At 70.8% G+C, this 55952-nt stretch carries 49 protein-coding genes (2 of these 49 only partly in view); 14 read left to right on the forward strand and 35 right to left on the reverse strand.

The genetic code is table 11. The features are described from left to right. The 3 genes from EOINJALH_RS24255 to EOINJALH_RS24265 form a co-directional block, all read right to left on the reverse strand. On the reverse strand, positions 1-1485 hold the 5' portion of the coding sequence (locus tag EOINJALH_RS24255) for a DUF1302 family protein (protein WP_088284992.1). 396 nt of this gene lie to the left of the window's left edge; only the first 1485 of its 1881 coding nucleotides appear in the window; its start codon is at positions 1483-1485; its stop codon lies off the left edge, out of view. 114 nt (positions 1486-1599) lie between these two features. Continuing rightward, positions 1600-2244 (reverse strand): LuxR C-terminal-related transcriptional regulator, encoded by a 645-nt coding sequence (locus EOINJALH_RS24260; RefSeq protein ID WP_144290146.1) that lies wholly within the window; start codon positions 2242-2244, stop codon positions 1600-1602. 213 nt (positions 2245-2457) lie between these two features. After that, positions 2458-4662, reverse strand: coding sequence for a tetratricopeptide repeat protein (locus EOINJALH_RS24265; RefSeq protein ID WP_144290147.1), 2205 nt, complete (start codon positions 4660-4662; stop codon positions 2458-2460). Between the two features lie 260 nt (positions 4663-4922). Here EOINJALH_RS24265 and EOINJALH_RS24270 point away from each other — a divergent pair, with 260 nt between their 5' ends. The 4 genes from EOINJALH_RS24270 (at position 4923) to EOINJALH_RS24285 (ending at position 12054) form a co-directional block, all read left to right on the forward strand. Beyond that, positions 4923-6416 (forward strand): hypothetical protein, encoded by a 1494-nt coding sequence (locus tag EOINJALH_RS24270; RefSeq protein WP_088284998.1) that lies wholly within the window; start codon positions 4923-4925, stop codon positions 6414-6416. A 243-nt stretch (positions 6417-6659) separates the two neighbouring features. Beyond that, positions 6660-8411, forward strand: a complete 1752-nt coding sequence (locus EOINJALH_RS24275; protein ID WP_088284999.1) for a type I secretion system permease/ATPase — start codon at positions 6660-6662, stop codon at positions 8409-8411. 39 nt (positions 8412-8450) lie between these two features. Continuing rightward, complete coding sequence (locus tag EOINJALH_RS24280) at positions 8451-9806, forward strand: HlyD family type I secretion periplasmic adaptor subunit (RefSeq protein WP_088285001.1); 1356 nt, start codon at positions 8451-8453, stop codon at positions 9804-9806. 211 nt (positions 9807-10017) lie between these two features. Continuing rightward, on the forward strand, positions 10018-12054 hold the full coding sequence (locus tag EOINJALH_RS24285; RefSeq protein WP_088285003.1) for a calcium-binding protein: 2037 nt from the start codon (positions 10018-10020) through the stop codon (positions 12052-12054). Between the two features lie 269 nt (positions 12055-12323). On the opposite strand, the gene EOINJALH_RS24290 is transcribed toward EOINJALH_RS24285, so the two are convergent. The 4 genes from EOINJALH_RS24290 to EOINJALH_RS24305 form a co-directional block, all read right to left on the reverse strand. Further along, the gene (locus EOINJALH_RS24290) at positions 12324-12770 is read right to left on the reverse strand and encodes a hypothetical protein (RefSeq protein WP_144290148.1); all 447 of its coding nucleotides are present in this window, start codon (positions 12768-12770) and stop codon (positions 12324-12326) included. A 165-nt stretch (positions 12771-12935) separates the two neighbouring features. Further along, on the reverse strand, positions 12936-13724 hold the full coding sequence (locus EOINJALH_RS24295; protein ID WP_144290149.1) for a phage holin family protein: 789 nt from the start codon (positions 13722-13724) through the stop codon (positions 12936-12938). Between the two features lie 111 nt (positions 13725-13835). Further along, entirely contained in the window at positions 13836-16649 is a 2814-nt protein-coding gene (locus EOINJALH_RS24300; RefSeq protein WP_158219880.1) for a serine/threonine-protein kinase, read from the reverse strand. A gap of 76 nt (positions 16650-16725) precedes the next feature. Beyond that, positions 16726-17283: an ECF-type sigma factor gene (locus tag EOINJALH_RS24305; RefSeq protein WP_158219881.1), complete on the reverse strand. Its 558-nt coding sequence runs from the start codon at positions 17281-17283 to the stop codon at positions 16726-16728. Between the two features lie 199 nt (positions 17284-17482). Between EOINJALH_RS24305 and EOINJALH_RS24310 the strand changes: the two genes are divergently transcribed. Further along, on the forward strand, positions 17483-17965 hold the full coding sequence (locus EOINJALH_RS24310) for a lipopolysaccharide assembly protein LapB (protein ID WP_088285013.1): 483 nt from the start codon (positions 17483-17485) through the stop codon (positions 17963-17965). A 12-nt stretch (positions 17966-17977) separates the two neighbouring features. On the opposite strand, the gene EOINJALH_RS24315 is transcribed toward EOINJALH_RS24310, so the two are convergent. The 21 genes from EOINJALH_RS24315 to EOINJALH_RS24415 all read right to left on the reverse strand — a co-directional run bounded on the left by EOINJALH_RS24315 (position 17978) and on the right by EOINJALH_RS24415 (position 40480). Further along, positions 17978-18190 carry a hypothetical protein gene (locus EOINJALH_RS24315; RefSeq protein WP_088285015.1) on the reverse strand — a complete coding sequence of 71 codons (213 nt, stop codon included), beginning with the start codon at positions 18188-18190 and terminating at the stop codon, positions 17978-17980. A gap of 13 nt (positions 18191-18203) precedes the next feature. Beyond that, positions 18204-18389: a hypothetical protein gene (locus tag EOINJALH_RS24320; RefSeq protein WP_088285017.1), complete on the reverse strand. Its 186-nt coding sequence runs from the start codon at positions 18387-18389 to the stop codon at positions 18204-18206. Between the two features lie 8 nt (positions 18390-18397). Then, entirely contained in the window at positions 18398-19333 is a 936-nt protein-coding gene (gene lpxC / locus EOINJALH_RS24325) for a UDP-3-O-acyl-N-acetylglucosamine deacetylase (protein WP_088285146.1), read from the reverse strand. Positions 19334-19448: 115 nt separating this feature from the next. Next, positions 19449-20870, reverse strand: coding sequence for a serine/threonine-protein kinase (locus EOINJALH_RS24330; protein ID WP_088285019.1), 1422 nt, complete (start codon positions 20868-20870; stop codon positions 19449-19451). Between the two features lie 40 nt (positions 20871-20910). Then, complete coding sequence (locus EOINJALH_RS24335; protein WP_088285021.1) at positions 20911-21783, reverse strand: DUF3365 domain-containing protein; 873 nt, start codon at positions 21781-21783, stop codon at positions 20911-20913. Then, positions 21780-22574, reverse strand: a complete 795-nt coding sequence (locus EOINJALH_RS24340; protein WP_144290150.1) for a hypothetical protein — start codon at positions 22572-22574, stop codon at positions 21780-21782. The genes EOINJALH_RS24335 and EOINJALH_RS24340 overlap by 4 nt, the downstream gene beginning before the upstream one ends. Before the next feature lie 325 nt (positions 22575-22899). Further along, entirely contained in the window at positions 22900-24135 is a 1236-nt protein-coding gene (gene ftsZ / locus EOINJALH_RS24345; RefSeq protein ID WP_088285025.1) for a cell division protein FtsZ, read from the reverse strand. A gap of 95 nt (positions 24136-24230) precedes the next feature. After that, positions 24231-25463, reverse strand: a complete 1233-nt coding sequence (gene ftsA / locus EOINJALH_RS24350; RefSeq protein ID WP_088285027.1) for a cell division protein FtsA — start codon at positions 25461-25463, stop codon at positions 24231-24233. 8 nt (positions 25464-25471) lie between these two features. Then, positions 25472-26275 carry a cell division protein FtsQ/DivIB gene (locus EOINJALH_RS24355; RefSeq protein ID WP_088285029.1) on the reverse strand — a complete coding sequence of 268 codons (804 nt, stop codon included), beginning with the start codon at positions 26273-26275 and terminating at the stop codon, positions 25472-25474. 4 nt (positions 26276-26279) lie between these two features. Then, the gene (locus EOINJALH_RS24360; protein WP_088285031.1) at positions 26280-27248 is read right to left on the reverse strand and encodes a D-alanine--D-alanine ligase; all 969 of its coding nucleotides are present in this window, start codon (positions 27246-27248) and stop codon (positions 26280-26282) included. After that, positions 27245-28666, reverse strand: coding sequence for a UDP-N-acetylmuramate--L-alanine ligase (murC, locus tag EOINJALH_RS24365; protein WP_088285033.1), 1422 nt, complete (start codon positions 28664-28666; stop codon positions 27245-27247). Before murC ends, EOINJALH_RS24360 begins: the two co-directional genes overlap by 4 nt. 82 nt (positions 28667-28748) lie before the next feature. Then, complete coding sequence (murG, locus tag EOINJALH_RS24370) at positions 28749-29825, reverse strand: undecaprenyldiphospho-muramoylpentapeptide beta-N-acetylglucosaminyltransferase (protein WP_088285034.1); 1077 nt, start codon at positions 29823-29825, stop codon at positions 28749-28751. Continuing rightward, a complete protein-coding gene (ftsW, locus tag EOINJALH_RS24375) occupies positions 29825-31087 on the reverse strand; it encodes a putative lipid II flippase FtsW (protein ID WP_404872795.1) in 1263 nt (420 codons plus the stop codon). Before ftsW ends, murG begins: the two co-directional genes overlap by 1 nt. Further along, positions 31084-32853, reverse strand: a complete 1770-nt coding sequence (gene murD / locus EOINJALH_RS24380) for a UDP-N-acetylmuramoyl-L-alanine--D-glutamate ligase (protein ID WP_088285036.1) — start codon at positions 32851-32853, stop codon at positions 31084-31086. The genes ftsW and murD overlap by 4 nt, the downstream gene beginning before the upstream one ends. Further along, positions 32850-34028, reverse strand: coding sequence for a phospho-N-acetylmuramoyl-pentapeptide-transferase (gene mraY, locus EOINJALH_RS24385; RefSeq protein ID WP_088285038.1), 1179 nt, complete (start codon positions 34026-34028; stop codon positions 32850-32852). Before mraY ends, murD begins: the two co-directional genes overlap by 4 nt. Continuing rightward, entirely contained in the window at positions 34018-35424 is a 1407-nt protein-coding gene (murF, locus tag EOINJALH_RS24390; protein ID WP_088285040.1) for a UDP-N-acetylmuramoyl-tripeptide--D-alanyl-D-alanine ligase, read from the reverse strand. Before murF ends, mraY begins: the two co-directional genes overlap by 11 nt. Further along, positions 35418-36926: a UDP-N-acetylmuramoyl-L-alanyl-D-glutamate--2,6-diaminopimelate ligase gene (locus EOINJALH_RS24395; protein ID WP_088285042.1), complete on the reverse strand. Its 1509-nt coding sequence runs from the start codon at positions 36924-36926 to the stop codon at positions 35418-35420. The genes murF and EOINJALH_RS24395 overlap by 7 nt, the downstream gene beginning before the upstream one ends. 2 nt (positions 36927-36928) lie before the next feature. Then, positions 36929-38692 (reverse strand): penicillin-binding protein 2, encoded by a 1764-nt coding sequence (locus EOINJALH_RS24400; RefSeq protein ID WP_088285044.1) that lies wholly within the window; start codon positions 38690-38692, stop codon positions 36929-36931. Continuing rightward, entirely contained in the window at positions 38689-39006 is a 318-nt protein-coding gene (gene ftsL / locus EOINJALH_RS24405) for a cell division protein FtsL (protein ID WP_088285046.1), read from the reverse strand. The genes EOINJALH_RS24400 and ftsL overlap by 4 nt, the downstream gene beginning before the upstream one ends. Next, positions 39003-39995, reverse strand: coding sequence for a 16S rRNA (cytosine(1402)-N(4))-methyltransferase RsmH (gene rsmH, locus EOINJALH_RS24410; RefSeq protein ID WP_088285048.1), 993 nt, complete (start codon positions 39993-39995; stop codon positions 39003-39005). The genes ftsL and rsmH overlap by 4 nt, the downstream gene beginning before the upstream one ends. Beyond that, positions 39995-40480: a division/cell wall cluster transcriptional repressor MraZ gene (locus tag EOINJALH_RS24415; protein ID WP_088285050.1), complete on the reverse strand. Its 486-nt coding sequence runs from the start codon at positions 40478-40480 to the stop codon at positions 39995-39997. The genes rsmH and EOINJALH_RS24415 overlap by 1 nt, the downstream gene beginning before the upstream one ends. A gap of 211 nt (positions 40481-40691) precedes the next feature. Here EOINJALH_RS24415 and EOINJALH_RS24420 point away from each other — a divergent pair, with 211 nt between their 5' ends. The 7 genes from EOINJALH_RS24420 (at position 40692) to EOINJALH_RS24450 (ending at position 47594) form a co-directional block, all read left to right on the forward strand. Further along, a complete protein-coding gene (locus tag EOINJALH_RS24420; protein WP_088285052.1) occupies positions 40692-41498 on the forward strand; it encodes a formate/nitrite transporter family protein in 807 nt (268 codons plus the stop codon). A 252-nt stretch (positions 41499-41750) separates the two neighbouring features. Then, positions 41751-42113 (forward strand): hypothetical protein, encoded by a 363-nt coding sequence (locus EOINJALH_RS24425; protein WP_144290151.1) that lies wholly within the window; start codon positions 41751-41753, stop codon positions 42111-42113. Between the two features lie 173 nt (positions 42114-42286). Further along, positions 42287-42979 (forward strand): Bax inhibitor-1/YccA family protein, encoded by a 693-nt coding sequence (locus tag EOINJALH_RS24430; RefSeq protein ID WP_088285056.1) that lies wholly within the window; start codon positions 42287-42289, stop codon positions 42977-42979. 275 nt (positions 42980-43254) lie between these two features. Continuing rightward, on the forward strand, positions 43255-43884 hold the full coding sequence (locus tag EOINJALH_RS24435; protein ID WP_088285058.1) for an exopolysaccharide biosynthesis protein: 630 nt from the start codon (positions 43255-43257) through the stop codon (positions 43882-43884). A 94-nt stretch (positions 43885-43978) separates the two neighbouring features. Then, positions 43979-44275, forward strand: a complete 297-nt coding sequence (locus EOINJALH_RS24440; protein ID WP_088285060.1) for a hypothetical protein — start codon at positions 43979-43981, stop codon at positions 44273-44275. A gap of 93 nt (positions 44276-44368) precedes the next feature. Continuing rightward, entirely contained in the window at positions 44369-46927 is a 2559-nt protein-coding gene (locus EOINJALH_RS24445; RefSeq protein ID WP_088285062.1) for a chemotaxis protein CheB, read from the forward strand. A gap of 1 nt (position 46928) precedes the next feature. Next, on the forward strand, positions 46929-47594 hold the full coding sequence (locus tag EOINJALH_RS24450) for a PAS domain-containing protein (RefSeq protein WP_144290152.1): 666 nt from the start codon (positions 46929-46931) through the stop codon (positions 47592-47594). 49 nt (positions 47595-47643) lie between these two features. Here the strand turns inward: EOINJALH_RS24450 and EOINJALH_RS24455 are convergent, their stop codons facing one another. Further along, positions 47644-48303 (reverse strand): Crp/Fnr family transcriptional regulator, encoded by a 660-nt coding sequence (locus EOINJALH_RS24455; RefSeq protein ID WP_088285151.1) that lies wholly within the window; start codon positions 48301-48303, stop codon positions 47644-47646. A gap of 331 nt (positions 48304-48634) precedes the next feature. Beyond that, positions 48635-49252 (reverse strand): response regulator, encoded by a 618-nt coding sequence (locus EOINJALH_RS24460; protein ID WP_158219882.1) that lies wholly within the window; start codon positions 49250-49252, stop codon positions 48635-48637. 470 nt (positions 49253-49722) lie between these two features. Here EOINJALH_RS24460 and EOINJALH_RS24465 point away from each other — a divergent pair, with 470 nt between their 5' ends. Then, positions 49723-49905 carry a CsbD family protein gene (locus EOINJALH_RS24465; RefSeq protein ID WP_088285068.1) on the forward strand — a complete coding sequence of 61 codons (183 nt, stop codon included), beginning with the start codon at positions 49723-49725 and terminating at the stop codon, positions 49903-49905. Between the two features lie 253 nt (positions 49906-50158). Here EOINJALH_RS24465 and EOINJALH_RS24470 read toward each other — a convergent pair whose 3' ends face one another. From EOINJALH_RS24470 to EOINJALH_RS24490, 5 genes are all read right to left on the reverse strand, one after another. After that, on the reverse strand, positions 50159-52480 hold the full coding sequence (locus EOINJALH_RS24470) for a catalase (RefSeq protein ID WP_088285070.1): 2322 nt from the start codon (positions 52478-52480) through the stop codon (positions 50159-50161). A 60-nt stretch (positions 52481-52540) separates the two neighbouring features. Beyond that, positions 52541-52969, reverse strand: coding sequence for a hypothetical protein (locus EOINJALH_RS24475; RefSeq protein WP_088285072.1), 429 nt, complete (start codon positions 52967-52969; stop codon positions 52541-52543). A gap of 36 nt (positions 52970-53005) precedes the next feature. After that, positions 53006-53335 carry a hypothetical protein gene (locus tag EOINJALH_RS24480; RefSeq protein ID WP_088285074.1) on the reverse strand — a complete coding sequence of 110 codons (330 nt, stop codon included), beginning with the start codon at positions 53333-53335 and terminating at the stop codon, positions 53006-53008. Between the two features lie 69 nt (positions 53336-53404). Next, positions 53405-53674 (reverse strand): GlsB/YeaQ/YmgE family stress response membrane protein, encoded by a 270-nt coding sequence (locus EOINJALH_RS24485; protein ID WP_088285076.1) that lies wholly within the window; start codon positions 53672-53674, stop codon positions 53405-53407. 106 nt (positions 53675-53780) lie between these two features. Beyond that, complete coding sequence (locus tag EOINJALH_RS24490; protein WP_088285078.1) at positions 53781-55055, reverse strand: phosphatidylserine/phosphatidylglycerophosphate/cardiolipin synthase family protein; 1275 nt, start codon at positions 55053-55055, stop codon at positions 53781-53783. A 258-nt stretch (positions 55056-55313) separates the two neighbouring features. On the opposite strand from EOINJALH_RS24490, the gene EOINJALH_RS24495 reads away from it, so the two are divergent. Further along, positions 55314-55952 (forward strand): IS3 family transposase gene (locus tag EOINJALH_RS24495; protein WP_199873472.1). Its coding sequence is split into 2 segments (ribosomal slippage): positions 55314-55578 and positions 55578-55952, totalling 1197 coding nucleotides (it continues 557 nt past the right edge of the window); the frame shifts between segments, so codons are not numbered across the junction.

Here is a 55952-nt window from a genome sequence, read left to right on the forward strand (position 1 = left end):
GGGCAGATCGGGCACGTTCTTGATGGCCAGTTCGGCGGCCACGTTGCCCCCGGCCGCGCCCAGGAGGGCCGGCAGGCCATGCACGACCGCGAGGTTCAGTTGCACGGCCTTGTGACGCTCGTAGGCGTCGAACCGGGCTCCTGCGGCCAGTGCGGTGACGGCGGCGCGCAATGGCGTGGGACCAGCGGCGGACGCGAAGGCGTTCAGCAGGTCGATCGTGTTGTACTGGTAGGGCTGGTTCGGACGGTAGGTCAGTTCGGCCAGGACCGTGCCGGCCGGCAGCTTCCGCTCGAGCGTGACGCCCAGCACCCGGATGCGCTCGGGGTAGGACACGAAGTACTGCGGATTCAGGCCCCCGGGATCCCTGGGCACGAAGGGCGCCCCAGTGCGCAGCGATTTGATCGCGGCGAGGTAAGGCACCCGCGAGTGGAACTGCACCACGTACACGCCCAGTTCGGCCCCGATGGCGTCGACCGTCTGGCGCAGGCCCAGGCCGTACTGACCCGAATCCGAGGCCATGACGTCGCCAGCCCGCTTGAGGAAGGTGCCTGCCGCGATCGACGCCGGATCGGAACCCACCCCCAGAAGCCCCTTGTCGCAGCCGCCGGCCACGAAATCGTTGGCGGAGTAGAACGTTCCGCAGCCAGGCAGCGCCGAGGCGCGGAAGCCGGCCTGCACGAAGGCATCGACGGTGGTCGACGGCGTGACGGCGACCCGCGCGCTCACCGCCGGGACGGGGATCCGCCCCTCTTCGGGCAAGGCGCCGGCACGGCGGGCGGCGTTCTGATCGCGCGGTGACAGGTCGCCCAGGCCGCCCGGGGTGGTGAAACGGCTGCCCCAGTCGAGCTTCTGCAGCCCGGCCTTCCAGTCCAGCGAGCGGCCGCCCAACTCGGCGTGGCCGAAGGCGTACACGTCGCCCGCCACGACGCCGGAAAACCTGGATCGGGAGGCGAAGCCACCGTCGTTCAGCGGTGCACCCGCGGCGTAGCCATTGGGCAGGTGGCCGAACGGGCGACCTCCGTCACTCAGGGCGACGTCATGCCAGGCCTGTGCCTGGGCCACGGCCCCGAGGCCGTCACGCCGGTAGGCGAACTCGATCAGGCCCTTGAGCGCTCGCGATACCGCATCACCATGGCCGAAATTGAGGTTCCCATCGTCCTGGTTCTTGCCACCCACGCCAGCACCGGTGATGCCGACCAGAGCCGCATTGGGCGCCGGGATCAGTTCCGCGTCCCGGTGGTCGGCGCGGATCACGGTGCCGGCAAAGACCGACCCGGTGACGGTGAGGCGACCCCCGGCGATGTCGACGTCAGCGGCCAATGCGGGCCCTGCGGCGACGACGAGGGCTGCTGCAGCGTCGCGGTGGGCATTGGAGAAGGGCGTGCGGTACCCGGTGGCTCCGGGTGGGCTGGATGGCCTGGACGCGTGCGGGCGGCCTCGGTCGATCGATGCGCCTCTGTGGGTCGCCGGCCTGGCCGGGACCATGTCCGCAGGGCCTGGCGTCCGAAATGGGGCCTCCTCCTCCGCGACGGTTCGGGTTTCTGGCGCGCAGGACCTGCGATGCGGCGACGCTCCGTTGGCACGGCACGAGGCCGGTCGCTACTCGAGGCAGACGAGGTTGTTGCGCAACGCCGCGAGCACGGCGCCGGTGCGGTTGTCCGTCCCCAGCTTCGACAGGACGTTGCCAATGTGGTACTTGACGGTGGGGATGGCGATGCCGAGTCGGCCAGAGATGTCCTTGTTGGACAAGCCCAGGGCCATCAACCGGAGAAGATCACGCTCGCGCGCGGTGAGGTCGGAACCCATCTCGCAACTGTCGATGGCAGGGCGCGCGCTGGGACCCGACCGCGGCGCGGCGCCCGACAGGTCGTGCCAGGAGACCATCGCGGCCAGCATCACGTCCCGAGGCGACGCAGCGCGCGTCAGGAACATGGCGACACCGGCGACGCGCGCGCGCAGCAGCGTGTCCATGTCCAGCGAGTCGGCCACGACGACCACCTGAGCTTGCGGCAGCTGCGTCCTCAGGGTACGCACCTGGGTGACCAGTTCCTCGCCGGAATGGCCCGTCGAGCACAGGAAGACGACGTTGGGCGACAGCGCGGGCGCGAGTTGAAGCGCGTCGTGGAAGTCGTCGCATTCACCGGCCACGGCCAAGCCGGTGCATGCCGACAGGGTGCCGATGAGCCCGACGCGGAACATCGGCTGCTTGTCGATCACGAAGACGCGAATGGGGGGTGCTGGCACTCTGATGGCCCGTGCAGGTTTGGACCGCCTCTTTGTGAACCGTGCGGTGTGGCGGCCACGTCGGCGGCAGGAATCCGCCGAACTGCATCGTGCGGCACTGCGATGGACGCGGAAAGGGGGCTGGCACGAGCGCCAGGGTTCGGGTTTCTGGTGTGTCGCCCCACCGGGCGATCAATTCACCGAGGACGGGGCACGCGGCGGCCCGTCCCGCGTTCAGGCGTCCTCGGGCAACTGGTACCGCGTGCTGGGCCCCCGGCCCTCCTGCACCAGCAGGCCCCGCGCGGCCAGCTGACCCAGCAGCTTAGAGGCGGTGGCCAGGCCCACGCCGCACAGCGGCGCGCACAGGCTCTTGCTCAGCGCGCCGTCGGTCAGCAGGTGGGTCAGCAGCGCGGCGCGGGCCGGCGCCGCCAGCAGGTCGCCGGCCTGCTGGCGCCACCGCTCGGCCAGCCGTTGCTGCCGGCTCTGCGCGTGCGCGAAGGTCTGCTGCAACTGGCCGAACTCGGCGTTGAAGCGGTCGCCCAGGCCATGGCGCTCGATCAGCGCCACCGCAGCCTCGCGCTCCTTCACCGACACCGCCAGGTAGGCCCGGGCGATGGCCAGGTGGGCGGCCACCTGCTCCTCGGGCGGCAGCGGCAGCGCCAGCGCCGCGCGCTGCCGTTGCACGGCCAGCAGTTCCGGGAAGTGGGCGGCGAATTCACCGGGCAGCAGGCGATCCAGGTTGTCATCGTCGCGCGGGCCCAGGATGTCGCGCTTCAGGCGCCGGGCGGCCTCGGCGGGCGCCGCGTCGCCCTGGGCCGGCCACGCCGCCAGAGCGGCCGCGGTGTGGGCATCGCCCTGAAGCTCGTCGTCGGCACGGTCCAGCGCCTGGAAGCGCTTGTAGTAGGCCTCGGCCAGGTTGTAGTGGGCGCGCCAGACGAGCACGCCAAGCTGGGCCCGGCCGGCGAGCTGCAGCGTCTGCTCGTAGTGCGCGATGGCGGCATCCCAGCGGCTTTGCCAGAAGTAGGCGGCGCCCAGGTTGAGGTGCGTGGCGGCCACGGTCTCGGGCTCGACGGCGAAGTGCTCGGCCATTTCCAGCACGTGCTTCGAGCATTCGATGGCCCTGGCGAAGTCCTTGGCCTCGCCGTGGATGAGCGCCAGGTTGCCATGGGTCTTCAGGAGGCCCTGCTGGTCGCCCAACCGCTGGTAGAGATGGAGGGCGCGGTACTTGTGCTCCAACGCCCGGCTGAGCTGGCCGCTGCGGCGCCAGTATTCGCCCCAGGTCTGCGCCAGCAGCGCCTGGGCCTCCAGGGCCCGCGGGCTGTGGTCGTGCAGGGCCTGCGCACGCTCGAGCAGAGGACCGGCACGCGGGTCGTTGTGCAGCAGGTACCACCAGGCCAGGCGAACTAACGTGTTCGAGCATTCGTCGAGCAGCGCTCCGTCGGCCGGCGCGGCGGTGTCGGGCACGCCGGCCTCGCGCAGGTGGTCGGCGCTGTCCTGGAAGCAGGCGAACGCGCGGTCGGGGTCGCGCACCTCGTGATGGCGGCCCAACGCGCCAAAGGCGCGTCCCAGCAACAGCGCATCGCCGGCCGTGTGGGCCAGGCGCAGCGCACGCTCGCAGGCCTGGCACTCGGCCGGGGCGTCGCCGCGCACGCGCCACAGCGCCGCCTCGGCCAGCGCCAGTTGCACCTGCTGTGCAGGATCGGCCGGCAGGGCGGCAGCCTCGTGGAGCAGGATGTCGGTGTCCGGGTGGCGTGCCAGCGGCACGGCGAAGCGCTGCAGGCACACGATGAAGCCGGCCGCGTCTGCGGCGTGCAAGGCATGCCACAGCGCCGCCACGCCGTCCTGCGCCGACATCGCACGCGCGGCCTGCCGGCGGTGCCAGGCCACCCGGGCGTCCGCACCGCCGTGGCCCAGCAGCGCGTGCACCTCGTCCTGCAGCGCGCGCTGCCGCTTCAGCAGCCCCGGCCCGTGCAGCGGCCGCGCCAGGGCCTGGGCCAGCAGGCGCCGGCCGCGGTCCACGCTGCGGTAGAAGGTGCTCGGCGCCACGTCCCACAGGCCGCACAGCCGATCGGCCGGCGCGTCGGTGGGCTGGGCGCGGTAGTGGGCGGGCAGGGACGGCACCTCCAGCAGGCCCTGGTGGCTGGCCAGTGCCAACAGGGCCCGCCAGTCGGGCGTGGGTTGCAGCCAAAGGGCCTCGTCGATGCCGCCGAGACCGACCTGCCCGTCCGGGCGCAGCTCGGCCAGCAGCGCACGCAGCAGCAGTTGCCACGCCAGCGGCGCGTCGGCATCGGGCGGCACGGCGTCGCCGCCCACGCGCCACAAGGGCGGCAGCAGGCGGTGCGCGCAACGGCGCACCAGGCGCGGCCGTTGTTGCAGCAGCGCTGCCAGCGCGCCGTTGCGATGGGCGGCCAGGAACGCCGTCAACAGTGCCTCGGGCACCGCCATCCTCAGGTGGAGGGATGCCGGTTCAACGGCTGCTGCCAACAAGTTAGGGGGGCGGCGCGAGGCGGGTTCTTGCATCATCCAACGATCGTCCAGCGTGGGAGACGATGCCCGGCGAAAACCTGCGTGTCAATGCAAGCCGTCGGCAACGTAGTGTGTCCTGGCGCCGACATGGCGCGGCCTGCAAGCCGACCGGGCGGACGGCGGGCGGGCAGCCGACCGGCCTCCACCACCGCCCGCTACCGGAGCACCACATCATGCCCTTGGCCCGACTGACCTTTGCACGACCCGGCACGAAACCCGCCCCGCGAGGCATCACGCTGGTGGTGTACGCGCCCTACGGCAGCGATGCCGACCTGAGCGGCTACCCCGACAGCGCCATCAGACCGCTCGACAGGCACCCGCTGCTGCGCCACCTGGCCGCCGTAGCGGCCTGCGGGGTGCACGTGTGCGCGCTGGTCGACCTGATCGACGACAGCACCTGGCTGGTGGAGTTCGAAGCCCACGCGGCGCGACCCACGATCACCTCGCGCTGGAAGCAGCAGATGGACGCGGCGGAACCGCTGCGCGGACTGATCCGTCACGCCTGCGAGAAGCACCCGGGCACGGCGCTGGTGCTGGGCCTGGAAGGGCACGGCGCGGGCTACCTGCCCGAGATCGACCGGCGCGTGCTCACCGCCGCGCAGCTCACCGACAACGGCAGCTTCGAATGGCACCTGGGCAGCGAAGGCGGAGCACCCGTGCTGCCGACCGGATCACCGCTGCTGCCGACAGGCTCGCCCTTGCTGCCGACAGGCTCGCCGCTGCTGCCCACCAGCCACCTGCCCATGTCCACCTGGGCACTGGGCCAGGCCATCGCCTCCGGAATGAAGGGGCAGTCGAACCGGCTGGGGGTGATCTACTTCAACAGCTGCTTCAACCTGTCGGTCGAGGTGTTGCACACCGTCTCGCCGCTGGCCGAGTTCGCCGCCGGCTACGCCAACTACAACTTCTTCACCGCCGGCGAGGCCTACGCGCGGGCCTTCGCCGAGCTCAAGGCACATCGCCACAGCGCGACCACGCGGCAGCTGGCCACCTGGCTGGTCGAGGCCAACGGCCGCATCCTGCAGGAGAAGTCGCACCACCCCACCGTGGGCGGCGTGGTGGCGCTGGACCGCATGGCGCCGATCGCCCGTGGCGTCGATGCGCTGGCCAAGGCAATGATCGATGCGCTCACCGCCGGCGGCCCCGACCAGCACCGCGAGGTGGCCGAGAAGATCCGCAGCGCCATCCGCCGCGCGCAGCAGTACGACACCCACACGCCCGTCCGGCTGGAGGCGCCGGACGAGCTCACCGACCTGGGCAGCCTGGCGCACGAGCTGACCGGCTTCGACGTCAACCCGACGGCCGTGCAGGCGGCGGCGCGGCAGTTGCGCGAACTGCTGGACGGCATCAAGGTCTACGGCGAGGCTGGCGTGCCGTGGATCGCGCCCGGCGTGCACTGGGACTTCTCGCGCCGAGAGCTGTCGATGAACATCCTGTGCCCCGACCCCAATCTCACCGGCCTGTGGGACTGGCGCTCGCCGTTCTACCTGCAGCCCGACGCCGATCGCCTGAAGCCTGCGGTGCAGCCGCACGTGATCGACTTCCTGAAGCAGACGGCGTGGGTGCAGTTCATCATCGAGTACCACCGCCATCGGCCCTTCAAGGGCCTGCGGCCGGCGCTGATCCCGGCCTGCGTGCGCTTCAACCGCGCGCACGCCATGCCCTGACGCGGCACCCCGCCGCCGCGCCGCGTCATCGAACGGGATGACGCGGCGCCCGCAGACCTGCCGCCGCCCCGGTCTGCCCATCGCCACCCCATCGTCTGCACATCGTCTGCACATCGTCTGCACATCGTCTGCATCGTGCAGGCGCACCGGCCGCCTGGCCGCGTCGCCGCGCAACCGTCGCTCCGCTGCAATGAGGCCACCTGACCGGCACCCGCCGCATCAGGCCCCACGCGGAGACCCGACATGCGCTGGCTGCTGACCCCGACGACACGACCCTTCATCGCGATGGCCGCGCTGGCCTCGCTGCTGCTGAACCTGGCGCTGCTGGTGCCGGCGCTGTACATGCTGCAGGTCTTCGACCGGGTGTTCAGCAGCCGCAGCCTCGAGACGCTGGTCATGCTGAGCCTGTTCGCGCTGCTGGCCCTGGGCCTGGCCTTTGCGATGGACCGGGCCCGCGGCCGGCTGCTGGCCCGCGCCAGCCAGGCGGTGGACGACGCGCTGGCCGGCCCGGCGCTGGCCACCGCGCTGGACGACGCCGCCCACGGTCGCACGGCGCCTGCGCGGCTGTCCGGCATGTCCGACGTTGCCCGGCTGCGTCAGTTCCTGGCCGGGCCGGCGGTGCAGGCCCTGTTCGATGCGCCCTGGCTGCCGGTGCACCTGCTGGTGATCCATGCGCTGCACCCGGTGCTGGGCTGGGCCGCCGCCGGCAGCGCGATGCTGCTGTTCGCGCTGGGTTGGGCGTCCGACCGCCTGCTGCAGCAGCGCAGCGCGCAGGCCGGCCTCGACGCCGAACGCGCCAGCCGCCAGATCGACCGGCTGCTGCGCCACGCCGAAGCGCTGCAGGCCATGGCCATGCAGGCCCAGGCGCTGCTTGGCTGGCAGCAACTGCACCAGCAGGCGCAGGCCAGCCAGGCGCATCTCGGCGGCCTGGCCGGCACGCTGGCGGCGCTGGGCCGCGCGCTGCGACAGGCGGTGCAGGTGCTGATGCTGGGCCTGGGCGCCTGGCTGGTGGTGGCCGGCCACGCCTCGCCCGGCATCATGGTGGCCACCACGGTGCTGCTGGGCCGCGCGCTGCAACCGGTGGAGCACCTCATCGCCGGCTGGCGTGCCCTGCTGGACGTGCGCCGCGCCTGGCGCCGCCTGGGCGAGCAGCCGGTGGCGCCATCGACGCTGGCCGCGCCCCGGTTGCCCACGCCGCGCGGCGCGCTGCAGTTCGAGCGCGTGGGTCTGCTGGCCGAAGGTGCGCCGGCGCCGATCCTGAAGGCCTTGTCGCTGCAGGTGGCGCCAGGCGAGTGCCTGGGCCTGATCGGACCCAGCGGTGCCGGCAAGACCACGCTGCTGCGCGCAGCGCTGGGCCTGCGGCGGCCGCAGACCGGCGCGGTGCGACTGGACGGACTGGAGGTCTCCCAGTGGCCAGACGCCTGCTGGGCCGACAGCGTGGGCTACCTGCCGCAGGACGTGGCGCTGTTCGGCGGCACGGTGGCGCAGAACATCGCCCGCCTGGCGCCGGTGGACACCGACGAGGCCCTGGCCGCGGTGGTGGCCGCCGCGCGGCTGGCCGGCGTGCACGAGCTGATCATGCGTTTGCCGCAGGGCTACGACACGGTGCTGGACGACGAGGGCCACGCCCTGTCGGGCGGCCAGCGCCAGCGCATCGGCCTGGCCCGCGCGCTGCACGGCCAACCGCGGCTGGTGGTGCTGGACGAACCCAGTGCCCACCTCGACGCCGACGGCGAGCAGGCCCTGGCCACCGCCCTGGCCGCGCTGAAACGGGCCGGCACCACGGTGCTGCTGGTGTCGCACCGACCTGCCCTGATGCGCCACACCGACACGCTGGCGGTGCTGCGCGATGGCGCCCTGGTGCAGCACGGCCCCCGCGACGCGGTGCTGGCGCAGCTGGCCGGCCACAACGTGACGCCGCTGCGGCCCGGCGCGACGGCCTCCGCGACACCGGACTGGCCGGCCGGCACGGCGGACGCCGCCGCCCGCGCCTGAGGCATCCCGATCCCACCCCACCCGACCCGGAGCCTCCCCATGACGAACGCAACTTCTTCGATGTCGACCGCGACGCTGGCCGACCTGATGCGGCGGCCAGGGCCTGCCGCGGCGCCGGCCACGGGGCTGCGCCGCCTGCAGGCGCAGGTGCTGGTGCCATTGGCCCTGGCCGGTGCGCTGGTGGGTGCCTGGGCGGCCTGGGCACCGCTGTCCGGTGCCGTGGTGGCCTCTGGCCAGGTGCAGGCCACGCTGGGCCGCAAACCGGTGCAGCACCAGGAAGGCGGCATCGTGCGCGAGCTGCTGGTGCGGCCCGGGCAAGCGGTGCAGCGCGGCCAGGCGCTGCTGGTGGTGGGCGACGTGCGCACCGACGCCACGCTGGACCTGCAGCGCAAGGCCGCCGACGCCGAGCGCCTGCGCGTGGCCCGCAGCCGTGCCGAACTGGCACTGGCCAGCAGCTTCGCCCCGCCGCCCGGGCTGGCCGATGGCGGCGACGCCCTGCGGCGCGAGCAGCCGCTGTTCGAGGCCCGGCGCCAGACCCTGGTGCACCAGTTGGCCGCCTTGCAGTCGCAGCAGCGCGATGCACACGCGCGCATCACCGCGCTGGAGGCCCAGCTGGCCAGCACCGACCGGGCCACCCAGCTGGCCGGCGACGAGCTGGGCGTGCAGCGCGAGCTGGTCGACGCCGGGTTCGTGCAACCCGCGCGGCTGCTGGGCATGCAGCGCGCGGTGGCCGATGCGCAGGGCCGCACCGAATCCATCCGCAGCCAGTTGGCCGAGGCCCGCATGCAGGTCGGCGCGCTGGAGCACTCGATGGCGCAGGCCCGCGGCGCCTACCAGCAACGCGCCGCCGACGAACTGAGGGACGCCACCGCCCGCCTGCGCGAACTGGACGACCGCTTGCGACCGGCACAGGACCAGGCCGACCGCCAGACCGTGCGCGCGCCGGTGGACGGCACGGTGATGGCGCTGCGCGTCGGTGCGGTCGGCACCGCGGTCGGGCCGCGCGAGACGCTGCTGGAGATCGCGCCCACCGACGAGCGGCTGGTGGTGGAACTGCGCATCGACCCGCACGACATCGACCACGTGCGCCTGGGCAGCGACGCCGAAGTGCGGCTGACGGCCTTCGACAGCCGCCGCACACGCCTGCTGGCCGCCAACGTGAGCGCACTGTCGCCCGACACCAGTGTGGAGCCGGGTGCCGATCCGCGCGGCCGCGCACCCGGCTACGTCGCGCAGGTGACGGTGCGGCCCGAGGCGCTGGCCAGCCAGCCCGGCCTGCGGCTGCAGCCGGGCATGCCGGCCGAGGTGTTCATCACCACCGCGCCGCGCAGCCTGCTGGATTACCTGCTCGAGCCGCTGGGCCTGTTCGCCCGGCGCGCACTGCGCGAACCCTGAGCCGGAGCACTGCGATGCACCGGTCGACCCATGCCACGCGCCGTTCCGCCGCCCCTGCGGCCGGATCCAGGCGCGTCCCCCGACACCCCCTGACACGGGGTGACCGGGTTGCCCGGACGGGCCAGGACGCGACCTCGTCCTGCCCGATCCCGGGCCACCCGGAATCCATGTCCTTTCATCGACACATCCACATGAATCAGGAGAGACCATCATGACCATCACCATCACCGGCGACGGCTTCAACAACGTCCTCGCCGCCGCGCCGGGCGACAACTACATCCTCCAGGGCCTGGGCGGCGACGACTCGCTGACCGGCAGCACCGGCAACGACACCCTCGAAGGAGGCGCCGGCAACGACACCCTCACCGGCGGCACCGGCGCCGACAGCATGACCGGCGGCAACGACAACGACCTCTACCGCGTCGACAACGTCGGCGACGCGGTCGTCGAAGGCATATTCGGCGGCACGGACACGGTCGAATCGACCATCTCCTTCACGCTGGGCAACTTCGTCGAGAACCTGACGCTCACCGGCATCGGGTCGACCAACGGCACCGGCAACGCGCTGAACAACGTCATCCTCGGCAACCTGGGCAACAACATCCTCGACGGCGGCACCGGCGCCGACACCTTGACCGGCGGCCTGGGCGACGACACCTACATCGTCGACAACACCGGCGACGTGGTGACGGAAAACCCGCTGGAAGGCAATGACACGGTGAAGTCCAGCATCACGTGGACGCTGGGCGCTAACCTCGAAGACCTGGTACTGACTGGCAATGCGGCGATCGACGGCACTGGCAACACGGCGGCGAACAAGATCACCGGCAACGGCGCGGCCAATGTGCTGGCCGGTGGCGCCGGTGCCGACACCATGGACGGCGGCCTCGGCAACGACACCTACTACGCCGACAACCCCGGCGACGTGGTCAGCGAGCAGTTCTCGCTGGGCGGCACCGACCTGGTGTACTCCCGCGCGTCGAGCCTCACGCTCGGTGGGTGGATCGAGAACCTGGAGCTGCAGAACAGCCAGGTCGTCTTCGACCCGGTGACCGGCAACTTCACGCTGCTGCCGGCAGGCGTCAACGGCACCGGCAACGGGCTGGGCAACCTCATCACCGGCAACCTCGTCGGCAACACCTTGTCGGGCATGGGCGGTGACGACACGCTGCTCGGCCTGATCGGTGCCGACACGCTGCTCGGCGGCGACGGCCACGACTTGCTGGACGGCGGCCTGGGCAACGACAGCATGGACGGTGGCATCGGCAACGACGTGTTCGTGGTCGATTCGGCCAGCGACGTGGTGACCGAGGCCGCGGGCGGCGGCATCGACCGGGTGGACTCGTCGGTCGGCTGGACGCTGGGCGCCAGCGTGGAGAACCTGACGCTGACCGGCGCCGCCGCGATCGACGGCACCGGCAATGCGCTGGCCAACGTCATCACCGGCAATGGCGCTGCCAACACCATCGACGGTGGCGGTGCGGGCGACATCCTGCAGGGCCTGGGCGGCAACGACACCTACCTCGTCGACAACGCCGCCGACCAGGTGTTCGAGTTCGCTGGCGGCGGGCTGGACAAGGTCAAGTCCAGCGTCACCTACACGCTGACCGACAGCGACGTCGAGGACCTCGAGCTGACGACCGCGCTGCCGCTCGGCGGCACCGGCAACGTCAGCGACAACACCATCACCGGCAACGCGGCCGGCAACACGCTGCTCGGCCTGGCCGGCGCCGACGTGCTGCTGGGGATGGGGGGCAACGACCTGCTGCAGGGCGGCTTCGGCGCTGACACGCTGGCCGGCGGGCTGGGCGGCGACACGCTGCGTGCAGTGGACGCGGCGGCCGGCGTGAACGACTTCGCCCAGGACGTCTTCGTCTTCAACACCCCGTTGAACGCGGTGACCAACGTCGACGAGATCCAGATGGCCATCTTCGTGGCCGGCGCCGAAGGCGCGGGCGGCGATGACGACATCGCGCTGAACATCGGCATCTTCGGCGGCATGGTGGCGGTGGGCGGCTTCGCGGTCGGCGAACTGAGTCCGGCCTTCTACTTCGAAGGCGCCGGGTTCACCGGCAACGCCGCCAATGCGCCGGTGGGCATCTACAACAACACCACCACCGGCCAGCTGTTCTACAACGCGACCTTTGCGGCGGCAGGCGACAGCACGCTGTTCGCGGTGGTCAACGCCGGTGGCGTGCCGGGCGGATCGGCGATGTTGTCATCGGAGGAGTTCCAGCTGGTGGCCTGACCGGCGTCACCCGCAGCCAGGGCGGTGCACGCTGCGCCGCCCTGGCGCTCGGTGAACGACCCCGCTCGATCCCGGCCCCCCGAACGGCCGAGCTCCCGCGGATGCACCGCGGCAGCCTGCACGCGCAGCGCCGATGCGCCGGGGGCCGCCGCCCTCGACGATCTCCTCGTTTGCGGCCAGCAGTTCCGCGCGCAGGCCATGCCGCCTGGGCTGCAGCACCAGCGCTGTGACGCTGCGGTCGTGCACATTGGCGTGCCCGTGGGCTGGCGCTAGACCGTGCGCTTCAACTCGGCCCGCAGCGCCGCGCTGAGGCCCGGCGCATCGGGCAGGTTCTGGAACAGCACGGGTTGCGCCTTGTGAAAGTGGTAGTTCCACTGTCCCAGCGTCCAGATGTAGGGCGAGCCGTGACCCCGGATGGGGCTGATGATGCCGTCGACCACCTTGCCCGGGTACTGCATGCCGGCTTGCGACGAGAAGATCCTGTACGCCAGCACCGCATCGAACTGGCCATTGAGTTCCAGGCGCACGTTGGCCACGCTGGCGTGCCGGGGGCGGCTCGGCTTGCCGAACGAATCGAGCATGGTGCGCAGGTACTTGATCAACTCGACATCGGTTGGTCGATTGGCACAGGAGGCCAAGTGGCCGACGTGCGCATCGACATTCCAGATGAACGGCAGGCCTTCCGGCTTGCCGGGCAACATCAAACGGTGGGCCATGGTCGATTCCTCCAGAGCTGTGACCTGCCCCTGAACACGCAAAAGCCCGCCTGAATCCGCCACCACGGGCTGCGGGAACGCTCGTCGGGCCTGACAGAGTGCTGCGATTGCAGGCCAGGCGGGGCCCAGCGCGTGCGATTCGCCAGGCGCCTGGCTCGAGCCGGCTCAGGCCGGATCGACCGCTGCGACACCGGCCGGCGCGCGCGGGCTGGCGACGGCTTGCGTGGTCTGCATCAGTGCATGGCCCAGGCGCAGCAGGGCGGCCACTTCGTCCAGCGTGGGCTCGGTCTTGCCGTCGTCGCGCTTGAGGCTCAGGAAATGGTGCTGGGCATGGGCATGGATCTCGCCGTCGCGCAGCGCATGGGCCCGCAGCCAGAGGGCGTCGACCGCCGGCGTCCACACGGCCGCCCACAGCGGCTCGCTGGCCAGCAGCACCCAGCGTTCGCTGAAGGCGGCGCTGCCCACCTCCTGCGGGGTCCAGTTCACCCGGTCGTCATCGGGGTGTTCCAGGGAGGGTTCGAAGACCCTGCCGGTGGCCCGGTGCAGCAGATCCTCGATGGCCGCCTCGGCGCGGAACAGCATGTTGTCCGGCGCCGGCTGGCTCTGACGCTGGCGCCACTTGGCGCGCGAGCGCTGCCAGGACTTGCGCGACACGACGACGAAGCCGCCGGGCGACACGCCCGGCACGCCACCCTCGAAATCGGTCCAGCGCTGGCCATCGTCTTCATCCTGGTGCGGCCCGCCACGCCACTCCCGTTCGCCCAGCTTGCAGGTGAACTGATCGTGGCCCGCATACCGCCAGCCTTCGGCAGCGGCCAGGCGCCGGGCTTGGCCGCGCTGCCGCCATTGGACACGCAGGCCGCCCAGCACCCGCCAGGTGATCCACAGCGTCAGGCCGCCAAAGACCAGGATGAAAACGCCCAGGCCGAGCATCGTCAATTGGGGTGAGGTCATCGCGCGGGCTCCGTTGGCTGTGATTCATCCACGCTGATGCCCACGCAGACCCGGCGCGAAACCCGCCACGCACGCGAACCACGCCGACGGGCTTCGGCCCGGGCCCCAGGGTCAATGCAGCACCAGGAAACCGTCGGGCAAGGCTCCGCCGATGGCCTGGCCATACAACGCGTCGGCCTCGGCCCGGCGTGCGGCAGCGGCCAGCACCTGACCGTCTGCGCGCAGGATCTCGGCTTCCGCGCCCATCATCTCGGCACGAAACGGATGCAGCGCCGGCAGCGGCTGCAGCGCGGGGCCCAGCGCGACCCGGAAGCGCGCGCCGGCCTCCGCGCGCTGGGCCGCCGGGGTCTGCAGCGCGCCGAGCCAGGCCGCCACCGCCTGGCATTTCAGGCTGCGCGGGTTGGTCGGCCCCAGCGCGGCCGTCAGCGTGGCGCAGGCCTGGTCGGCGGCCGCCGCGGCCGCGGTGGCATCGGCCGTGCCCCGCGCGGCCACCGCCAGTTGCAGGCGCTTGGCCGCACGCTCCAGCGGGTTGTTGGCCTTGCCCATCTGCTCGGCGTTGGCCAGGCTGGCCCTCAGGGCCTGCAGGCCCTCGTCGCGCTGGCCTGCACCCAGCAGGGCATCGGCCAGGTACCAGCGCGCCGCCTCGCGATAGCGCGTGGGTTGCGCGTACTTGGCGTCGAGAAAAGCGCTCACTTCGCGCGCCATCGCCACGGCGTCCTCATGGCGGCCCCCCTGCGTTAGCAGGCGCACCAGTTGCAGTTCGGCGAGCTTCACGGCCTCGGGCTCCGGCGGCGTGCGGGCCGCGACGTTGGCCACATTGGCCCGCTGCACATCGACCGCTTCGCCATAGCGCCCCAGCTCGGCCAGCACGCGCGCATACAGCGCCCGCGTGACCGCCGTGCGGTCGTGGTGCGGGCCGATGTGGCGGTCGACCAGCGGCACGGTCTCGCGCAGGGCCTGCTCGGCCGCGGCGAACTCGCCGCGGTTGAACTGCAACTGCGCCAGCTGGGTGCGGGTGCCAATGCGGTCGGTCACCGGGTAGTCGCTCACCTGGGGTGCCAGCTGCTCGATGCGCTGCACCAGCGCCTGCGCCTCGGCGAGGCGGCCACCCGCGATGTGGTTGACGGCCACGTTGTTGGCCACGGTGAAGTAGTCGGCCGTGGCCTCGCCGCTGAACCGGGCCTGCTCGCGCAGCGCCTCGTCGCCGAGGGCCAGGCTGCGGTCGAGCTGGCCCTGCTGCGAGGCCATGTAGGCCTGCCAGGCCAGCACGCGGCCGGTCCAGCGCTGCGGCCGCGGGCCCAGGCCGTCGGCCAGCGCGGTCACGCGGGCCAGCGTGGCCTCGGCCTTGGCAAAGTCGCGCAACTCCATCTGTGCCTGGCCGAGCCAAAAGAGCGTTTCCACGCTGCGCTCGTCGCCCGGCGAGGCCAGCCGCTCGCGCACGGCCAGGCTGCGCTGCAGGTGGGTGGCCGCCGCGGCCATGGCGCCCATCTCGAGGTAGATGCTGCCCACCACCTGATGCAGTTGCGCCTGCACGTCGGGCTGGCCGGCAAAGTCGCCGTCGATGCGCCCGGCGGTCAGGTCGAGCAGCTGGCGCGCGCTGAGCTCGCGGCCCTGCGACTGCTGGGGATCGTTGTAGGACAGCACCTTGGCCAGGAAAGCCTGCACCGCGTTCGAGCGCTGGGCCTCGGCACGGGCGCGGTCGGCCTGCCACCAGGCCACGCCGGCACCGACCACCAGCGCCACCGCCACCAGGGCACCCGCCGCGATGGCCAGGCCCTGGCGCTCTAACAAGCGGCCCAGGCGGTAGCCCAGCGTGGCCGGGCGCGCCAGGATGGGCAGCGCCTGAAGATGGCGCTCGATGTCCTGCGCCAGCGCCTCGGCCGAGGCATAGCGGTCGGCCGGCCGCGGCGCCATGGCCTTGCCCACGATGGTGTCGACATCGCCGCGCAGCGCGCGCTGGGTGGCCGGGTCGGTGGCGGCGGCGCTGGGCTTGCCGGTGTCGGCGGCCAGGATGGCCTCCTCCAGCGCGGCGGGAGTCGCTCGCTTCAGCGCATAGGGCAGGCGGCCGGTGAGCAGCTCATGCATGAGCACGCCCAGCGAATAGACGTCGCTGGCGGTGCCCAGCGGCGTGCCGGCGATCTGCTCGGGCGAGGCGTACTGCGGCGTCAGCGCGCGGCCACCCAGCTGGGTGAGCTCGGTGTCGGCGGTGACGCCGGTGTCGTCCAGCAGCTTGGCCACGCCGAAATCGAGCAGCTTGACCTGGCCATGGTGGTCGACCAGCACGTTGCCGGGCTTGAGGTCACGGTGGATCACCAGTTGGGCATGCGCATGCTGCACTGCCTGCAGCACCTGCCGCATCAGCCGCAGGCGGGCGGGCACGTCGAGCCGATGCTGCTCGGCCCAGCGGGTGATGGGCAGGCCGTCGACGTACTCCATCGCCAGCCAGGGCTGCGCGCCGTGGGTGCCGGCGTCGAGCACGCTGGCGATGTGCGGGTGGCTCAGCGCCGACAGGATCTGCCGCTCGCGCGCAAAGCGCTCGCCGATCACCTGCGCCCGCGCGCCCAGCCAGGGCAGCTTCAGCGCCACCTCGCGGCCATGGGCCCCGTCGCCGCGCCGCGCCAGCCACACACAGGCCATGCCGCCGACGCCCAGTTCGCGCAGCAGCACGTAAGGGCCGATGGCCTGGCCGGCCACGGAGTCCGACGAAGGCGCCGCGCCGCCGGCCGTCAGCGCCGGCAGCACACGCAGGAAATCGCTGCGGTCGAGCGCCTGGCGGTCCTCCAGCAGATGGCGCAGCGCCGGGATCAGTCGCTGCCGATCGGCCGGCAGCGCCGCCAGCCAGGCTTCGCGGTCGGTGGGCGGCCCGTCCAGTGCCTCGTCCAGCAGTTGGAAGAGGATGGCCCAGTCGGCGGGAGACGGTTGCATGGCGTGCACGGGACCTCGGTCACCCGGGATCACGCATTCCGGCGGCGGCATCCGCCATGGCACGTGCCCGGGTGCGTCATTCGCGCTTCAGCGCCGCGTAGAGGAAGCTGCGCGCCTTCTCCCAGTCGCGCTCGACGGTGCGCTTGCCCACGCCCAGCGCCTGCGCGATCTCGTCCATCTCCAGGCCGACGAAGTAGCGCATCTCCACCACGCGCACCATGCGCTCGTCGATCGCGGCCAGCGCCTCCAGCGCCTCGTGCACCGCCAGGATCTGCTCGTCGCCGGCCGGCGTGGCGTCGGACACCGCGGTGTCCAGCGTGACCCGCTGCAGGTCGCCGCCGCGGCGCTCGGCCCGCGATTCGCGCACCAGGTCGACGATGACCGAGCGCATCGCGCGCGCGGCATAGGCCATGAAATGCCCGCGGTCGTTGACGCTCAGCCGCTCGAGCTGTGCCAGGCGCAGGTAGCTCTCGTGCACCAGCGAGGTGGTGTCCAGCAGCGTGGGGCCAGGCCCGCGTCGCAGCTTGGCATGGGCCACCTGCCGCAGGTCGGCATAGAGCAGGCGGTAGAGCCGGTCGATGGCGCCGGCATCGCCGCGGCCTGCCGCCTGGATCCACTCGGTGATGTCGCTCATGCCCGTTGCGCCGCGCTGAAGTCGTCGCAGCATAGCCCAGCCCTGCGATGGCGACGACGGGCGGGCGCGGGCACGACGGCTGGCGCGGTGACGGTCGTGAGGGTCGTGAAGGTCGGCTTGCCCAGATGCTGGCCAGGGTGGCGGCCAGACGATCGACAATGGCCCCTCCATTGCCATCCCCACCCGCCAGGACTTCGACATGACGCTGTTCTCCTTCCTCCGCGCGCTGACGGCCGGCCTGCTGGCCCTGTCCCTCGGGGCCGCACAGGCCGCCGACACGCCCGTGCCGGCGCCGCATGGCACCGATCGGCTGTCGCCGGTGCGCGGCTTCATCGCCCAGCGCAACTGGCCGGCGGCGATCGACGAACTGACGCGCCAGAACGACACCGGCAACGCCGACTGGAACAACCTGATGGGCTTCAGCCTGCGCAAGGCCGCCAAGCCCGACCTGGCCGCGGCCGAACGCTTTTACGACGCCGCGCTGCGCATCGACCCGCGGCACGCCGGCGCGCTGGAGTATTCGGGCGAGCTGTACCTGATGACAGGCCGCCTGGACCGCGCCGAGAAGCGCCTGGCCGAACTGGACGACGCCTGCTTCCTGCAGTGCCCCGAGTACGTGGACCTGAAGAAGGCCATCGACCGCTACAAGGCCAACGGCAACCGCTACGTGCCGACGCCCTGATGGCAAGGCTTGCTAGTGGATCAGCGCCTTGATGCCGTCGATGACGCGGGCGAAGATCCAGATGTCGAAGGTGCCCAGCACCACCACGACCGACCAGCGGTAGAGCGCCTTCGCGCGTTCCTTGGGCACCGGCTCGCCGGTGCTGAGGTACAGCACGAAAAAGAAGATGGATGAACCCGCGAGGGGGATGAGCAGCAGGCCGGAAATCCAGAACAACAACTTCATGGTCGGTCCGACTCTACAGCAGCAGGGCCAGGCGCTCGAGGATGAGCACGGCGAAGAAGCCCAGCGCGGCGATCAGCGTCCACTTCAGCAGCAGCACGCCGCGCCTGCGCCACACCACCTGGCTGGTGCCCACGTACATCGCGAAGCACAGCAGGCTGGCCACCAGCAGCAGACCGAAGACGAGCCGGAAGGCGAGCATCGCAGCGCCTACCAGGCCGGTGCCAGTTCGGCAAAGCCGGCCGGCGCCCGGGCGGCGTTGTCGAAGCTCACCAGTTCCCAGGCCGTGGGGTCGGTCAGCAGCTTGCGCAGCAGCAGGTTGTTGAGCGCGTGGCCACTCTTGAAGGCGGTGTAGCTGGCCAGCATCGGGTGACCGGCGTTGTACAGGTCGCCGATGGCGTCGAGGATCTTGTGCTTGGTGAACTCGTCGTCGTAGCGCAGCCCACCGGCATTGAGCACGCGGTCTTCGCCGACGACGATGGCGTTGTCCATGCTGCCGCCCAGCGTGAGGCCGCGCGAGCGCATCGCCTCCACGTCCTTGCTGAAGCCGAAGGTGCGGGCGCGCGCGATGTCGCGCTTGTAGCGGCCCGAGCCCATGTCGAAGGTGGTGCGCTGGCCGGTGGCGTCGACGGCCGGGTGGTCGAAATCGATCTCGAAGCTGAGCTTGAAGCCGTTGAAGGGTTCCAGCCGGGCCCACATCAGCCGCTGCCCTTCGCCCTGGCGCACCTCCACTGTGCGCAGCACCCGCAGGTAGCGCTTGGGCGCGTCCTGCAGCGCGATGCCGGCGCTTTGCAGCAGGAACACGAAGCTGGCCGCCGAGCCGTCGAGGATGGGCACCTCGTCGGCGGTGATGTCGACGTGCAGGTTGTCGATGCCCAGGCCGCAGCAGGCCGACATGAAGTGCTCGATGGTCTGCACCTTGGGCGCGCCGGGGTCGCCGCCGGCCGAGATGGTTGAGGCCATGCGGGTGTCGCTGACCGAATCGAAGCGCACCGGGATGGCCACCGGCACGGCCAGGTCGACGCGGTGGAAGACGATGCCGGTGTCGGGCGCGGCGGGCCGCAGCGTGAGCTCGACCTTCTGGCCGCTGTGCATGCCGACGCCGACCGCACGGGTGATCGACTGGAGGGTGCGCTGGCGGATCATGGCGCCATTGTCGTGCATCGGCAGCCAACGGCGTGGCAGCCCGCCGGATCAGGCTGGCTTCGCACGGACGGGCGGCAACCGCCGGCCCGGATCGGTGCCGCGCGCCGCATCGGCCTCACGCCAGACGCTGCAACTCGTCGATGAAGCGCTGGCGCTGGGTCGTGTCGGTGATGGCCTCGGCCAGCCGCGCCACGAACAGGTCGCGCTGCCCGGTGGCCGCGGCGGCCTTCTTGACCACGATGCGCGCGATCGGCCCCACCTGCTGGGCCAGCAGGCGCTCGGCACGTTCGCGCAGGGCGTCGTCGACCGCGCCGGCCGCGGCCGACCGGGTGCCCGCACCACCGCCTGCGGTGGTGAGCGCGGTGGCCTGCGAGGCCTGGCCCAGGAAGGCGCTGCGCGCCACCGGGTTGCTGACCTGCGCGGCCAGGCGGTTGTACAGCTCGGTGAGGTCGCCGCAGTCGCGCGCGGCGCGCCGCACCATCACGCCGGCCAGCGGCCCGACATGGCGCGCCAGCGTGTGCTCCACCTGCGACAGCACGGCGGCGTCCCAGTGCGTGGGCACGCCCCCGGCGGAGGCCGCGCTGGAGCGGCCCGCCGCGCCGCCGGCCGAACCCGCCGTCGGCGCGGCGGCGTCGCCATCGGTGCCCGTGCGCCGGGCGGCCAGGGCCGTCATCGTGGCGTCGGACACGGTGGCCGCGGCGGCCTTGCCGATGGCCATGGCCACGGCGGCACGGAAGGCCTCGGCCGATGCGAAGCGCTGCGCCGGGTCCTTGGCCAGGGCCTTGGCGACGATGGCATCGTAGGCGCGTGGCCGGGCCGCGCCGCCTTCCACCTCCGACGGCACCGGCGCCGGATCGTGCACCACCTTGTACATCAGCGCCTCGGGCGTGCCAGTGAACGGCTGGCGGCCGGTGAGCAACTGGAACAGCACCACGCCGGCGCCGTAGATGTCGACCCGCTTGTCGATCGGCTTGCCCAGGAACTGCTCGGGCGCCATATAGGTGGGCGTGCCGACCATCATGTTGGCCTGGGTCAGGCCACCGGCCTCGATGCGGGCGATGCCGAAGTCGGCGATCTTCAGGCGCCCGGCGCGGGTCATGATCAGGTTGGCGGGCTTGATGTCGCGGTGCCACACGCCCTGGCCGTGCGCGTGCTCGAGCGCGTCGAGCAGCTGGGTCATCACGCTCAGGATGTCTTCGTCGGTGAAGCGGATCTGGCTGGCCAGGAAATGCGACAGGTTGCTGCCGGCGACGAACTCCATCGCGATGAAGGCCGTGCGGCCGTCCTCGCCGTAGTCGTACACGCCGACGATGCCCGGGTGCTGCAGGCGGCCGGCGGCCTGCGCCTCGTTGCGGAAGCGCGCGGCGATGGACTCGGCGAAATCCGATCCGTCGTCGAGCTGCCGGCGGATGGTCTTGAGCGCCACGACGCGCCGGATGTCCGGGTCGAAGGCCTTGTAGACCACGCCCATGGCGCCCTCGCCGAGGACCTCGGTGATCTGGTACTTGCCGAGCTGTTCGGGAACGGGGGTGGGCATCGCCGGGCGCTGCGGGTCAGGGGTGGCGTGTCACGGGACGTCAGGCTTCGAGCATCTTCATGGCCTGCACGACGCTGGCCCGCATTCGGGCGAACGACTGGGCGAGCACGCCGATTTCATCACGGCTGCCGGTGGCGAACTCGGGCGCGTCGAGATCGCCCTGGCTGACGCGGTCGGCCAGTTCCGACAGCCGGGTGACGGGCCGCACGACGACGAACCAGATCATCGCGTTGAGCAGCACGCCGACGGCGACGAACACGCCCACCAGCGCGCCGATGAAGACCTGGAACGAGCGGTCGGCACGCTCCAGCGGCAGCGTCATCGGCACCGACATGATCTGCGCGCCGATCACCTCGTTGAGGTTCCAGCCGAAGCCGTTGGCCGGGCCGTACTTGTCGACCATGGTCTTGGGCGCGGCCTCGACGCTGGAATGGCAGCGCAGGCAGGCCGGGTCGGTGATGCGCAGCGGCCGGGCGATGAAGAGCGACCGGCCCGCGGGCGTGTCGCGCTGGCCGACGAACTCCTTCAGGTCGGCGCTGTTGCGGAACTGGCTGACGATGTCGACCTCCCAGCCGGCGGCCCGGTCGCGCGGGTTGGTGGGGTTGAGCGTGGCCTCCTTGTAGGCGAACTCGGGGTGCTTGGCCTGCACCGCGGACAGCACCTCCACCGCCGAATAACTGGGCACCGACTGCGGCAGGAATTCGTACTTCATCTGCGTCTCGAGCAGCGGCGTGATCTGCTTGGACGTGTAGGCGCGCACCGCGACGGCCTTCTCCATCATCAAGCGCGCGCTGTTGAGCACCTCGTCCTGCGCGTTGGCCTGCAGCAGGTTGCGGACGATCAGCCCGCTGGTGGCCACGCCCAGGGTCATGGCCAGCACATACAGCAGGTTGAACTTGACGAGCAGCTTCATCGACGGACTCCGTAGGGGGTCGAGGCGGGTTTGACGAACAACTGGGGGTACAGCACCGTGTCCCACTCGGGGTGCGCGGGGAGGCGGGCGGCCAGGCCGGAGCGGAACGCCACGTCGCGCGCCAGTGTCGCGAAGCGGCGGGGAAACTCACGGCGCAGCGCCGGCTCGGCCGTGAGCCAGGGCGCCAGCGCCTCGTAGGTGGGCACGGGCCGATCGACCGGCACCACGACCTTGCCTTCGAATCGGGCGGCTCGCGGACCGATGGTGTCGCGGAACCCGCGCGGCACGGTCTTCAGCAGGGCCGGGTCGGGCCGCGGCGAGACCTCACTGCCCAACGCGCCTTTCCGGAGGTAGCTGCCGCCCGCCGGCAAGGCATGCCGGCCCGCGGCGCCAGCCCGTTCGACGGCCGCGGCGCCGCCCGATTCGGCGAACAGCCAGGTGGTGCCGGGCTCGACCTGCGCCACCACCACGCCTGGCGCCGGCAGCACATCGAGCTGAGGCGAGACATGGCCACGGTGGGGGTCGGTCGGACCGCTGCGCTGCTTGACCCAGCCGGACAGCAGGTAGCACACGGGCGCGGCGCCCTGACGGCGCCCCAGTGCCCCCGGCTGCAGCATCACGCGGGTGCCGGGACCGAGGTCGAGCAGGCTGCCGTCGGGCCACTCCAGCCGCAGCAGCGTGGTGCCGGGCGTGGTCTCGACGATCGTGCCGTCGGGCAGCCGCAGGCCTTCGGCGGCCGTCACGGCGCGCGCACCGATCAGGGCCATCGCCTCGCCGTCCAGGATGGTCAACAGGGGCTGTGGCGCAGACGGCGGAGCCGCCCGCAGCGGGCCCGCGGAAAGCGCCGCCGCCGCGCCGACACAGAACTGCCTGCGTCCGAATTCGAACGTCATGCCCACGCCCACCCCGGTTGCCTCTGCCGCCGCGGAACCCAGGTGCGATGCGGCCAGGGCGCGATGGTAGCCCGTGCGTGCAAGGTCGGCACGGCCCGAGGGCGGCCGCGCCCTCGGTGCGGCCGGCACAGCGTGACGCGATGCGCACAAGGACGGCCGGGGCGCGCGCCCGGGCCGTCCTGTCCTTCGCAGATCGACGCCGGCCGGGGCCGGCATCGCCGGCTCAGTCCGCCTGCTTGCGCAGGAAGGCCGGGATCTCGATCTCGTCCATGCCGTTGGAGCTGAGCGCCTCCACCTTGGCCGCGGCCTGCGTGCGGGCGCTGCGCCACACGCTGGGCGTGGACAGCCCGCTGTAGTCGTGCTGCACCGGCCCACCCGTGTGGCCGACGTTCATCGGCTGCGGCGCCACGTTGTTGAGGATCGGCAGGTTGTCGGTGCCGGTGCGCAGCGCCGGGGTCTGCTGGGCCGTCGGCGGCACCACCGTCAGCGGTTGCAGGGCCGGCCGCGTGCGCGACAGGCCGGTGGCGATGACGGTGACGCGCAACTGGTCGCCCAGGCCCTCGTCGTAGGCCGCGCCGAAGATGATGTGCGCGTCCTCCGCGGCATAGCGGCGGATGGTGTTCATCGCCGCCTTGCTCTCGCTGAGCTTGAAGTTGTTGCGGTTGGCCGCGATCAGCACCAGCACGCCGCGCGCGCCCGACAGGTCGATGCCCTCGAGCAGCGGGCAGGCCACCGCCGCCTCGGCAGCCTTGGTGGCGCGGTCGGGGCCGCCGGCCTGCGCGGTTCCCATCATCGCCTTGCCGGGCTCGCTCATCACCGTCTTCACGTCCTCGAAGTCGACGTTGACGAGGCCGTGCATGTGGATGATGTCGCTGATGCCGCCGACGGCGTTCTTCAGCACGTCGTTGGCGTGCGCGAACGCCTGGTCCTGCGTGACGTCGTCGCCCAGCACCTCGAGCAGCTTTTCGTTGAGCACCACGATCAGGCTGTCGACGTTGGCCTCGAGCTCGGTGGTGCCGGCATCGGCCTGCTTCATGCGGCGCGGGCCTTCGAAGTCGAAGGGCTTGGTCACCACACCGACGGTGAGGATGCCCATCTCCTTGGCCACGCGGGCCACGATGGGCGCCGCGCCGGTGCCGGTGCCGCCGCCCATGCCGGCGGTGATGAACACCATGTGCGCGCCGTCCAGCGCCTGGCGCACGCGCGATTCGGCCTCTTCGGCCGCGGCCTTGCCCTTCTCGGGCTTGCCGCCGGCGCCCAGGCCGTTGTCGCCCAGCTGGATCAGCTGGTGCGCGCTGGACCGGTTGAGCGCCTGCGCATCCGTGTTGGCGCAGACAAACTCCACCCCTTGCACCCCCTGGCCGATCATGTGCTCGACGGCGTTGCCGCCGCCTCCGCCCACGCCCACCACCTTGATGCGGGTGCCCTGGTCGAACTCTTCGATCATCTCGATAGGCATGTGACTCTCCTTTGTACGTCTGTAGCAGTTGCCATGTGAATGCGGATAAAACCCAAAGAGCGTGGAACGTGGACCGTTCCTTGTGTTCGTGGTCGTCAGAAGTTGCCGAGAAACCAGTCCTTGGCGCGGCCGAACAGCGTCTGCACCGAGCCGGCCTGCTGCGCCACCTTGAGGCCCCGCAGGCGGGCCATGCGGGCCTCCTCGAGCAGGCCCATCACCGTGGCCGAGCGCGGGTTGGCCACCATGTCGAACAGCGGGCCGCTGTAGGTCGGCAGGCCCTTGCGCACCGGCTTGAGGAAGATGTCCTCGCCCAGTTCCACCATGCCCGGCATGACGGCCGAGCCCCCGGTGATCACGATGCCCGAGGACAGCAGTTCCTCGTAGCCCGATTCGCGGATGACCTGGTGCACCAGCGAATAGATCTCTTCCACGCGCGGCTCGATCACGCCGGCCAGCGCCTGGCGGCTGAGCATGCGCGGCGCGCGGTCGCCCAGGCCCGGCACCTCGAGGTTCTCGCTCGGGTCGGCCAGCAACTGCTTGGCCACGCCGTACTCGACCTTGATCTCCTCGGCGTCCTTGGTGGGCGTGCGCAGCGCCATCGCGATGTCGCTGGTGATCAGGTCGCCGGCGATCGGGATCACCGCGGTGTGGCGGATGGCGCCGTCGGTGAAGATGCTCACGTCGGTGGTGCCGGCGCCGATGTCGACCACGGCCACGCCGAGGTCCTTCTCGTCGTCGGTCAGCACCGCCGCGGCGGCGGCGCTGGGGTTGAGCACCAGGCGCTCCACCTCGAGGCCGCAGCGGCGCACGCACTTCAGGATGTTCTCGGCCGCGCTCTGCGCGCCGGTGACGATGTGCACCTTCACCTCGAGCCGGCTGCCGCTCATGCCGATCGGCTCTTTCACCTCGTGGCCGTCGATCACGAATTCCTGCGGCTCGACCAGCAGCAGGCGCTGGTCGTTCGGGATGTTGATGGCCTTGGCCGTCTCGACGACGCGGCTCACGTCCACCGGTGTCACCTCGCGGTTGTCGCGCACGATGACCATGCCCGTGGAGTTCTGGCCGCGGATGTGGCTGCCGGTGATGCCGGTGTAGACCTTCTCGATCTTGCAGGCGGCCATCATCTCGGCCTCCTTCAGCGCCTGCTGGATGCTCTGCACGGTGGCGTCGATGTTGACGACCACGCCGCGCTTGAGCCCGTGCGTGGGCGCCACGCCCAGCCCGGCCAGGCGAAGTTCTCCGCCGGGCATCACCTCGGCGGCCACCACCATCACCTTGGCGGTGCCGATGTCGAGCCCGACGACCAGATCGTTGTACTGTTTGGCCATGTGGTGTCTTATCGCTTGCGCGCCGGGGCAGCCGGCAACTGGGTGATCACGCCCTTCAGACGCACGGCGTAGCCGTCGGTGTGTCGAAGGTCGGCGTATTCGAGGGGCCGTTGGTAGGTGCCGGTGACCTGCGACACCGTGCGCACGAAGCGCTCGGCCCGGGCAATCACTTCGTCGTCGCTGCCGCGGCCGAGTTCGAGCGTGGCGCCGCCTTCGAGCTCGGCGCGCCACGAGCCGCGGCCCGACAGGTGCAGCGCCTCGACGTCGCCGGCGTCCAGGCGCACCAGCACCGGCGACAGGCGGCGGTGCAAGGCCAGCATGCGCGCGGCGCTGGCATCGGGGCCGGCCAGTCGCGGCAGGGCTTCGTCCTCGACATCGCCGGTGTTGGCCTCGAAGACCTCGCCGAAGCTGTTGACCAGCCGGTCGTTGCCGTCGTCGGCCACCCACAATGCCGCAACGCGGTGTTCCTCGAGCCGAACCGCCAGCCGGTTGGGCCAGACGCGCCGCACCACCGCGTGACGCACCCAGGGCACCGACTCGAAGGCCGCGCGCGCCTGCTGCAGGTCGAGGCTGAAGAAGTTGCCCGCCAGCCGCGGCGCCGCATTGGCGCGGATGGTGCTGACGCTGTTGCGCGCGGTGTCGCCCTCGATCTGGATGGAGCGCAGCGCAAACAGCGGCAGCCTCGCCAGCCACAGCGCCGCGGTGGCCCCCAGCGCCAGCACCGCCAGCACGGCCACCCAACGCGCGGTGGCGTTGAGCAGGCGCACGTCGTGCGGCAACTCGATGGGGGGGCGGGCGGCGAGCGTGACCATGGGCTCAGGCGGGCGCCACCTCGCTGTCGAGCGTGGCCGCTGCCAGCAACTGCAGGCACAGCGCCTCGTAGGACAGGCCGGCGGCGCGGGCCGACATCGGCACCAGCGAGTGCCCCGTCATGCCCGGCGAGGTGTTCATCTCCAGCAGGAAGGGCTGGCGGTCGCTGGCGCGGATCATCAGGTCGGCCCGGCCCCAGCCGCGGCAGCCCAGCGCGCGGTAGGCCGCGACGACGACGCGCTGGATCTCACGCTCCTCGGCCTCGGGCAGGCCGCTCGGGCACAGGTAGGCCGTGTCGTCGGTGAAGTACTTGTGCTGGTAGTCGTAGTTGCCTTCGGGCGCGACGATGCGCACCACCGGCAGCGCCTGCGCGTTGGCGCCGTGGCCGAGCACCGGGCAGGTGACCTCGATGCCGTCGATGAACTCCTCGCACAGCACGTCGGGATCGTAGCGCGTGGCCAGGGCCACTGCCTCGGTCATGTCGGAGTAACCGGCGACCTTGGTGATGCCGATGGACGAGCCTTCGCGCGGCGGCTTCACGATCAGCGGCAGGCCGAGCTGGTCGGGCACGGTGCGCAGCCGCTCGCGCGCCTGGTCATCGGCCCCCAGCCAGCACCAGCGCGGCGTGGGCAGGCCCTCGGCGACGAACACGCGCTTGGTCATGGTCTTGTCCATCGCGATGGCCGAGGCCATCACGCCGGAACCGGTGTAGGGAATGCCCATCAGCTCGAGCGCGCCCTGCACGCAGCCGTCCTCGCCGTGGCGGCCGTGCAGGGCGATGAAGACGCGGGCGAAGCCTTCGCGCTTCAGTTCGGACAGGTCGCGCAGCGAGGGATCGAAGGCATGCGCGTCGACCCCTTGCGACTGCAGCGCCTGCAGCACACCGCCACCGGACATCAGCGAGACCTCGCGCTCGGCGCTGGTGCCGCCCATCAGCACCGCGACCTTGCCGAACGATTCAGCGACTGCCGTCATGTGCGCCCCTCCTGCACCAGTTCGACCACCTGCCCCGGCACGGCGCCGATCGAGCCCGCGCCCATCGCGATCACCACGTCACCTCCGCGGCTGTGCTGCACGATGGCCTGCGGCAGCTCGGCCACCTCGTCGACGAACACCGGATCGACGCGGCCGGCCACGCGTAAGGCGCGCGCCAGTGCACGGCCATCGGCGGCGACGATCGGCGCCTCGCCGGCCGAGTACACCTCGGTCAGCAGCACCGCGTCGGCCTGGCCCATGACCTTGACGAAGTCCTCGAAGCAGTCGCGCGTGCGGGTGAAGCGGTGCGGCTGGAAGGCCAGCACCAGGCGCCGGCCCGGGAAGGCGCCGCGCGCCGCGGCAATCACCGCGGCCATCTCCACCGGGTGGTGGCCGTAGTCGTCGATCAGCGTGAACTCGCCGCCGCCGTGCGCCGCTGCCACCGGCAGCTCGCCATAGCGCTGGAAGCGCCGGCCGACGCCGCTGAAGGCGGCCAGCGCGGCGACGATCGGCGCATCGGGCAACTCGAGCTCGGTGGCCACCGCGATGGCCGCCAGCGCGTTGCGCACGTTGTGCTCGCCGGGCAGGTTCAGCGTGATGTCGAGGTCGGGCAGCACGCTGCCGTTGCGGCGCTGGCAGGTGAAGCGCATCTGCCCGCCGGGCAGCGCCTGCACGTCGACGGCGCGGATCTGCGCCTCTTCGCCGAGGCCGTAGTTGACGATGGGCCGCGAGATCATCGGCATGATCGAGCGCACGCCGGGGTCGTCGCCGCACAGCACCGCGGCGCCGTAGAACGGCATGCGGTGGATGAAGTCGACGAAGGCACCCTTCAGCCGCGCGAAGTCGTGCCCGTAGGTGTCCATGTGGTCGGCGTCGATGTTGGTGACGACGGCCAGCACCGGCAGCAGGTTCAGGAACGAGGCGTCGCTCTCGTCGGCCTCGACCACGATGTAGTCGCCCGAGCCGAGCCGCGAATTGGCGCCAGCCGAATTGAGCTTGCCGCCGATGACGAAGGTGGGGTCGACGCCGGCCTCGGCCAGGATGCTGGTGACCAGCGAGGTGGTGGTGGTCTTGCCGTGCGTGCCGGCGATGGCGATGCCCTGCTTCAGGCGCATCAGCTCGGCCAGCATCACTGCCCGCGGCACCACCGGGATGCGCGCCGCGCGCGCGGCGATGACCTCGGGGTTGTCGCCCTTCACCGCGGTGGACGTGACCACCGCCCCGGCACCGGCCACGTGCGCCGCGTCGTGGCCGACGAACACGCGCACCCCCAGGCCGGCCAGTCGACGCGTGGTGGCGTTGTCGGCCTGGTCGGAGCCCGACACCGTGTAGCCCAGGTTGTGCAGGATCTCGGCGATGCCGCTCATGCCGGCGCCGCCCACGCCGACGAAGTGGATGTGCTTGATGGCGTGCTTCATGCGGCGGCCCTCTCTGCCCGCACGGACGCCTTCGTCGGCACCCCACGGGCCGCGACGACGTGGATGTGCTTGATCGCGTGCTTCATGCCTTGCGCACCAGTTTGTCCAACTCGTCGGCCACCTTCGACGCGGCCTGCGGCAGGGCCAGCGTGCGGGCCCGCTCGGCCATGGCCAGCAAGGCCGGCCGGTCGAGCGCCAGCAGGTGTCCGGCCAGGGCCTCGGGCGTCAACTGCGCCTGCGGCAGGTGCCGCGCGGCGCCGTGGCGGGCCATGAACTCGGCGTTGTCGCGCTGGTGCGAGGTGGTGCGGATGACCAGCGGCACCAGCAGGCTGGGCACGCCGGCGGCGCACAGCTCGCTCACCGTCACCGCGCCGGCGCGGCAGACGATGAGGTCGCAGTCGGCCAGCCTGGCGGCCATGTCGTCGATGAAGGGCAGCACTTCGGCGGCCAGCCCGGCGTCGCGGTAGGCCGCCCGCACGGCGTCGAGTTGCGCGCTGCCGGTCTGGTGGACGACGGTGGGCCGCTGCGCCGCAGGCAGCCGTGCCAGCGCCGCCGGCAGCGTGGTGTTGAGCACCTGGGCGCCCAGGCTGCCGCCGACCACCAGCAGGCGCAGCGGGCCCTGCCTCCCGGCGAAGCGAAGGGCCGGCGCCGCGATCGCCTCGATCTCGGCGCGCACCGGGTTGCCGGTGACCAGGCCCAGCTTCGTGGACCGCGCGGCCTCGCCGTCGAATCCGAAGGCCACGCGGTCGGCCACCGGCAACAGCGACCGGTTCGACAGCAGCAGGGCCGCATCGGCGTTGACCAGCATCAGCGGCTTGCCCAGCAGCGAGGCCATCAGGCCGCCCGGGAAGCACACGTAGCCGCCCATGCCCAGCACCGCGTCGGCCCCGCGCCGGCGCAGGATGCGCAGGCTGTCCCAGAAGGCCTTCAGCAGCCGCAGGCCGCCGGTCATCGTGTGCAGCAGGCCCTTGCCGCGCAGACCGGTGAAGGACAGCGTGTCCATCGCGATGCCGCTGGGCGGCACCAGCCTGTTTTCCATGCCGGTGGTGGTGCCCAGCCAGCTGACGGTCCAGCCGCGGCGTTGCACCTCGCTGGCCACCGCGAGGCCGGGGATGATGTGGCCGCCGGTGCCGGCCGCCATGACGACGAGGTGCGGCATCACGCCCTTCCTCCCCGCATGAGTTGCCTGTTTTCGATATCCACACGCACGACAATCGCCAGCGCGACAAGGTTCATCAGGATCGCCGAGCCGCCATAGCTGAGCAGCGGCAGCGTCAGGCCCTTGGTGGGCAGGGCGCCGAGGTTCACGCCCATGTTGATCAGCGTCTGGCCGCCGAACCAGATGCCGATGCCCTGCACCATCAGGCCGGCGAAGACGCGGTCCAGCGCCACGGCCTGGCGGCCGATGACGAAGAGGCGGCGGGTCAGCCAGAAGAAGGCGATGATCACCGCCGCCACGCCGATGAAGCCGAGTTCCTCGCCGATCACGGCCATCAGGAAGTCGGTGTGGGCCTCGGGCAGGTAGTGCAGCTTCTCGACGCTGCCACCCAGGCCCTGGCCGGTGAGCTCGCCACGGCCGAAGGCGATCAGCGAATGGGTGAGCTGGTAGCCCTTGCCCTGCGAGTACACCGGGTCCCAGGGGTCCAGGAAGGCCAGGATGCGTTCGCGGCGGAACGGGCTGGCTGCGATCATCAGACCGAAGGCGCCCACCAGCACAGCGCTGCTGACCACGAACATGCGGCCGTTGACGCCGCCCAGGAACAGGATGCCCAGCGACACCACCGAGATCACGATGAAGGCGCCCATGTCGGGCTCGGCCAGCAGCAGCAGGCCGATCACGGCCAGCGCCACCGCCATCGGCCACACGGCCTGGAAGAAGCGCTCCTTCACGTCCATCTTGCGCACCATGTAGCTGGCCGCGTACATGGCCATGGCCAGCTTGGCCAGCTCACTCGGCTGGAAGCTCATGAAGCCCATCGGGATCCAGCGGCGTGCACCGTTGACGCCCTTGCCGACCTGCGGGATCAACACCACCGTCAGCAGCACCAACGAGACCACGAAGAGCCACGGCGCCCAGCGTTCCCAGGTGTTGACGGGCACCTGCACCGCCAGCACCGCGGCGAGCACCGAGATGCAGATGAACAGCGCATGCCGGCTCAGGAAATAGGTGGGCGCGTAGCGGGCGAACTTGGGGTTGTCGGGCATTGCGACGCTGGCCGAATAGACCATCACCAGGCCGAGCGCGAGCAAGGCCACGACGACCCAGACCAGGCCCTGGTCGAAGCCCGAGATGCGCGGCGGCTGCCCACCCGATGGACCGGTCCACTCGCGGATGGGCAGGCGCTGCTCGCGCGCAGCACGAGCGGCCTTCCAGCGCTGAACGAGGCCGTCGAGGCCGAAGCGGCGGGCTTGCGACGTCACACCGTCTCTCCCCGCTCGGCGGCCAGCATGCGCACCGCGTCGACGAAGACCTCGGCCCGGTGGCCGTAGTTCCGGAACATGTCGAGGCTGGCGCAGGCCGGGCTCAGCAGCACCGCGTCGCCCGGCCGGGCCTGCTCGAAGCACCAGGCGGTGGCGGCGGTGAGGTCGGCGTGGTGGACCATGGGCACGCCGGTGGCGGCCAGGGCCGCCTCGATCGTGGCAGCGTCGCGCCCGATCAGCGCCACGGCACGCACCTGGCGCGACACCGGCCCGGCCAGCGGCGAAAAATCCTGGCCCTTGCCGTCACCGCCCAGCACCACCACCAGCTTGCCCGGCGCCTTGTCGGCACCCAGGCCCTCGAGCGCCGCGACGGTGGCGCCGACGTTGGTGCCCTTGCTGTCGTCGAAGGCCTCGACCTCGCCGATGCGGGCGATGAACTCGACCCGGTGCGGCTCGCCGTGGTAGTCGCGCAGGCCGTGCAGCATCGGCGCCAGCGCACAGCCGATCGCCCCGGCCAGGGCCAGGGCCGCCAGCGCATTGGCCGCGTTGTGGCGGCCGCGGATTCGCAGCGCATCCGCGGGCATCAGGCGCTGCAGGTGGATCTCCACGGTCTCGTCCTTGCGGCGCTTGACCGTCTCGTCGGCTTCGAGCGCTCGCACCAGCCAGGCCATGCCGTTCTCGACCACCAGGCCGTAGTCGCCCGGGTGATGCGGGGCATCCAGGCCGAAGCGCAACACCTTGCGGCTTACCGCCTTGGCCGCGCGGCCGCGGCCGCCCTTGACCATCACGGGCGCCGGCACCATGGCCTCGACGCGCAGGTCGTCGCGGTTGACGACCATCGCCGCGTGTGTGCCGAAGACCCGTGCCTTGGCCGCCGCGTAGGCCTCCATCGAGCCGTGCCAGTCGAGGTGGTCCTGCGTGACGTTGAGCACCGCGGCGGCGTCGGGCTCGAAGCCCTGCACGCCGTCGAGCTGGAAGCTCGACAGCTCGAGCACCCAGACCTCGGGCAGGTGCTCGAACACCGGCGCGGCCGGGGGCGGCGGGGCAAGTTGCAGCGGGGCCTCGTCGTCGGCCGGGGCGCTTTCGGCCGCGGTCTCGTCGGCCGGCGGGGCCACGGTGCCCGCGTCGGATGCCGCGTCGACCACCGTGGAACTGGCATCGCCGGTGGCGGCGCCACCAGCCCCGGCGTCAGCGTCGGCCGCGGCGCCCGTCTCGGCATCGGACACGGCCGCCCCGTCCACCACCGGTGCCGGCTCCTTGGCAAGTACCTCGGCCAACGTGTCCAGCATCGTCGGGCCGATGTTGCCGGCGGTGGCCACGCGCCGGCCGGCGCGCTCGGCCAGCATCGCGGTCAGCGCCGTGGTGGTGGTCTTGCCGTTGGTGCCGGTGATGGCGATCACCTTCGGCGCATAGCCGCGCTCGGCCAACAGGTCAGCCAGCGCGCGGGCGAACAGGTCGAGCTCGCCACCGATGGCCAGGCCGGTGGCGCGTGCGGCGGCCAGCAGCGGCGCGATGCGCTCGTCCGACGGCGACAGGCCCGGGCTCTTCAGCACCATCTGCACGCCGGCCAGGTGGCTGGCGTCGAGTGCGCCGCTGAACAGCCGCGCGCCGGGCACCGCATCGTGCAGTGCGTCGGCCTGCGGCGGCGCCTCGCGCGAATCCCACACGCGCACCTGGGCGCCGTGGCCCGCGCACCAGCGCGCCATCGCCAGGCCCGAATGACCGAGGCCCAGCACCAGCACGGAGAGGTCGGCGAGGTGCTTCATCGCAGCTTCAGGCTCGCCAGCCCGACCAGGCACAGCAGCATCGTGATGATCCAGAAACGGATCACCACCTGGGTCTCGGTCCAGCCGGACTTCTCGAAGTGGTGGTGCAGCGGCGCCATCTTGAAGATGCGGCGGCCCACGCCGTAGCGCTTCTTGGTGAACTTGAACCAGCTCACCTGCACCATCACCGACAGCACCTCGGCGACGAACACCGCGCCCATGATGCCGAGCACGATCTCCTGCCGCGTGATCACCGCGATGGTGCCCAGCGCGCCGCCCAGCGCCAACGCGCCGACGTCGCCCATGAACACCTGCGCCGGGTGGGCGTTGAACCACAGGAAGGCCAGGCCCGCGCCGGCCAGCGCGCCGCAGAAGATCAGCAGTTCGCCGGCGCCGGGGATGTAGGGGAACAGCAGGTACTTGCTGTACACCGCATTGCCGACGATGTAGGCGAAGATGCCCAGCGCCGAGCCGACCAGCACCACCGGCATGATGGCCAGGCCATCCAGCCCGTCGGTGAAGTTGACGGCGTTGCTGCAGCCGACGATGACGAAGTAGGTCAGGCCGATGAAGCCGAACACACCCAGCGGGTAGCTCACCGTCTTGAAGAACGGCAGCATCAGGTCGGCCTTGGGCGGCAGGTCGTTCGAGAAGCCGCTCTGCACCCAGCGGATGAACAGTTCGAGCACGCGCAGGTTGGTCGTCTCCGACACGCTGAAGGCCAGGTACAGCGCCGCCACCAGGCCGACGATCGACTGCCAGAAGAACTTCTCCTTCGAGCTCATGCCCTCGGGGTTCTTGTGCACGACCTTGCGGTAGTCGTCGACCCAGCCCACCGCACCGAAGCCGAAGGTCACCAGCATCACCACCCAGACGAAGCGGTTGGTCCAGTCGAACCACAGCAGCGTGGCCACGCCGATGCCGATGAGCACCAGCACGCCGCCCATCGTCGGCGTGCCCGACTTGGCCAGGTGCGAGGCCATGCCGTACTCGCGGATCGGCTGGCCAATCTTCAGCTCGGTGAGCTTGCGGATCACCCACGGGCCGAAGGCCAGGCCGATGAGCAGCGCCGTCAGCGCCGACATCACCGCACGGAAGGTGAGGTACTGGAACAGGCGCAGGAAGCCCCACTCCGGGAAGTGTCCGAGCAACCACTGGGACAGGCTAAGCAGCATGGTGCCCTCCCGCCTCGGTGCCCCGCAGTGCGGCCACCACGCGCTCCATGCGCATGAAGCGCGAGCCCTTGACCAGCGCCGAGGCGCACTCGGGCGCCTGGGCCAGCGCGGCGAGCAACGCCTCGACGCGGTCGAAGTGGCGGGCCCCGGCGCCGAAGGCCGCGGCCGTCTCGGCGCAAAGCGAACCGACGGTCCACACGTGTGCGAGGCCACGCTCGCGCGCATGCAAGCCCACCTCGGCGTGGAAGGCCGGGCCCTGGTCGCCGACCTCACCCATGTCGCCCAGCACCAGCCAGTGCGGCCCGGGCAGCCCGGCCAGCAGGTCGATGGCGGCACGCACCGAATCGGGATTGGCGTTGTAGCTGTCGTCGACCAGCGCCACCGACTGCGCGCCGCGCTGCCAGCGGCCCAGCTGCGAGCGGCCGGCCACCGGCCGGAAGGCCGCGAGGCCGCTCACGATGGCCGTCAGCGGCGCGCCGGCCGCGAAGGCTGCGCTGGCCGCGGCCAGCGCGTTGTGCACGTTGTGCGCGCCGGGCATGGCCAGCACGGCATCGACCGGGCCGGCGGGCGTGCGCAGGGCCAGCGCCCAATGGTCGGTGCCGTCGGTGCCTTCGGTGGTGGCCACCCAGCGCGACTCGGCCACCACGTCGGCGCCGCCGTGGGCGGCGAAGGTGAGGCGCCGGCGCGTGCCGGCCAGCGACTGCCACACCCCGGCCTGGGCGTCGTCGGCCGGGTAGACGGCCACGCCGTCGGCCGGCAGGGCCGCGATGGCCGCGCCGTTCTCGCGCGCCACCGCCTCGACGGTGGCCATGAATTCCTGGTGCTCGCGCTGCGCGTTGTTGACCAGCGCCACCGTGGGCTGCGCAATGCGCGCCAGCAGCGCGATCTCGCCGGGGTGGTTCATGCCCAGTTCGAACACCGCCACGCGGTGCGCGGGTGTGAGCCGCAGGGCCGTGAGCGGCAGGCCGATGTGGTTGTTGAAGTTGCCCGCGGTGGCCAGCGCGGCCTCGCCGTGCCACTGGCGCAGGATGGCCGCGGTCATCTGCGTGACGGTGGTCTTGCCGTTGCTGCCGGTGACGGCGATCACCGGCAGGTCGAAGCGCGCACGCCAGGCCTGGGCCAGTTGTTGCAACGCGACCAGGCTGTCGGACACCTGCAAGCCGGGCAGGCTGGCCTCGGCCAGCCCGCGCTCGGCCAGGGCCGCCACGGCGCCGGCCTGGCGGGCCTGCGGCAGAAAGTCATGCGCATCGAAGCGCTCGCCGCGCAGCGCGACGAACAGGTCGCCGGCCCGCAGGCTGCGGCTGTCGCTGTGCACCCTCAGGACCGGCGTGGCGCCGTCGCCCACCAGGGTGGATCCGGGCAGCAGCGCGGCGGCCTGGGCCAAGGTCATCAGCATGCCGCGCCCCTCAGCCGCAAGGCGCGCAGGGCCACGTCGACATCGGAGAACGCGTGGCGCACGCCGGCGATCTCCTGCGTCGATTCATGCCCCTTGCCGGCCACCAGCACCACGTCGGCCACCGCGGCTTCGGTGACGGCGCGCTCGATGGCTTCGCGCCGGTCGGCGATGACCCACGGCGCCGGCGCGGCGGACATGCCGCCGACGATCTGCTGCAGGATGGCCTCGGGCACCTCGTCGCGCGGGTTGTCGCTGGTGACCACCACCGCGTCGGCGCCGCGCTGGGCGATGGCGCCCATCAGCGGCCGCTTGGTGGCGTCGCGGTTGCCACCGCAGCCGAACACGCACCACAGCCGGCCGCCGCGCGCCGCGGCCAGCGGGCGCAGCGCGGAGAGCGCCTTGTCCAGCGCATCGGGCGTGTGGGCGTAGTCGACCACCACCTCGGGCTGCGGCGCACCGGCCACCGACACCGGCTGCATGCGGCCAGGCACCGGCGTCAGGCCCGGCACCACCTGCACCGCGTCGGCCAGCGACACGCCCAGCGCGCACAGGCCGCCCAGCACCACCAGCAGGTTGCTGGCGTTGTAGTCGCCGATCAGGGTGCTGCGCACGGGCTGAACCTCGGTGCCTTCGATGGCCTCGAAGGCCAGGCCACCGTCCACATAGCGCACATCCTGAGCGCACAGGCGCGCCCCCGCCCGGGTCGACACCGTCCACAGGTCGAGCGCACGGCCCTGCAACTCGGCCGCCAGCGCGGCGCCCTGCGGATCGTCGACATTGACCACCGCCGCGCGCAGGCCCGGCCAGTCGAACAGCGCCCGCTTGCAGGCCCAGTAGGCGGCCATGTCGTGGTGGTAGTCGAGGTGGTCGCGGGTGAAGTTGGTGAACTGCGCCACCGTCACCGGCAGCCCGGCCAGGCGGTGCTCGGCGATGCCGATCGACGAGGCCTCGATGGCGCAGGCCGAGAAGCCGTCGTCGACCATGCGGCGCAGCGCGGCCTGCAGCGTGACGGGGTCGGGCGTGGTCAGGCCGGTGCCCTGCACCGAACCACTGTCGGCGGTGTCGGCGCGCGGCGGCTCGCCGATGCCCAGCGTGCCGACGACGCCGCAGCGGCGCTGCAGCAGCGTCAGCGCCTGCGCGTCCCACCAGGCGGTGGAGCTCTTGCCGTTGGTGCCGGTGACGGCCAGCACCGACAGCGCCGCGCCGGGGTGGCCGTGGAAGGCGGCGGCCACGGTGCCGGTGGCGGCCTTCAGGCCGGTGAAGGCGGCCAGGCGGGCGTCGTCGGGCAGATCGTAGGCCTGGCGGCCGTCGGCCTCGACCAGACAGGCCGAGGCGCCCGCGTCGATGGCCGCGCGCACGAAGCGCCGCGCATCGACGGCATGCCCGGGCCACGCGATGAAGCCGTCGCCCGGCTGCACCTGGCGGCTGTCCACGCGCAGGCTGCCGCGCACGCGCTGGCGCAGCCAGGCGGCAGCGTCGTCGGGGCGGGACAGCAGGTGCATGCTCAGAAGCTCTCCGGCACGTCGGGCAGGGCCTTGGCGACGACCTGGGGCTTGACCTCGAGGTCGGGCTGCACGCCCATCACACGCAGCGTCTGCTGCACCACCTGGCTGAACACCGGCGCCGCGACCGCGCCACCGTAGTAGACGCCGTTGCTGGGCTCGTCGAGCATGACCGCGACGACGATGCGGGGCTGGTCGATCGGCGCCATGCCGACGAACCACGAGCGGTACTTGTTGCTGGCATAGCCGCGCCCTTCCTGCTTGTGCGCGGTGCCGCTCTTGCCGCCCACCGAGAAGCCCTGCGTCTGCGCCAGCGAACCGGTGCCGCCGGGGCCGGCGGCCATCTGCAGCATCTTGCGGATCTCGCGCGCCGTCTCGGGCGAGATCACGCGCAGGCCCGCGGCAGGCTGCTCCTGGCGCAGCATGCTGACGGGGATGACCTCGCCGTCGCGTGCGAAGGTGGTGTAGGCCCGGGCCATCTGCAGCAGCGACGCCGACAGGCCGTAGCCGTAGGCCATCGTCGCCTGCTCGATGGGGCGCCAGCTCTTGTAGGGCCGCAGCTTGCCGGTGACGGCGCCGGGGAAGCTGATCTGCGGCTTCTGGCCGTAGCCGACGTTGCTGTACAGCTCCCACAGCTCGCGCGGCTGCATGCGCATGGCGATGCGCACGGTGCCGATGTTGCTGGACTTCTGGATCACCTCGCGCAGCCCCAGGCTGGCGTGCGGGTGCGCGTCCTTGATGGCGATGCCGCTGACCACCACGCTGCCAGGCGCGGTGTTGAAGCTGTCGTCGACCCGGACCTTGCCGGTTTCGAGCGCCCAGGCGATGACGAAGGGCTTCATCGTCGAGCCGGGCTCGAAGATGTCGGTCAGTGCGCGGTTGCGCAGCTGCCCGCCGGTGAGGCGGCCACGGTCGCCGGGGTCGAAGCTGGGGTAGTTGGCCAGTGCCAGGATCTCGCCGGTCTGGGTGTCGAGCACCACCACGCTGCCGGCCTTGGCCTTGTGCTCGCGCACCGCCTCGCGCACCCGCTGGTAGGCGAAGAACTGCACCTTGGCGTCGATCGACAGCTGGATGTCGCGGCCGTCGGCGGGGTCGACGGCGTCGCCGATGTCCTCGATGACACGGCCGAGCCGGTCCTTGACCACGCCGCGGGTGCCGTCGCGGCCCTGCAGTTCCTTTTGGAAGCCGAGCTCGATGCCTTCCTGGCCGCGGTCTTCGATGTCGGTGAAGCCCACCACGTGCGCGGCCGACTCGCCCTCGGGATAGCGGCGCTTGTACTCGCGCGTCTCGTACAGGCCCTTGATGCCCAGGGCCTTGACCTGCGCCCACACATCGCCGTCCACCTGCCTGCGGATCCAGGCGAAGTTGGGGCTGCCGCTGGCCAGGCGCGCGTCGAACTCCTTGGCGTCCATGCGCAGCAGCTTGAGCATCTGCCTGCGCTGCTCTGGCGTGGCGACGAAATCCTTGGGGATGGCCCACAGGCTGGGCGTGGGCACGCTGGTGGCGAGCAGCGCGCCATGGCGGTCGACGATGCGGCCGCGGGTGCCCGGCACCTCCAGCGTGTGGGCGTAGCGCTTCTCGCCCTGCTTCTGGAAGAAATCTGCGCCGATCAACTGCACGTAGGCCGCGCGGCCGAGCAGGCCGGCGAAACCCAGGCCCACCAGCGCGACCACGAAGCGGCTGCGCCAGTTGGGCGTGGGCGACGCCAGCAGCGGGCTGGTGGCGTAGTTGACGCCCTTGGTGGACGTGCGGCCGGGCAGCTTCATCGCGCGACCCCCGAGGTGGCCATCGAGGCCGGCACGGCGGCCAGGCGTGCCGCCGGGTCGACCACGTACAGGGTGACCGCCGGCGTGGCGGTGCGCATGGCCAGGCGCTCGCGCGCGGTGCGCTCGACGCGCAGGCTGGTGGCCTGGGCCTGGCGTTCGGCCTCCAGGCGCTTGCTCTCGCCGGCCAGGCGCAACGCCTCGACCTCGGCCTTGTGGATGGCGGCAAACAGCCGCCGCGTGTCGTAGGCGCTCTTGATCAGCACCAGGCTGCTGGCGATGACCGCCAGCAGCAGCAGCAGGTTCACGCGGTTCATGCGGCCGCCCCGACCGTCGTGCGTTCGGCCACGCGCAGGATGGCCGAACGCGCGCGCGGATTGGCCGCCAGTTCGGCCGCGCCAGGGCGGAAGCGCCCCAGCGATCGCAGGCGCATCGCCTTGGGCGGCGCGAACGGCGCGCGGCGGTCGACCTCGTCGCGGCTCTCGCGCGCGATGAAGGTCTTGACGATGCGGTCCTCCAGCGAATGGAAGCTGATCACGGCCAGGCGGCCGCCGGGGGCGAGCAGGGCCAGCGCCGCGTTCAGCCCCTGTTCGAGCTCTTCAAGCTCGGCGTTGACGAGAATCCGAAGAGCTTGAAATGTGCGCGTTGCAGGGTCCTGGCCCGGTTCGCGGGTTTTGACCGCACGAGCCACGACTTGGGAAAGTTCGCCTGTGGTTCGAACAGGATTCCCGCCCTCCCGGCGAGCAACAAGCGCCTTTGCAACCTGTACAGCAAACCGTTCTTCGCCGTAGTCACGTATCACCTCCGCAATGCGGCGCTCGTCCGCGCGTGCCAGAAAGTCCGCGGCCGTCTCGCCGCGGGTGGTGTCCATGCGCATGTCCAGCGGCGCATCGAATCGGAAGCTGAAACCGCGTTCGGGGTTGTCGATCTGCGGCGAACTCACGCCGAGATCCAGCAACACACCGTCGACCGCGGTCACGCCGCGTGCGGCCAGCGCCTCGCGCATCGCGGCAAAGCTGTCGTGCACGATGGCGAATCGGGCGTCGGACGCCACCAGGGCCTGCGCGGCGGCCACGGCCTCGGGGTCCTTGTCGAAGGCCACCAACCGGGCCCCCGGGCCCACCCGGGTCAGCAGCGCGCGCGAATGGCCGCCGCGGCCGAAGGTGCCGTCGACGTAGGTGCCTTCCGGGCGGGCCGGCGGGTCGGCCTCGTCGGCCGCGCCCTCGTCCAGCGCCGCGTACGGCGCCACCGCCTCGACCGCTTCGGTCAGGAGCACCGTGGTGTGGGCCCAGGTGGCGGCGGTCATCAGAAGACGAAGTCCTGGATGGCATCGGGCATCGGGCTGGCCATCACCGATGCCTCGTGCGCGGCGTAGCGGGTGGCGTCCCACAGCTCGAGGCGCTGGCCCATGCCCAGCAGCAGCACGTCGCGCGTCAGGCCGGCGGCGTCGCGCAGCTCGGGCGGCACCAGCAGGCGCGAACCACCGTCCACCTCGACGTCGACCGCGCTGCCCAGGAACAGGCGGCGCCAGCCGTCGGCCTGCATCGGCAGTTCGAGCAGCTTTTCGCGGAAGCTGACCCACGCCTGGCGCGGGAACACCAGCAGGCAGCCCACCGGGTGCTTGGTCAGTGTGAGCTGGCTGTTCGTCAGGACGGCCAGGGCGTCGCGATGGCGGGCGGGAACGGTGATCCGTCCCTTTCCGTCCAGCGTCAACGCCGAGCTTCCTTGGAATACGATGTCAGGCACAGTCAGGCACACTTCTCCACTTCGCGGCACTGTATCGCATGCCATCTGACGGGTCAACGACGCGGCCGAAAAAATCAATCAAATCAACTACTTACAGGCCATCTTGAAAGCTCGTCCGAAAAGAAAGTGGTTTAAAAATATGGACTTGCGTGGGCTTGTGAAAGCTTTGCCTGAGCACGCTGAACCTGGCGAATAAGGCGACCGCCGCCTGCCAAGCGCCGACAATCGACGCCAGCCCCTCCGACGCCGCCGCCCGATGACCGATGCCGCCAGCCCGGACGCCCGCCCCCCGCGGGAGATCGCCAGCCTGGTCGAGGGCCTGGGGGTCGCCAAATCGAGGCTCGACCCCGTGACGCTGGGCGTGCTGGCGGTGCTGGCCGGTGCGTTCATCTCGCTCGGCGCCATGCTCTACCTGGTGGTCGTCACCGGTTCGACGCTGGGCTTCGGCGTCACCCGGCTGCTGGGCGGCCTGGCGTTCTGCCTCGGCCTGGTGCTGGTGATCGTGGCCGGGGCCGAACTCTTCACCGGCAACAACCTGCTGGCCATGGCCTGGGCCAGCGGCCTGGTCGACAGCCGCGCCGTGGGGCGCAACTGGCTGATCGCCTACGTCGGCAATGTGATCGGTTGCCTGGGCACGGTGGCGCTGGTGCACCTGTCGGGGCTGCAGGGCCTGGGCGGCGGTGCGGTCGGCGCCACCGCGCTGCAGGTGGCCGCGGCCAAGGCTGCCCTGCCCTGGGACCAGGCCTTCGCCCGCGGGGTGCTCTGCAACGCGCTGGTGTGCCTGGCCGTGTGGCTGACGCAGGGCGGCCACACGGTCACCGACCGCATCCTCGGCATCGCCTTCCCGATCACGGCCTTCGTGGCCTTGGGTGGCGAGCACTCGATCGCCAACTGGTTCCTGCTGCCCTACGGCATGCTGCTCGACACCGCCGGGTCCCTGTCGGCGGGCGACGTGGCGCGCAACCTGGTGGCCGTCACTGCCGGCAACATCGTCGGCGGCACGCTGCTGGTGGCCGGGGTGTACTGGCTGGCCTATCTGCGCGGCGGCCGGCCGGCGCGCTGAGCAGCCGCCCACATGGCCCTCGACGGCGCCGACGATCGTGCACCGCCGAGCCTGACCGCCGGGCTGGCGGCTCGCCAACGTGGCGGCACTGGGCTGCTTCGGCCGGGTGACCTGAGGCACCGTCGAATCTGCCGCCCCTGAGGACGCCAGACGCCCGTGTTCATCGACGCACTCGACGCATCGGGACCCTCCCCTTTCCAGGGGTTGTCCGGAGGCCCTCGGAGTGGCACCCCCCTCGCTACAATCGCGGGCATGCCCACCCGGGTTTTCGCCCTCCTCCTCGCCGTCGTTCTGCTCTGGTCTGGTCTCAGCACCATCGAAGCAGCGCGTGGTCTCGCGCCGTCCTCACCCCAGCAGTCGCACGCGGTGGCAGCGGCGGGCGAACCGGACGCGGCGCCGGCGGGATCCGTGGAGCATCACCCGCTGGATGGCCTGCCCGCGCAGGCACAGAGCGATTCGCCGACCGAGACGCCCGGCTTGCTGCCGGCGCCGCTGATGCCCAGCACGCATGCTGCGGCGATGGGGCGGCCAAGCGCCTTCGTGTCGGCCGAAACGGGATCGCCCGTCCTGGCCGGACCCTTGCGCCCGCCCTGCTGCGCCGCCCTCGCGGGCTGACGCGCCTCGGCGCGCCGTCTTCGACGGCTTCGCGGGCGCGCGCCCGGCCCAGGCGGGCCGCCACGTTGGCGGCGTCGATGCATTCCCCGTCACTTTCGCGTCCGGCCACCGTTTGCCAACCCTTCGTCGCGGCCGGACTCCGCCACCCAGACCCTCACTCCACAGGACATCCCATGAACCAGACCACCACCTATGACCCGATCCACGCCGGCATACCCAGCGTCGTCGAACGCAACCGCGTCCTGCGCAACACCTACTGGCTGCTGGCGCTGTCGATGGTGCCCACCGTGCTGGGCGCCTGGCTCGGCGTGACCACCGGCATCGCCCGCGCCATGTCGCCGGGCATCGGCCTCGTCGTGTTCCTGGCCGGCGCCTTCGGCTTCATGTTCGCCATCGAGCGCACGAAGAACTCCGCCGCCGGCGTGCCCATCCTGCTGGCCTTCACCTTCTTCATGGGCGTGATGCTCTCGCGCCTGGTCGGCTCCGTGCTGGGGCTGGCCAATGGGGCCGGGCTCATCATGACGGCCTTCGCCGGCACAGGCGCCATCTTCCTGGGCATGGCCACGCTGTCCTCGGTCATCAAGCGCGACCTGTCCTCGATGGGCAAGTTTCTCTTCATCGGCGCGATCATGCTGCTGGTGGCGGGCCTGGCGAACTTCTTCATCCAGTCCAGCGCGCTGATGATCACGCTGTCGGTGCTGGCCATCGGCATCTTCTCGGCCTTCATCCTGTACGACCTGAAGCGTGTGCAGGACGGCCATGAAACCAACTACATCACCGCCACGCTGGGCGTCTACCTGAGCCTGTACAACGTGTTCCAGTCGCTGCTCGCGCTGCTGGGGCTGGCCGGCGGCCGCGACGAATGACCTCCCCTGCGAACCGGGTGCCCCGTGCAGGGGCGGTGTGAGCGGCGCGGCACGGTCCTGGGCGAACACTGGTGCCCTGCCCTGCACGCCCACGGCGAACCCGATGTCCCGCTGCACATCGGCCGGGCGGCGCTGCGCCGCGCCGGGCCCCAACTGATGGGGGCCTTGCCAACGCCACGCGTGCCGGCCAGCCGCGGGTCGACCGACACCGTCCCGGCCGGATCGCTGCGCCCCCGGCCCGGCGCAAGCCGCGACCGTCCCGCCGCACCCATCGCATGATCGGTACGATCGGGGACTCGGGCAGCAAGATCCCGCTGTCGGCCGTGTTGCACGCGCTCGCGCAGGACGACAGCCGCGAGCGCATCGCCGTGAGCGACTTGCTGGCAGCGCTGGGCGACCGCGCCCTGGCGGCCCTGCTGTTCGTGTTTGCGGTGCCCAACGTGCTGCCGGTGCCGCCGGGCACGTCGATCCTGCTGGGCGCGCCGCTGATCTTCCTGGCGGCACAGCTGGCACTCGGCCGCGGGCCCTGGCTGCCGGCCGTGATCGCTCGCCGCACGATGACGCGCACCGACTTCGCCACCGTGGTGCGGCGCATCGGCCCGTGGCTGGCACGCGCCGAACGCTTGCTGCGGCCCCGCGCCATGGGCCTGGCGCTGCCGCCGATGGAGTACCTGATCGGGCTGGTGTGCCTGGTGCTCGCGGTGGTGCTGGTGCTGCCCGTTCCGCTGGGCAACATGCTGCCGGCACTGGCCATCAGCCTGCTGGCACTGGGCATCCTGGAACGGGACGGCCTGTGGGTCCTGGCCGGGCTTGCCGCGGCTGCGGTATCGGCCGTCGTCGTGTCCGGCGTGGTGTTCGCCATGGTCAAGGCCACCGTCTTCTTCTTCACCGAGGTGCTGCGGTGACTTCGCCCTCCGCGCCGGCGATCGGGGCATGGCGACCTTGCGGCGGCTCGTAGACACTGGGTCCTCCTTTGCTGTCGACCTGGAGGCCCGCGAGGTGAACCGACACCGCCTGGCATCGTTCTTTGCCCGCCGCTGGCGCGGCGAGGTGCCGATGCGCACCGTGTTCTGGAGAGACATGCTGGGCCTGGGCACGGCCATGAACCTGCTGGCCACGTTCATGGCGCTGGTGGCGGCCAGCCAGGGTGCGCCGTCCTGGGCCGCCGCGGCCATTCATTTCGCACCACTGCCCTGCAACGTGTTCCTGTTCGCAGCGGTCGGGCGGGCCTCACCGCGAAGCCGCGTCGCTGCGGTGGTGTCCGCTGCGTGGTTGGCCGTGATGACGATCGTCTAGCAGCGGCGCGACGCGGATCGGAGGGCCGCCCGCCCTGCGAACGACGCAGCGCTCGCGGGTCGGGCATGGCCCCATCGACGCGCATACTCGCGCATGGCTGACGCTCTTTCGCCACCCGCTCGCATCACGCCGACCGCTGGCGTGCGGATCGTCGGGCTGGGGGCGTCGGCCGGCGGGCTCGAGCCCCTCGAACAGTTTCTGTCCAACGTGCCGGCCGGCAGTGGCCTGGCGTACCTGGTGGTCCAGCACATGGACCCGACCCACAAGACGCTGCTCGTCGAACTGCTGCAACGCGCCACCTCGATGCCGGTGCACGAGGCCGTCGATGCCGCGCCCATCGAACCCAACTCGGTGTACGTGATCCCTCCCGATGCCGAACTCACGGTCCTGGCCGGTGCGCTGCACCTGGCCAAGCCCGCCGAGCCTCGGGGGCAGCGATTGCCGATCGACGTGCTGTTCGGATCCTTGGCGCGTGAACTCGGCGACCGGGCAATCGCCGTGGTGATGTCCGGCATGGGATCGGACGGAACCCAGGGCCTGCAGGCGATCAAGACGCAGGGGGGGCTGACCCTGGCGCAGCAGCCCGATTCGGCACAGTTCGATTCCATGCCCCGCAGCGCCATCGACGCGGGCTGCGTCGACATCATCGCGCGGCCCGCCGACATGCCGCTGCGCATCTCGGGCATCGCGGGTCCCCAGCCCCCCGCCGAGTTGTCCTCTGCCGAATTTCCTGAACACGTCGCAGACGAGCTGGAAGCCATCCTGTTGCTGCTGCACGAGCACACGCGACACGACCTGGGGCTGTACAAGTCGAACACCCTGGTCCGCCGCATTGCCCGGCGCATGGCCGTGCATGGCCTGGGTTCGATGGCCGCCTACACCGACTTCCTGCGCGCCAACGCGCAGGAGCTGGACCTGCTGTTCAAGGAGATGCTGATCGGCGTCACCTCGTTCTTCCGCGACCCGGAGGTCTGGCGGGATCTGCAGGACAAGGTCCTGCCCGTCCTGATCCAACGGCATGCCCACGACACCGGCCCGATGCGCGCCTGGGTGGTCGGCTGTTCGACCGGCGAGGAGGCCTATTCGCTGGCCATGGCGTTCATCGAGGTCCTCGAATCCTTGCCGGCCACGGGCCACCGCGAGCTGCAGATCTTTGCCACCGACCTCAACGCCGATGCGATCGCCGCGGCGCGCAGCGGTCGTTTCGCGGCGACGATCGCCCGTGACTTGACGCCAAAGCGGCTGGCGCGGTTCTTCTCCGAGCGGCCGGACGGATACCAGATCGACAAGCGTGTCCGGGACATGGTGCTGTTCGCACAGCACGACGTGATCATGGATCCGCCGTTCACCCGGCTCGACATCGTGTCGTGCCGCAACCTGATGATCTACTTTGGCGCGGCGCTGCAAAAACGCCTGGTGCCGCTCTTCCACTACAGCCTGCGGTCCGGCGGGGCGCTGTTCTTGGGTGGCTCGGAAACCGTCGGCCGCGCGCAGTCGCTGTTCCAGCCCCTGGACCAGAAGTCCAGGCTCTACTGGCGACGCGACAATGGGGCTGCCAATGGCGTGGTGGTGTTCCCGACCCATCGGCGCCCGGCGACACGTTCTGCCTCGCAGGAGACTCCTCTGGCGCACCTCAACACCCCTCCGGCGAACCTGCAGGCGCTCGCCGACCAATTGCTGCTGCAGTCGCATTCGCCGGCGGCGGTGCTGGTGAACGACGGCGGAGACATCGTCTACATCAGCGGGCGCACGGGCCGCTACCTGGAGCCTGCGGCCGGCAAGGCGAACTGGAACATCCACGTGATGGCGCGACCGGCCATCCGGGCCCAGCTCGCCGTCGCGTTGCGGACGGCGCTGCAAGACAAGAAGTCGATGGAACTGCACGCCCTGCGGCTCGACGACGACGCCACCGCCGCGGTCGACATCACCGTGCAGCCGATCGTTCAGCCCAAGGCGCTGGCCGGCATGGCGATGATCGTGTTCCGGGACGTGCCGGCCCAGCCCAACCATCGCGGGCGTCGAGCCAAGGCCTCGGGCAGCGTCGACCCCGATGTCACCGAAGAGCTGCTGCGCTCGCGCGAGGAGATCAACGCACTGCGCCAGGAAATGCGCGCCTCGCAGGAAGAGCTGCAGGCCGCGAACGAGGAACTCCAGTCGACCAACGAGGAACTGCAGTCCGCCAACGAGGAGTTGATGACGTCGAAGGAAGAAGCGCAGTCGATGAACGAGGAACTGCAGACCATCAACGGCGAGCTCCAGTCCAAGCTGGATGACCTGGCGCTGGCGCAAAGCGACATGCAGAACCTGCTCAACAGCACGGACATCGCCACGCTCTTCCTCGACAACCAGCTCAATGTGCGGCGCTACACCGAACAGATCGCCCGGGTCATCCACCTGCGCGAGGGCGACATCGGCCGCCCCTTGAGCGAGCTGGCCAGCACCCTGGTCTACCCGGAACTTCACGCCGACGTGAAGGAGACGCTGCGCACGCTGGCGTTCAGCGAGAAGCAGATCGCCACCAGCGACGGACACTGGTTCACCGTGCGCATCATGCCGTACCGCACGCTGGCCAATGTCATCCAGGGGGTGGTGATCACCTTCGTGGACATCACCGTCGCAAAAGAACTCGAGTCCCGGCTGCGCAAGGCGTAGAGTGCAACGCACCCTGCCCGTCATCCCAAAGGCTCCCATGTCCGACCCGTCCGCCCAAGCCATCGAACCGGAACGCCTCACAGACCTTCGCAGCCGGGCCGCGTCTCGATTGACGGGGGCTGCCGCCACCAAGGGCTCCAGCGCCAGGGCCATCGATGCGCTGACCGTGCTCCATTCGTTGGCCTCCTCGCCGGAAACCGCATCGGACGCCCTGACGCTGTTGCACGAACTGCAGGTGCATCAGGTCGAGCTCGACCTGCAGGCGCAGGAACTGCATGAATCCCGCGCCGAACTGGAATCCGCCCTGCGCCGACAGCTCGAGGTCTACGACCACCTGCCGGTCGGCTGCTTCACGATCGATGCCCGGTTCGTCCTGCACGAGCTGAACCAGACCGGGTCCGACATGCTGGGCATCGGACGCGACGAGGCCTATGGGCTGCCGCTCGACGCCTTCTTCGGCGTCGACAGTGCGCGTCGGTTCAAGTCGGCGATCGCAGACCTCGACGCCAGCGCTCATCGACAGTCTTGCCGGCTCGAACTGTGCCCGAAGGACGGGCCTGCGCGGCGGGTGCATGCCAGCATCGGCGCCGATACCGCTGCGGGCCGGTACCTGGTCGGCTTGACGGATGCCGGGGACGCCCAGGACGGCGTGGCCGAGGGCTCCTGAGCCGGCGTGGCCGCCACGGCTGGCCCCTGGCCTGCGCCGCACCACGGGCCTATGTTGACGTGCGTTCCGGAAGCAGGCGGTCGTATTCGGCCTTGACGACTGCATAGCACTCGCAGGTGCGACGCTCCAGGCCTGGTCGGTCCAGCACCTTGACATGGCCGCGGGTGTAGCTGATGAGGCCGGCGCGCTGAAGCTTCAGTGCCGCCTCTGTCACACCCTCGCGCCGCACGCCCAGCATGTTGGCGATCAGTTCCTGCGTCATGGTCAGTTCTGTGCCTGCCAAGCGATCCAGGCTCAACAGCAGCCATCGGCACAGCTGCTGGTCGACCGAATGGTGGCGGTTGCACACGGCCGTCTGGGCCATCTGCGTGATGAGCGCCTGCGTGTAGCGCAGCAACAGGTGCATCACCGGGGCCGATCGACTGAACTCGGCCTTGATGGCCTGCGCCGACAAACGGAAGCCGAGTCCGCCGCTCTGGACGACGGCCCGGTTGGGCGTCGTCTCGCCGCCCATGAACAAGGCGATGCCGACGACCCCTTCGTTGCCCACCACGGCGATCTCGGCGGACTGTCCACTCTCTGTCACGTAGAGCAGCGACACGATGGCGGTGGACGGGAAGTACACATGGCTCTGCACACTGCCCGATTCGTACAACACCTGGCCCAGCTGCAGGTTGACGGGTTCGAGGTGGTGCCGCCACCGGGCCATCTCTTCGACGGGCAGTGCCGCGAGCAGATGGTTCGAGGTGGGGTCGTGGGTGCCGGGCACTGCATCTCCCCAAGGGGTGGTCCATCTTGTAGCCGCACGGGCGACGCCAAAATTGATGGCACTCAACGCGGGCCGGCCCTGGCTACCACTGGGTCGTTTCGTACTGCAACAGCGCCACCATCATGGCACACGCGTGGCCCGGCTGGCGCAAGGCTTGGCGAGCGCCACAGGGCCCGCCGTCACGATCGCCGCTCGGGCGCGACGCGGACTGGGCGTCGGGTCGGGCCCGTGTGCCGGGAATCCGTTGGGACCATCGACCCCGGGTTCACGGTCAGCGCGACAACCCGCCCCCTGTGGAGGAGGCGCAAGCCGCCGGTGGCAGGCCATTGCTGCTGTCCTGGCCCACACCGAACTCTGCCTGCAAGGAGCGGTAGGCGGGACACCACTGGGCCAGGCAGTCCTCCAGTTCCTGAAGCTCGCACGGCTTGTTCAGACTGCCATTCAGGCCGTGCGCCGCCAGCAGGTTGGCACCCGGAGGCGCACTGGAGTAGGCGAGAACCGGGACCGCAGCCCGTGAACTGTGGGCCTCGAAGCGCCGGATCGCCGAGGTGGCGCCCAAGCCGTCGAGGATCGGCATCTGCAGGTCCATCAGGATGAGGTCGAAGCGCAGCCCGCAGGCCAGCGCCACGGCTTCGGCGCCGTCAGCCGCCACGACCGGCACCAGCCCCCGCGATTCGATCAGCGCCGACATCAGCGTGAGGTTCATCGGGTTGTCATCGACCACCAGCACGCGAACCGACCCGCCCAGCTGTGCGCTCGCTCCTGCGATGTCCCACGCAGGGGCCGCGTCCGGCTCCGCCGCCGCGCGCGGCACAGCCGCCGTGCCGCCGCCGTCGACCCCTGGCAGGCCGCTCGGGGCGAGTGACCCAACCGCAAGGTTGCCGCTCATGGAAGAACCTCTCGCAGAGAAACGCCGCGGCAGCATCGCATTGCCGCCGACCGGCATCTGTGCGTTACCGCACTCAGCCAGCGTGCGCCGATGCACGCGTTCCCCTCGGAGGAAGGGCCTTGCCTCGGCAGCCCACCATGGCGGCCGGCAACCCCCGTGGCCAGAGGACATGTGGCCCGTGCATTAGCGTACAGACGACCGGCACCTGGCCCCCTAGTGTCTCGATGGTGCTTGCGGGGCTCAGCCGCCCCAGCCAGCACACCGGGACCCGAAGCCACCCGTGCCGTGTCGGACGGATGTGCAGAGGTTCCACCGCAGGCCTCGGCCCCAAGGAGCGACACGGACCCATGGAACCCAAAAACCCCATGCGCGACCACTCGGACCGGAGCGCCAAGAGCGCTTCAGGGCTGAGTGCCCGCCAGATGGCCATGCAGTCCTCTCAGCTTCAAACTTCAACTCAAGGTGAAATCATGAACAAGGATCAAGTCAAGGGCACGATCAAGGACGCCGCCGGCAAGGTGCAGGAAGCCGCCGGCAAGGTGATCGGCAGCAACGAACAGCAGTTCAAGGGCGTCAAGAAGCAGGTGGAGGGCCAGGCGCAGAAGACCGTCGGCGATGTCAAGGAAGTCGTCAAGGACATCGGCAAGAAGTAGGCGCGCGCCGCGACCGGGGCCCGGCCCCGGGTTGCGCTGGGACGGTCACCCCGTTCGGACCGGGTCGGCAACCCAGCGCCAGTACCGCGCCAGCCGACAGTAGGCAGACCTGGCATCGCCAGGGCGCCGGAGCCAACGGTGGACGCACCCCCAAGTACGCGCTGTCGGCGTGTTGGGGTTGCTGGTCTGGAACGCGGCCGCACCATCGCCCGCCGGTCTGCCAGAGTGCCAGTTCGATGCCGCAAACGGCCGCTCAGGACACCCGGGCGCTCGCCTCCCGTTCGGGATGGCGATGCCTGCCCAGCGCGGTGATGAAGTCCGCCACCGCGTGATCTGCCTTGCCCGCGGGCCCCGTCACGAGGCCCGGGTCTGCCATGCCGTCCGCCAGCGTCGCCGCAACGCCCGCACGCTCGATCAAGGCCTTCGAGGCCCCGAACGCGAGGATGGTCTTGCCATGCCGATGCTGGTTCGAGATGAAGTCCATCACCTCGATGCGGGCGCCGAGGGCCTTCACGCCGGCGGCCCCGTCGGGCAGCACCATCCCGTCGAACAGCACCGGCGCTGAGTTCTCCAGCGTCCCGGTGGCTTCGAACGGCTCGCCGCCCGCGGGCGTCACCCGGCCCAGGCGCGGGGCGATCAGGTGAACCGTGGCCCCGGCGGCGCGCAGTGCCGCGCAAGCGGTGGCAATCGACGTCCCCTCCACGCCATCGGCCACCAGGATGGCGACACGGCGCGACCGGATGCCGCCGTCGCCCGGCAGGGCCGTCAGCGACAGGGCGGACGACAGGGTGACCTCGGGCGTCGCCGGTGACGCCACCGCCTTCGGCATGGCCTGGGGCACGGCCATGCCCAGCCCCGCCGCGACGGTGGCGGCGAGTTCGGGCGACACGTTGACCAGCGACGACACCATGCGCTCGCGGATGGCCGGCACCGTGAGCTTGCTCAGCTCGAATCCGAAGCCGCCCGCGATGTGCGCCTTTTCGATGGCGGTCTGGCTCTCGTAGAACAGGGCGGCCTGGGTGTAGTGGTCGGCAAACTTCTCGGGCTTGCCGCGCAGCTTGTCGCCCTGCCCCTCGTCCACCGCCTGCGGGAACGACACGAAACCCGCATCGCCCGCCTGGAAGGGGCAACCGCCGCCGAGCGAGTTGGGTTCGTACGCGACGCGGCCGCGCGGGATGGCCTGGCGGTGCAGCCCGTCGCGCTGGTTGTTGTGCACCGGCGCCAGCGGCGCGTTGATGGGAATCTCGTGGAAGTTGGCACCCCCCAGCCGCGTGATCTGCGTGTCCAGGTAGGAATGGATGCGGCCGGCGAGCAAGGGGTCGTTGCTGAAGTCGATGCCCGGCACCACGTGCGCGGTGCAGAAGGCCACCTGCTCGGTTTCGGCGAAGAAGTTGTCCGGGTTGCGGTTGAGCACCATGCGACCCACCGGGGTCACGGGCACCAGTTCTTCGGGGATCAGCTTGGTCGCGTCGAGCACGTCGAAGCTGAAGGCCGACGCCTGCGCCTCGGTGAAGATCTGCAGGCCGAGCTCCCACTCGGGGTACTCGCCCGACTCGATGGCCTCCCACAGATCGCGGCGGTGGAAGTCGGAGTCGGCGCCGGAGATCTTGACGGCCTCGTCCCACACCAGTGAATGCGTCCCGAGGCTCGGCTTCCAGTGGAACTTGACGAAGTGCGACTCGCCGTTCGCGTTGACCAGGCGATAGGTGTGCACGCCGAAGCCCTGCATCATGCGCAGGCTGCGCGGGATGCCGCGATCGGACATCACCCACATCAGCGTGTGCGTGGTCTCGGGCATCAGCGAGGCAAAGTCCCAGAAGGTGTCGTGGGCAGACGCCGCTTGCGGCATGCCATGGTGCGGCTCGGGCTTGACCGCATGCACGAGGTCGGGAAACTTCATCGCATCCTGGATGAAGAACACGGGGATGTTGTTGCCCACCAGGTCCCAGTTGCCTTCGTCGGTGTAGAACTTGACGGCGAAGCCGCGGATGTCGCGCGCGGTGTCGGTGGAGCCCCGTTCACCAGCCACCGTCGAGAAGCGCACGAACACGGGCGTGGTCTTGCCGGCGGCCTGGAAGGGCGCGGCCCGCGTGAACGCCGTCAGCGGCCGATAAGCCTCGAAGTAACCGTGGGCCGCCGAGCCACGCGCGTGCACGATGCGCTCGGGGATGCGCTCGTGGTCGAAGTGGGTGATCTTCTCGCGCAGGATGAAGTCTTCCAGCAGTGTCGGCCCGCGCAACCCGGCCTTGAGCGAGTTCTGGTTGTCGCCGAGTGGCACGCCCTGGTCCGTGGTCATCACCCGGCCCGATGCGTCCGAGCGGCTGCGGTCGAGGTCGCCCGCCTTGGCCGATGCGTTGGCCTCGCTCAGCGTGCTGGCCCCCGCCATCGGCGAGTGGCCCGACACGGTGGCGCCGCGCGGTGGGGCCAGGGCGTTGGCGCGTCCGATCTCGAGGGGCTTGCCGGCGTTGCAGGGCATGGCTGAAGCCAGGGCCTGCTGGGCCGCCAGTTGCTCGGCCAGCGGGGGGGCCTCTCGCGGCGACTTGTCGGTGGTCTTGGCGATGGGTTCAGTCTTCATGCGGGACCTCGTGAAGCGGGAGCAGCAGGGCTCGCCGGGGCATGCGATGGCTGAAGCGGATCAACTGCCCGACGAGGGCGGCTTGCCGCCAGCCCCGGGAACGAGCCGGGAGCGGCGATCGGCGTCCAGGCCGGGCGTGGCGCGCATGTCGGTGTCGACCAGGCCGGCATCGAGGTCGCGCTTGGCCTGGACCATGACGGGGTCGGGCACCGCCGCGGTGGCCGGGGTCGACTCGTCGCGCTCATGCGGCAGTGCCAGGCCGGGGACCGACCTGGGCGCCTTCGCTCCGCGCGGCCCGGCGGAACGCCGCGCGCGCGCACTGCGGGCCGGGTGCGCCCCGGGGTGTTGGTCGCCGTCGCGCTCGGGGTTGCCGGGATCAGGGATGGGGGTCGGCCCCTCGTCGGGTTCGACGGGCGGTGCACCCGGCTCGAACTCGTCGGGCACGTCGTTGTTCGGGTAACGGGGCTTGTGGGCCAGGGTGCGAGGCATGGTGGGGCTCCTGAAGCAGAGGGTCCGCCCGCGGGGCTACGGCGCGCTGGCGCGCCTGCCCGGGCCGACCGGTGCCGAGTGATCGTTGTTCTGCCCCGGCATCGGCATCGCCGTGGACTCCTGCGTCGAACTCATCGCGCCGTTCGACCGCCCCGTTGCGGCATCCGCCTTGGGGGCGGTGGCGGACGGGAACACCGCTCCGGCAGCCGGCACCGACGGGTCATCGGCAGAGCCTGCCGTGGAGCCACGGTTCGACGCCGAGGTCTCGTTGACGATCGGCGTCGGGGGTTGGGTCGGTGTCTTGTCACAGGCCCCCAGCCCCAACAGGCACGTGACGAGGGCGATGGCGGCAAACGGCGTGGGCATGGAGGTCCCCTGGTGGTGGATGGGCTCGGCGGTGCATCCGCGTGCCGCTCGAGGCCGGGTTGCGCCCGTTCAGCGCACGCTGCCGCGGCGGAACACGTTGACGATCGCCAGCAGGACGGCTGCGCCGATGAACGAGACGAGCATGGCCGGCAAACTGAAGTTGTTCTGGTTGATGGTGCCGACGCCGACCAGCGGCGAGAGGAACCAACCGCCGAGCATGGCGCCGACGATGCCGACAACCACGTTGAGGAACAGGCCTTGTTGGCCGTTGGTCTTCATCAGCACGCTGGCAAGCCAACCGATGAGACCGCCGACGATCAACCAGATGATGAGATTCATGACATGCTTTCCTGTGGATCTGTGGATGCCACGAGCGGGGTGCGCGTGGCTCGAACAACGATGTTCACGCCCGCGCCCCGTCGCGTCTGTTCGACCGCGCACATGCTCAGAGCTGGGTGCCGATCAAGGTGGCCAACCACTCGCCGAGCCTCTCGCGTGCGGGCCTGTCCTGCCACTCGGCGTAGCTCACCCGGTGCGACCGCGCCAGGTCGGATTCGAAGGCCGCGGTCTGGGCGCTGGCGAAGGCCTTGTCGACGATGTTCAACGTGGCTTCGTCATTGAGGCGAAACGAGCGGTTGTCGAAGTTGGTCGAGCCGACCGAGGTGAGCAGGCCATCGACGATCATGACCTTGCAGTGGTACATCGTCGGCTCGTACTCGGCAATGACGGCACCTGCGCTGAGCAGGGGCCCCCAGGTGGCCCGCGATGCGCCGCGCACGGCGTCGCTGTCGATGTGCTTGCCGGGCACCACGATGCGCAGCCTGACCCCGCGCCCGAGCGCGTCGACCAGGGCCCGCAAGGTCAACCCGTCGGGCACGAAGTACGCGGCGGACAGGTCGATCGAACGCGATGCCGCCGTCACGGCCAGCAGGTACATCAGTTGCATGCTCTCGCTGCCACCGCTGGGCGAACTGCTGAACATCTGCGCCGACGCCGGGCCCGCGGGCACCAGCGTGGGAAAGTAGTCGGGGCCATGCAGCACATCGCCCGTGACCTTGATCCAGTTGTCGATGAAGACCGACTGCATCTGCGCCACCACGGGGCCATGCACCTCGAAGTGGGTGTCCCGCCAGTGCGCGGGGTCCTGTGCGCGGCCTGTCCACTGCGGCGCCACGCCGACGCCGCCCGTGAACCCGGTGCGGCCGTCGACGACCAATAGCTTGCGATGGGTGCGGTTGTTCAACCGCCCCAGGTGCGACCAGTGCGGGGGGTGGAACCGCTTGACCTGGACGCCGGCCCGGGCCATCGCCTCCACCAGGCCGTCGTCCATCTTCGCGCTGCCCACCCAGTCGAGCAGCACATGCACCTTCACGCCCTGGCGCGCCCGCTCGGCCAGTGCGTCGGCGAACTCGCGCCCGATGTCACCCGCCCAGTAGATGTAGGTCTCGAAGGTGATCGACACCTTGGCAGCACGGATCGCCGCCAGCATCGGCGGGAAGATCTCGTCGCCGTTCAGCAGCGCGCGGGCCGCGGTTCCTGGCAGGAAGGGCGGCCCGAGCAGCACGCCGAGCTCGTGCATGAAGCGGGGGTCGTCGAGCGCGTAAAGCCGTTCGACGCGGTGCTCGATCTTCGTCTCGCCACCGACGAAGTTCGAGACCAGCAGACCGATCACCAGGCACAGACCGGCCGTGACGCCGGCCGCCAGCACCCAAGGGGGCATGTGACGCATCGGCTCGGGCAGCGGCAGGTGGCGGGGAGCTCAGCGCTTGCGGGCGGGCCTGGCCTTTGCCGCTGGCGGTGGTGCCGCCTCGGCCATCGCCGCCTTCACCTGCCGCCTGGCCTGGGCCGTGGCCTGGCCGCGCAAGGCCCCCCCGACACGGTGTGCCGCGCTCAGCCACAGACTCATGAAAGGGTTTGACCTTGCCCCCGGAAACCGTCTCCCTTGCTGAGTGATTCAATCCAAGCAAGGAGAGCGGAAATGACGAAGCCGAAGGCGGCGCCGAGGGCGCGCTATACGTTGGAGTTCAAGCAAGAGGCGGTGCGCCTGGTCGAGGGCGGCCAGAGCATCGCGGCGGTGGCCAGGACGCTGGGCGTGGTCGATCAGACCTTGTTCAACTGGGTCAAGGCGAAGCGCGAAGGCAAGCTCACCGGCGTGGACAGCAAGCCCGTGAGCGCCGAGCAGATGGAGATCGCCCGGCTGCGCGCCGAGCTGGCGCGGGTGACGATGGAGCGCGACATCCTGGGAAAAGCGACGGCGTACTTCGCAAAGGCAGCGAAGTGAAGTACGCGTTCATCGAGCGCCACCGGCGCGTGTGGCCGATCTCGGTGCAGTGCCGGGTGCTGCAAGTCAGCGTGACCGGGTATCACGAGCACTTCGTGCGCCGAGCCAGCAACGCGCAGCGGCGCCACCTCAGCGACGACGCGCTGCTGGCGCACATCAAGGCGATCCACGCCGAGACGCACGGAGGCTACGGCTGGCCGCGGACCTGGAAGGAACTGCTGGCCCGAGGCATCAGGGTGGGCAAGGACCGGGTGCAAAAGCTCATGCAACTGCACGGCATCCGCGCCAAGGGCAAGCGACGCTTCAAGGTCACCACCGACAGCAAGCACGACCTGC

Source organism: Ideonella sp. A 288 (assembly GCF_002198735.1).
Classification (GTDB): Bacteria; Pseudomonadota; Gammaproteobacteria; order Burkholderiales; family Burkholderiaceae_C; genus Pseudaquabacterium.

What these genes read in the sequence shown, in the direction of transcription:
- EOINJALH_RS24435 (WP_088285058.1), top strand. Translation starts at nt 43,255, where the DNA reads ATGATCGGTACGATCGGGGACTCGGGCAGCAAGATCCCGCTGTCGGCC.
- murC (WP_088285033.1), bottom strand. Translation starts at nt 28,666, where the DNA reads ATGAAGCACGCCATCAAGCACATCCACTTCGTCGGCGTGGGCGGCGCC.
- EOINJALH_RS24430 (WP_088285056.1), top strand. Translation starts at nt 42,287, where the DNA reads ATGAACCAGACCACCACCTATGACCCGATCCACGCCGGCATACCCAGC.
- EOINJALH_RS24460 (WP_158219882.1), bottom strand. Translation starts at nt 49,252, where the DNA reads ATGAGCGGCAACCTTGCGGTTGGGTCACTCGCCCCGAGCGGCCTGCCA.
- EOINJALH_RS24280 (WP_088285001.1), top strand. Translation starts at nt 8,451, where the DNA reads ATGACGAACGCAACTTCTTCGATGTCGACCGCGACGCTGGCCGACCTG.
- EOINJALH_RS24275 (WP_088284999.1), top strand. Translation starts at nt 6,660, where the DNA reads ATGCGCTGGCTGCTGACCCCGACGACACGACCCTTCATCGCGATGGCC.
- EOINJALH_RS24270 (WP_088284998.1), top strand. Translation starts at nt 4,923, where the DNA reads ATGCCCTTGGCCCGACTGACCTTTGCACGACCCGGCACGAAACCCGCC.
- EOINJALH_RS24400 (WP_088285044.1), bottom strand. Translation starts at nt 38,692, where the DNA reads ATGAAGCTGCCCGGCCGCACGTCCACCAAGGGCGTCAACTACGCCACC.
- EOINJALH_RS24330 (WP_088285019.1), bottom strand. Translation starts at nt 20,870, where the DNA reads ATGCCCACCCCCGTTCCCGAACAGCTCGGCAAGTACCAGATCACCGAG.
- EOINJALH_RS24395 (WP_088285042.1), bottom strand. Translation starts at nt 36,926, where the DNA reads ATGCACCTGCTGTCCCGCCCCGACGACGCTGCCGCCTGGCTGCGCCAG.
- EOINJALH_RS24415 (WP_088285050.1), bottom strand. Translation starts at nt 40,480, where the DNA reads ATGGCATGCGATACAGTGCCGCGAAGTGGAGAAGTGTGCCTGACTGTG.
- EOINJALH_RS24335 (WP_088285021.1), bottom strand. Translation starts at nt 21,783, where the DNA reads ATGAAGCTGCTCGTCAAGTTCAACCTGCTGTATGTGCTGGCCATGACC.
- EOINJALH_RS24425 (WP_144290151.1), top strand. Translation starts at nt 41,751, where the DNA reads ATGCCCACCCGGGTTTTCGCCCTCCTCCTCGCCGTCGTTCTGCTCTGG.
- murG (WP_088285034.1), bottom strand. Translation starts at nt 29,825, where the DNA reads ATGCCGCACCTCGTCGTCATGGCGGCCGGCACCGGCGGCCACATCATC.
- EOINJALH_RS24295 (WP_144290149.1), bottom strand. Translation starts at nt 13,724, where the DNA reads ATGACCTCACCCCAATTGACGATGCTCGGCCTGGGCGTTTTCATCCTG.
- lpxC (WP_088285146.1), bottom strand. Translation starts at nt 19,333, where the DNA reads ATGATCCGCCAGCGCACCCTCCAGTCGATCACCCGTGCGGTCGGCGTC.
- ftsL (WP_088285046.1), bottom strand. Translation starts at nt 39,006, where the DNA reads ATGAACCGCGTGAACCTGCTGCTGCTGCTGGCGGTCATCGCCAGCAGC.
- murF (WP_088285040.1), bottom strand. Translation starts at nt 35,424, where the DNA reads ATGCTGATGACCTTGGCCCAGGCCGCCGCGCTGCTGCCCGGATCCACC.
- EOINJALH_RS24490 (WP_088285078.1), bottom strand. Translation starts at nt 55,055, where the DNA reads ATGCCCCCTTGGGTGCTGGCGGCCGGCGTCACGGCCGGTCTGTGCCTG.
- EOINJALH_RS24455 (WP_088285151.1), bottom strand. Translation starts at nt 48,303, where the DNA reads ATGGCCCGGTGGCGGCACCACCTCGAACCCGTCAACCTGCAGCTGGGC.
- EOINJALH_RS24360 (WP_088285031.1), bottom strand. Translation starts at nt 27,248, where the DNA reads ATGACGGCAGTCGCTGAATCGTTCGGCAAGGTCGCGGTGCTGATGGGC.
- EOINJALH_RS24305 (WP_158219881.1), bottom strand. Translation starts at nt 17,283, where the DNA reads ATGAGCGACATCACCGAGTGGATCCAGGCGGCAGGCCGCGGCGATGCC.
- EOINJALH_RS24285 (WP_088285003.1), top strand. Translation starts at nt 10,018, where the DNA reads ATGACCATCACCATCACCGGCGACGGCTTCAACAACGTCCTCGCCGCC.
- EOINJALH_RS24315 (WP_088285015.1), bottom strand. Translation starts at nt 18,190, where the DNA reads ATGAAGTTGTTGTTCTGGATTTCCGGCCTGCTGCTCATCCCCCTCGCG.
- EOINJALH_RS24300 (WP_158219880.1), bottom strand. Translation starts at nt 16,649, where the DNA reads ATGCAACCGTCTCCCGCCGACTGGGCCATCCTCTTCCAACTGCTGGAC.
- EOINJALH_RS24480 (WP_088285074.1), bottom strand. Translation starts at nt 53,335, where the DNA reads ATGCCCACGCCGTTTGCCGCCATCGCCCTCGTCACGTGCCTGTTGGGG.
- EOINJALH_RS24465 (WP_088285068.1), top strand. Translation starts at nt 49,723, where the DNA reads ATGAACAAGGATCAAGTCAAGGGCACGATCAAGGACGCCGCCGGCAAG.
- EOINJALH_RS24320 (WP_088285017.1), bottom strand. Translation starts at nt 18,389, where the DNA reads ATGCTCGCCTTCCGGCTCGTCTTCGGTCTGCTGCTGGTGGCCAGCCTG.
- EOINJALH_RS24445 (WP_088285062.1), top strand. Translation starts at nt 44,369, where the DNA reads ATGGCTGACGCTCTTTCGCCACCCGCTCGCATCACGCCGACCGCTGGC.
- mraY (WP_088285038.1), bottom strand. Translation starts at nt 34,028, where the DNA reads ATGCTGCTTAGCCTGTCCCAGTGGTTGCTCGGACACTTCCCGGAGTGG.
- ftsZ (WP_088285025.1), bottom strand. Translation starts at nt 24,135, where the DNA reads ATGCCTATCGAGATGATCGAAGAGTTCGACCAGGGCACCCGCATCAAG.
- murD (WP_088285036.1), bottom strand. Translation starts at nt 32,853, where the DNA reads ATGAAGCACCTCGCCGACCTCTCCGTGCTGGTGCTGGGCCTCGGTCAT.
- EOINJALH_RS24355 (WP_088285029.1), bottom strand. Translation starts at nt 26,275, where the DNA reads ATGGTCACGCTCGCCGCCCGCCCCCCCATCGAGTTGCCGCACGACGTG.
- rsmH (WP_088285048.1), bottom strand. Translation starts at nt 39,995, where the DNA reads ATGACCGCCGCCACCTGGGCCCACACCACGGTGCTCCTGACCGAAGCG.
- EOINJALH_RS24290 (WP_144290148.1), bottom strand. Translation starts at nt 12,770, where the DNA reads ATGGCCCACCGTTTGATGTTGCCCGGCAAGCCGGAAGGCCTGCCGTTC.
- EOINJALH_RS24310 (WP_088285013.1), top strand. Translation starts at nt 17,483, where the DNA reads ATGACGCTGTTCTCCTTCCTCCGCGCGCTGACGGCCGGCCTGCTGGCC.
- EOINJALH_RS24420 (WP_088285052.1), top strand. Translation starts at nt 40,692, where the DNA reads ATGACCGATGCCGCCAGCCCGGACGCCCGCCCCCCGCGGGAGATCGCC.
- EOINJALH_RS24475 (WP_088285072.1), bottom strand. Translation starts at nt 52,969, where the DNA reads ATGCCTCGCACCCTGGCCCACAAGCCCCGTTACCCGAACAACGACGTG.
- EOINJALH_RS24485 (WP_088285076.1), bottom strand. Translation starts at nt 53,674, where the DNA reads ATGAATCTCATCATCTGGTTGATCGTCGGCGGTCTCATCGGTTGGCTT.
- EOINJALH_RS24470 (WP_088285070.1), bottom strand. Translation starts at nt 52,480, where the DNA reads ATGAAGACTGAACCCATCGCCAAGACCACCGACAAGTCGCCGCGAGAG.
- ftsA (WP_088285027.1), bottom strand. Translation starts at nt 25,463, where the DNA reads ATGGCCAAACAGTACAACGATCTGGTCGTCGGGCTCGACATCGGCACC.